This is a genomic window from Pseudomonas sp. FW507-12TSA, assembly GCF_058781435.1.
The window spans coordinates 355,264-410,676 of record NZ_JBYSWT010000001.1 but is presented as its reverse complement, the minus strand read 5'-3'; the positions used below and the strand labels follow the sequence as shown (position 1 = coordinate 410,676).

The following is a 55,413-nucleotide window of genomic DNA, read 5'->3' as shown; positions in this document are numbered from 1 at the left end:
TTCATCGACCAGCACCTGTCGGAAACCGTCGAACAACTGCGCAACCAGCAGCTCAAGCTGCCGGACATCGCCGTGATCGAGGCGGTGACCATCACTGAGCAGGGGCATATCGTGCCGACCACCTCGGTGGGCAACTCCGCCAGCTTCGCGATCTTCGCCAAGCAAGTGATCGTCGAGATCAACATGGCGCACAACCCGAACCTGGAAGGGCTGCACGACATCTATATCCCGACCTATCGCCCAACCCGTACGCCGATCCCGCTGGTGAAGGTCGACGACCGCATCGGCAGCACCGCCATCCCGATCCCGGCGGATAAGATCGCCGCCATCGTCATCACCGACCAGCCCGACTCGCCGTCCACCGTCTCGACCCCGGACAGCGAGACCCAGGGCATCGCCAACCACCTGATCGACTTCCTCAAGCGGGAAGTGGAGGCCGGGCGCATGAGCAACAAGCTCGGCCCGCTGCAGGCCGGCATCGGCAACATCGCCAACGCGGTGATGTGCGGCCTGATCGAGTCGCCCTTCGAAAACCTGACCATGTACTCCGAAGTGCTGCAGGACTCGACCTTCGACCTGATCGACGCCGGCAAGCTGAGCTTCGCCTCGGGCAGCTCCATCACCCTGTCGAGCCGGCGCAACGCCGATGTGTTCGGCAACCTGGAGCGCTACAAGGACAAGCTGGTGCTGCGCCCGCAGGAGATCTCCAACCACCCCGAGGTGGTGCGGCGCCTGGGCATCATCGGTATCAACACTGCGCTGGAGTTCGACATCTACGGCAACGTCAACTCCACCCACGTCTGCGGCACCAAGATGATGAACGGCATCGGCGGCTCGGGTGACTTCGCCCGTAACGCGCACCTGGCGATCTTCGTCACCAAGTCGATCGCCAAGGGTGGCGCGATTTCCAGCGTGGTACCCATGGTCAGCCATGTGGACCACACCGAGCACGACGTCGACATCCTCGTCACCGAGATCGGCCTGGCCGACCTGCGTGGCCTGGCGCCACGGGAACGGGCACGGGTGATCATCGACAACTGCGTGCATCCGTCCTACCGCGACGCCCTCAACGATTACTTCACCAAGGCCTGCGCCCTGGGTGGCCACACCCCGCACATCCTGCGTGAAGCCCTGAGCTGGCACATCAACCTGGAAGAAACCGGGAAAATGCTCGCCGAGTGATGAATACAGCCGGCGGCTGACGCAAGCACAGTTGCGTCAGTCCGCCGGCTCCGTCGCCAACCAGTTACAAAAACTGTACTGCTGTACCGGTCTTTTCCCCGCCTGAAATCGCCCTTCATCGATCAAAAACCCACGAAATGCACCAAAAAGGTGCTGACAGGTACAGTTGCGCCATTTCGGAACAGTACAGCCCCTATAAACAGTTAACTGGTCTTTCACAATACAGGTGAACTGTATCTACAGAGTCTTGCGCCGGAAGAGGATCATGGGCACCAGTTAAACCACTACCTGATCCCGCCACAAGCGGAAGGATGTCAACCATGGAACGTACACTCAGTTCCGAACTGTTTTTCGAAGACAAGGCTGTTAAATCCCAGGCTTCCCTGCCTCTGCGCGTTCTCGCCAACCTGATGCTGTGGCAGCGCCGCATCTCCAGCCGCCATCAACTGGCTCGCCTGGACTCGCGTCTGCTGGCCGATGCCGGGATCAGCGAAGCGCAACGCTACGAAGAGCTGAGCAAGCCGTTCTGGCGCTAACTCAGCGTCGCTGGCCCTGACCCACCGGGTCCACCGCCAGCACCCCGAATCGCATAAACAAGACCCGCCGCGGGAAACCGCGGCGGGTCTTGTGCTTCATGGCCGCGGGAACCTGGAATACAGCCAGGCAAACCGGAATAGGTACAGTTTTAAATAAACAACAATTGCACCAGTACAATTTAACACTGGTGTATCTGCCAGGGACCATTCGCTCCTCGCATGATGAAGCTTCCAAACCACGGGCTAGACGCCTCATCGAGGAACGCATCATGGACTCGCCAACCCATTCGACCGACAGCCACCCACAACCCGCCAAGGGCCCGCATCCCTGGTACGCCTGGTTGAGCGCCATCGCGCGCATGGGCGAACGGGCCAGGACCCGCAAGCTCCTGGCCCAGTTGGACGAGCGTCAACTGGCGGACAGCGGCATCAGCCACTGCGACAGGGCAGCGGAGCTGCACAAACCGTTCTGGCGAACCTGAACAGCTCTGGGCGAACGCAACGACGAGGCCTAATATCGGGCATGACGTGGCTAGTTCCTCCCGTGCTGCGTCAGAGCAATCGGACACAGCACCTTGCAGTGGCTGCCCGGCGTATCACTCAGCGCCTTTCATTGTCTGTTCATCCACAGGAGTTACCCATGCCTCGTCTCCGCCTGCTTAGCGCCGCAGCCCTGCTGGCCCTGGCCGCCAACGCCCACGCCAGCAGCCTGATCGTTACCACCGACGCCATTGTCGGTGCGCTCAAGGCCACCTCGGATGCCACCTCCGACGCCACCTCCTCACTGCGTGACAACAAGATCGTTCGCGCCGCCCGGGACGACGCCGCCAGCTTCGTCGCCACCGATGGCGCCATTCGCGGGGTGAAGCTGGAAAGCGCCTTCGCCCACATCCGCCAGCAAGCGCCACAGCTGCAGCAGGCCACCGATACCCAGTTGGCCCAAGCCATCCTGGCGATCTGAGATGTGCCCGGTTCAGGTGCCCCAGCGCACCTGAACCGCTCTGCGCTGGTCCTTGGCGCCCCGTTGCGCTAGCCTTTGCGCTGGTTTTCAGCTACCGGGATCCACAGGTTTGTTTCGCATTGCCTTTTCCGCTCCAGTACTGCTCCTGATCTGTTGGGCCAACCCGGCCCAGGCGTTCGACGTGATCACCCAAGGCTCGGTCGTCAGCGTCTACGCCACAAGCCAGGTGACCTCCGCGCCCTTCGACCATAAACTGCTACTCGCCGCCCAGGATGATGCCGCTGCCTTCGTTGCAACCGACGGCCAACTGCGTGGCGCCCGCCTGGAATCCGCGCTGAAATACCTGCGCGCAGCCCCGGCGAAATTGCATGCCGGCGACCTTGAACTGGCGCAGGCAATTCTCGTCCAATAGCTATCCCGTACCCCCGGAGTCATCCCATGCGTAGCCCGCTGATTGCCGCCACCCTCGGCCTGTTGTTGTTGGCCGACGTGGCCCAGGCACACACCCTGGTGGCCACCAGTAACATCATCGTCCGCGCCTTCGGTCGCACCATCGATTTCACCTCGGACACCACCACCTCGATCCGTGACTCCAAGCTCGTGCGCGAAGCCCATGACGACGCCGCCAGCTTCGTCGCCAGCAACGGCGATATCCGTGGCGCCCAGCTGGAAGCCGCCTTCGACACCCTGCGGGCCCGCGTACCGGAAGCCCGCGATGCCAGCGACCAGGTACTGGCCGAAGCCATCCTCGCCCTGTGAAGCCGCTGCGCGCCTGGCTGCTGGCAACGACCCTGGGCTTGCTCTGCGGCACCGCCCAGGCCGACCTCAAGCTGCGCCTGAAGACCGATGGCCTGACCCCGCAGCAACAACAAGCCAGCCAGGCCCTGCTGGACGAAGCGATGCAGGCATTGCCGCCACGCTTCATCCAGCAGCTGGATCGCACCATCGCCGTCGGCTGGACCGATCGCATGCCCGACAACGCCTACGGTGAAGCCTCCCTGGTAGCGGAGCTGGACCTCAACCGCGCACTGTTGCCGAGCCTTGCCGACGGTTCCGCCGCCACCCAGAAAACCAGCCGCCCCCATGGCACCGTGCGCCGGGAAATGCTCGCCACCGTGCTCCATGAGCTGACCCATATCTATGATCGTGCGCGCCTCTGGCCCAGCGCCGAACGCAGCCTGATCCAGCGCTGCACCCGCAACAACGGCACCACCGGCCTGGTAGGCCTGCCGGACGCCTGCCGTGGCCAGAACGATCGCCGCTTCACCCTGAGCGACGACCCACGCCTGCTGGACCTGGCCGGCTGGCAGCAGTACGTCGGCCGGCGCGGGGAGCGCGAGCAGCACAACCGCCAGATCGCCCGCAGCCCCGACCTCTACGAGACGACCAACCCCAAAGAGTTCGTCGCGGTGAACATGGAGTACTTCCTCCTGGACCCGAGCTACGCTTGCCGGCGTCCGGCGCTCTACCGCTACTACCAGGAACATTTCGGCTGGGCGCCCGCTGCCAAGGACACCTGCGCCAAGTCCTTCGCCTTCCTCAATGCCGGCAACGACTTCGCCAAGACGCCCCTGGGGAAGGTCGACCCGGAGCGGGTCTACGCGGTGGACTACCTGCTGGCCGAAGCCAACCAGAACTGGGTCAGTCGCTGGGGCCACAGCATGCTGCGCCTGGTGATCTGTGCCCCGGGCCGGCCCCGTGGACCAGACTGCCGACTGGACCTGGACCAGCACCTGGTGCTGTCCTATCGCGCCTTCGTCGGCGACGTGCAGCTCTCCAGCTGGGATGGGCTGGTGGGCAAGTACCCGTCGCGGCTGTTCATCCTGCCGCTGGCCCAGGTGATCGACGAATACACCAAGACCGAGCTGCGCAGCCTGGCCTCGGTGCCCTTGAAACTCTCGCGCAACGAGATCGAGGAAGTGGTGGAACACGCCGCCGAGATGCACTGGAGCTACGACGGCAACTATTACTTCCTGTCCAACAACTGCGCCGTGGAGAGCCTCAAGCTGCTGCGCAGCGGCAGCAACAACAAGCAACTGGTCGGCCTGGACAGCATCATGCCCAATGGCCTGCTGGAAGTGCTCAAGGGCAGGGGACTGGCCGATACCAGCGTGCTCGACGATCCCCGCGAGGCCCTGCGCCTGGGTTATCGCTTCGACTCGTTCCGCGATCGCTACCAGGCGATGTTCGAGGTCATCAGGAAGAACCTGCCGATCAAGCAGGCCAACGTCGAGGACTGGCTGTCACTGAGCGCCGAGCAACGCCGCCAGTGGTTCGCCCAGGCCGACCTGCGTACCAGCGCCGCCTTGCTGCTCCTGGAGCAGGCGAGCTTTCGCCGCCAGCTGTTGCTGGCCCAGGACGAGGTCAAGCAACGTTACCTGGGCGCCCGCGAGCTGAAGAATGGCGGCATGGAGAAGGCCAACCAGACCCTGCAGCAGATTCTCGCCAACAGCGGTTTTCTCAGCCGCCCGGCGGAGCTACTGGGTAGCAGCGGCTATGGCTTGCCGCAACCTGGAGAATGGCAGCGCCTGGAGGCCGAGAGCAGCCAGCGGCAGAAGCAGTTGCAATCCCTGACCGGCGACCTGGACAAGGAAGTGCGGGCCTTGCTGGAACCAGCCCGCGCTGCCGAGATCGCCGCCAACGAAGCCAACCTCAAGCAGGTGGGCGAACACCTGCGGGCGCTGCACAAGGCCGCAGGCGGCCTGGAACTGCCTTGACTCCCTGATCCACATTCGGTGCTTTGTGCCTGCTAGCCGCCAGAAAGCACCTCGTTTGCAGCAGGTCCACACCTACGGCTACAGGATGCATGTCACCATGAAAAGCCCCAAGACTATCGCCGCGCGTTTAGGCTTCAGCATTCTAGGCACCCTGGCACTTAGCACCCCTGCCCAAGCCATCAAGGTAGTCCCCGACTTCGATACAGAGCCTGGCATGGCCACGGTGTTCTGGGGAGCCCTCACCACAACCGGCCCATTTATCGGCACCACAGTGACATTCAACGAACTGAGTGACAGAGATCAGAAGCGACTGCTGCTGGCCCGCGATGACGCCGCGGCCTTTGTCGCCACCGACACCGCCGTTCGTGGGGCGCTGCTGGAATCTGCCCTGCTGATGCTGCGTCAGAAGGGCAACCTGGATCACTACGATGATCTTGCCCTGGCTTGCGCCATCCTGGCTTCCACCCACTGAAGCCCCCAAGGACGGACCTGTCCGAACCTTGCCAGGAACCTTCTCCTCGATTGGAGAGAGTGCCCAAGGCCCTATAACGTCTCTTGCGCCTCACCTAGCAACTGCTCGTCCAGGTGCAGCCAGGGCAGGCGGCTGTCGGTCCAGATATGCCGCTGCGCCGGGGCCTGCTCCGGATGATCCAGGGTGGCGATGGTGACGTCGATGCTGTCCGGGCTCAGCCGGGTGATGAGCGCCAGGTGCGCCCCGCAATCACCGCAGAAATACCGGGCGCAACTGGCGGACGAGTCATAGCGGGCAGGGTTGCCCGCCAGCCACCTGAAAGCCGAGGCGGGCAGGGTGATCCAGGTCGTGACCAAGCCGCCGCTGACCCGACGACAGATCGAACAATGGCAGTGGGCGATATCCTGCAACGGCCCGCTGAATTGATAACGCACCCGGCCGCAATGGCAGCCCCCGCTGTGCAATGGGTCCATGTCCCTGCCTCCTTTGCCTTGAAGTCCTTCACTGTATGCCGCCTGTCGGGCATTGCCACAGCCGCGACTTCCTTTCTCCGGCGAAAGCTGGCTGAAAGCTTGCCCCATTAGCATCGCCCCCCACTGCCGGCGACAGACCGGCTGGCCACAGTGGGCGCTCAGGCGCTCCCGGTCCAATTAACAACAACAATGGTGATTCTGATGTCCGCTCGTACCCGCCTGTTCGCTATCCCCACTCCCGTACGCCTCGTGCTTGCCGTCCCGCGCTGAACCCACCCGGTCCGACATTCCCTAGCCGCGCTACGCCTGGAGTATTCCCATGCTGACTTTCCTTGGCTTCGCCATGGTCATCACGTTCATGTTCCTGATCATGACCAAGCGCCTGTCGGCGCTGATCGCCCTGATCATCGTGCCGATCCTGTTCGCCCTGTTCGGTGGCTTCGCGCCGAAGATCGGCCCGATGATGCTCGAAGGCATCACCAAGCTGGCCCCCACCGGCGTGATGCTGATGTTCGCCATCCTGTACTTCGCCCTGATGATCGACTCCGGGTTGTTCGACCCTGCAGTGCGCAAGATCCTCAAGCTGGTCAAGGGCGACCCGCTGAAGGTCTCGGTAGGCACCGCGGTGCTGGCACTGGTGGTATCGCTGGACGGTGACGGCGCCACCACCTACATGATCTGCGTGGCCGCCATGCTGCCGCTGTACAGCCGCATCGGCATGAGTCCGCGGATCATGGCCGGCCTGATCATCCTCGCCGGCGGCGTGATGAACATGACGCCCTGGGGCGGTCCCACTGCCCGCGCCGCCAGTGCGCTGCACGTGGACCCTTCGGATATATTCGTGCCGATGATCCCGGCGATGCTGGCAGGCGTGGTGGCGATCCTGGCCATCGCCTACCTGTACGGCAAGCGCGAGCGCGCCCGCCTGGGCGAACTGCACCTGGTCGGCGACGAGCTGGACCATAGCGAGATCAGCGTCTCGCAGTTCCCCGACGCCCGCCGGCCGAAGCTGATCTGGTTCAACGGTGCCCTGACCTTCGCCCTGATGTGCGCGCTGATCGCCGGCCTGCTGCCCCTGCCCGTGCTGTTCATGGTGGCGTTCAGCATCGCCATGATCGTCAACTATCCCTGCCTGCAGCAGCAGAAGGACCGGGTCGCGGCCCACGCCGGCAGCGTGCTGGCGGTGGTCGGGCTGATCTTCGCTGCGGGGATCTTCACCGGCATCCTGTCCGGCACCGGCATGGTCGACGCCATGTCCAAGAGCCTGCTGGCGGTGATCCCCGAGGCCCTGGGCCCTTACCTCGCGGTCATCACCGCCCTGGTGAGCATGCCGTTCACCTTCTTCATGTCCAACGATGCCTTCTACTACGGGGTCCTGCCGGTACTGGCCGAGGCCGCCAGCCACTACGGCATCACCGCGGTGGAGATGGCTCGCGCGTCGATCGTCGGCCAGCCCGTACACCTGCTCAGCCCGCTGGTACCCTCGACCTACCTGTTGGTGGCCCTGGCCGGCATCGAGTTCGGCGATCACCAGCGCTTCACCCTCAAGTGGGCAGTGCTGGTCTGCCTGTGCATAATGCTCGCCGCCTTGCTGATGGGAATATTTCCCCTGTTCAGCACTCTATAAAAGACCACAGATTCTTCGCCCTGGCCGATCGTCGGACGGGGCCATAACCCTCGCTCAAAGGAACACACATGGAATGGCTGACCAACCCGGAAATCTGGGTTGCCTTCTTCACCCTGACGGCCCTGGAGATCGTCCTGGGCATCGACAACATCATCATGATCTCGATCCTGGTCAGCCGCATGCCCAAGCACATGCAGGCCCGCACCCGGATCTTCGGCCTGGCCCTGGCGATGATCACGCGGATCATGCTGCTGTTGTCGATCACCTGGGTCATGCGCCTGACCGACGACCTGTTCACCGTGCTCGGCCAGGGTATCTCCGGGCGTGACCTGATCCTGTTCTTCGGTGGCCTGTTCCTGCTGTGGAAAAGTTCCCAGGAGATGTACCACGCCCTGGAAGGCGAGGATGAGTCCAGCGACGAACCCAAGGGCAAGGGCGGCAACTTCATCTACACCATCATCCAGATCGCGATCATCGACATCGTGTTCTCTCTAGACTCGGTGATCACCGCGGTGGGCATGGTTTCCCACGTGCCGGTAATGGTGGCGGCGATCGTCGTCGCGGTGCTGGTGATGATGCTGGCCTCGGGCACCATCAGCGAATTCATCGACAAGCACCCATCGCTGAAGATGCTCGCGCTGTCGTTCCTGCTGGTGGTCGGTACCGTACTGATCGCCGAAGCCTTCGACGTGCATGTGCCCAAGGGCTATGTGTACTTCGCCATGGCCTTCTCCCTGGCGGTGGAAGTCATCAACATCAAGTTGCGCACCAACCTGGCGAAGAAAAAACAAGTGGATCCAGTGAAACTGCGCAAGGACATTCCCGGTCAATAAACCGAATGCGCTGGAATCGCTGAAATGAAAAAGGGGCTTTCGGGCCCCTTTTGCTTGTCCGGCACATGACGTTTTCATAACAGTTATGTTTCAGTCGCCGGAACAGCTATGCGATGCTGGCGCCCTGTGCGTTAGCCGACTAAAGCTTACATACATAACCTAGAACCGCGCGCAGCAACGTCCATTGGCCCCGCTTGGGGCTCTTCACCCCAGGGGGGCCGTGCATGCTGACCCTGCTCAATCTGCTTTCCGCCGTGGCCCTGCTGGTGTGGGGCACGCATATCGTGCGTACCGGGATCCTGCGGGTCTACGGTTCCAACCTGCGGCACGTGATCGGCCAGAACATGAGCCGGCGTCCGCTGGCGTTCATCGCCGGGATCCTGGTAACGGCCATGGTCCAGAGCAGCAACGCCACGGCCATGCTGGTGACCTCCTTCGTCGGCCAGGGCCTGATGGGCCTGACCCCGGCCCTGGCCACCATGCTCGGCGCCGACGTCGGTACCGCCCTGATGGCGCGGGTGCTGACCTTCGACCTGTCGTGGCTCTCGCCGCTGCTGATCTTCATCGGGGTGATGTTCTTCCTCTCGCGCAAGCAGACCCGCGCCGGCCAGCTGGGTCGGGTCGGCATCGGCCTGGGCCTGATCATCCTGGCCCTGCAACTGATCGTGGAAGCTGCCGCACCCATCACCCATGCCCAGGGGGTGAAGGTGCTGTTCGCCTCGCTGACCGGCGACATCCTGCTGGATGCGCTGATGGGCGCGGTGTTCGCCATGGTCTCCTATTCCAGCCTGGCCGCCGTGCTGCTCACCGCCACCCTGGCCGGAGCCGGGGTCATCGGCCTGCCAGTGGCCATCGGCCTGGTGATCGGGGCCAACATCGGCAGCGGCGTGCTGGCCTTTCTCAGCACCAGCATGCAGAACGCCGCCGGGCGCCAGGTGGCCCTGGGCAGCTTGCTGTACAAGCTGATCGGCCTGCTGCTGATCATCCCGGTCCTCGATCCACTGGCCCACTGGATGGACAGCCTGGATTTCAGTGCCCAGGAAGTGGTGATCGGCTTCCACCTGCTCTACAACACCGCCCGTTGCCTGCTGCTGTTGCCCAGCGTCGGCCCCATGGCGCGGCTCTGCGCCTGGCTGCTGCCCGAGCGCGCCCAGGAGAATGGCCGGGCACGGCCGCGCCACCTGGACCCCACTGCCCTGGTCACGCCCAGCCTGGCCCTGGCCAACGCCGCCCGGGAAACCCTGCGCATCGGCGACCTGGTGGACAGCATGCTCGAAGCCATGGGCGACGTATTGCGCGGCAAGCAGACCGCCATCACCCAGGAATTGCGGGCCTTGAGCGACGACGTCGAGGCGCTGTACAGCGCCATCAAGCTGTACCTGGCACAGATGCCCCGCGAAGACCTCAGCGACCAGGACAGCCGGCGCTGGGCGGAAATCATCGAACTGGCGATCAACCTCAAGCTGGCCAGCGACCTGATCGAGCGCATGCTGCGCAAGGTCCAGCAGCAGAAAACCTCCCAGCGCCGTTCCTTCTCCGAGGTCGGCCTGGAGGAACTGACCGGCCTGCACGCCCAGCTGATCGCCAACCTGCGCCTGGGGCTCTCGGTGTTCCTCAGTGCCGATCCGGAAAGCGCCCGGCAACTGCTGCGCGAGAAGCGCCGTTTCCGCGCCCAGGAACGGCGCCTGGCCCACGCCCACGTCAGCCGCCTGCAACGCAAGATCGTCCAGAGCATCGAGACCAGCTCCCTGCACCTGGAACTGATCGCCGACATGAAGCGCCTCAACTCGCTGTTCTGCAGCAGCGCCTATGTCGTGCTGGAAACCTCGGATACCGGGGCCCTGGAAGTCGAGGACATGAGCGACATCACCCACTCGCCCTGAACGTCCAGGGTCATGTGCAGTCTCTACAACTTACGCACGCCGTAAGGAAGTTCTTGTTATGCGTTGTCTGTTACTCGCCTGCCTGCTGCTGGGCAGTGCACAAGGATGGGCCCTGGATCGCTTCCAGGTCGAAGACTACACCCTGCCCAATGGCTTGCAGGTGCTGCTCAAGCCCGGCAGCGAACGCGGCCACGTGGCGATCCGCCTGGTAGTCGGCGTGGGCCTGGATGACTTCCCCTGCACCGACAAGGAACTGCCGCACCTGCTCGAGCACCTGTTGTTCAGCGGTATCGACGCCAGCGGCGAGGGTGGCCTGGAAGAACGCATGCAAGCCCTGGGCGGCGAATGGAACGCCTATACCAGCAATGCCGATACCACCTTCGTGATCGAGGCCCCGGCGCGCAACCAGCGCAAGGTCCTCGACCTGCTGCTGTCGCTACTGACCCACACCCGCCTGGACGACAAGGCCCTGGCCAGCGCCAAGCGCGTGGTGGAGCGTGAAGACGGCGGCCATTACTCGCACCTGCAACGCTGGCTCGACCGCCAGGACCTGGGCCACAAGGCCAGCAACCAGCTGGCGGTGGAGCTGGGGCTCAAGTGCGCCGAGCGAGCCGAAGTCAGCCACCTGACCCTGGCCCGGCTGGAGCAGGTGCGCAAGGACTGGTACGCCCCCAACAACATGAGCCTGATCGTGGTGGGCGAACTGGATCGCCTGCTGCCCGCCTATCTGGAGCGCACCTACGGCGCCCTGGAGCCGGTGGAGCCCAGCGAACACCCGCAGCTGCCACAAATGCAGGGCCATGCCGCAGCGGCGCGCAGCCTGATCCGTGGCTGGGTGGGGCAGAGCGCCCAATTGCACTGGCTGTTCCCCGAGCCGGTGCTGGAACAACAGCACAGCGAGACCTTCGACCTGCTCAAGGACTACCTGGACTGGGCCCTGTACCGCCAGCTGCGCCTGGAGCATGAACTGTCCTACGGCCCCTGGAGCGATCGCGAAGTCTTCGGTGGTGTCGGGTTCCTCAGCCTCAACGCCGACCTGGAACGCGATGACCTGGACGAAGCACGGCAGGTAGTCGAGCAGTTGCGCACACATTTGCTGAAGGACGGCCTGGACCCCGCCGCCTTCGCCCGCCTGAAGCAGGCCGCCATCGACCGCCAGGCCTGGGCGGTGCAGGGCAATAGCGCCCTGGCGGACTACTATTGGAGCGCCCTGGGGGATCTCGACGATGGGCGTTTCAGCGATCCGGCAAAGGCCCTGCGCGCCGTGACCCTGGCCCAGGCAAACCAGGCCCTGCGCCAGCTGCTTGAACAGCCGGGTTACCTGCGGATCGAAAAACCCCTGTTGAGCGACGAGCAAGTGCTCTGGCTGCTGGGCGGGCTGCTGATCCTGGCGCTGCTGGGCGGCTTGGGCGCGGGCCTGCTGCGCCGGCGCACCAGCTGACCCTGGCAGGGCGCTGCATGACAGCCGGAAAACCGGTACCGCCATGCCCATCGGCCGGGCCGACCCGCTGCCCATCCGGGAGCGGGTGGACTCCCTCGCCACGGGCAGCCGCCAACGTTATCCTGTCGCGCTTTTTCCTACCCTGACCGTGACCTGCTGCCGATGCCCGACTGGAACCGACACATACAGCGCCTGCTGGAACTGATCAAGCGCTACCCCGGGGTCATCGCACTCGGCGGCTTCATCTCGGGGGTCTGCAGCTTCATCCTGGTGGACCGGCAACAAGGCCTGGCCTCATGGATCGCTATCATCATGCTGGTGAGCTGGGTCTGGCTGATGCTGGAAAACAGCCTGACCCAGTTGTTCGCCCAGGTTTTCAAGCGCGAGATCCCGCAGCCGCTGCTGCGCTATGCCACGCAGATGATCCACCAGGAAAGCCTGTTCTTCGTCCTGCCGTTCTTTTTCATCACCACCAGCTGGAACAGCGGCCAACTGGCGTTCACCGGGCTACTGGGCGCCGCGGCCCTGGTGTCCATCACCGACCCGCTGTACTACAAGTGGCTGGCCCCTCGCCGCTGGCTGTTCCTGGCCCTGCATACGCTGACGCTGTTCGCCGTGCTGCTGACGGCGCTGCCGCTGATCCTGCACCTGACCACCGCCCAGAGCTTCAAGCTGGCCCTGGGCACCGCCATGTTGCTGTCCTTCCCGAGCCTGGCCTCGATCCTGCCGATCCGCAGCGTACGCAGCGCCCTGACCGTGCTATGCATCACCCTGGCCATCGGCGGCACCGGCTGGCTGCTGCGCTCCTGGGTGCCACCGGCCACCCTGTGGCTGACCGAGGACGCCATCAGTACCCAGCTCCAGGACCGTACTCCAGGCGCCAGCCTGCAAACCCTCAGCGCCAGCCAGGTGCGTGGCAATGGCCTGTATGCCTACACCGCGATCAACGCGCCGCGGGGGCTGGACGAGCGCATCTACCATGTCTGGCAGTTCAACGGCAGCGAGGTGGACCGCATCGCCCTGGACATCCACGGCGGGCGCAAGGAGGGTTACCGCGCCTGGTCCCACAAGCAGAACTTCCCGGCCAACCCCGCCGGCAAATGGCAGGTCCGGGTCGTCACCGAGGACGGCCAGGTGATCGGCGTGCTGCGTTTCCAGATCGACGATCCAGATCAACAGGCGGCCAAGCCCGGCGAGGCAAAGTAATGTGGATCGTGCTATTACGTAGCACTGCAAAATGGCCATACAAGCTTGGAGCTTATGACTACCAGCGTGACGCCCGGCACCGCTCAACTGGATCTTGCCCACTCTCCGGCGCAATTGCGCATCCACGGCGACTGGACGCTGGCGCACTACGCCGACCTCAAGCGCCTCAGTCAATCCCTGGCCGGGCGCTACGATAGCGACACCCACATCGACCTCAATGGCCTCGGCGCCCTGGACACCGCCGGCGCCTCGCTACTGGTGGAGCTGCTGGGTGCCGAGCGCCTGGGCCGCAGCGCCGAGCATCCCGATTGCACCCTGTCCGCCGCCGACCGTGCCCTGCTGCAAACCGTCTACAGCTCGCTGAACGACTTCTGCGTGCCGGTCAAGCAACCGGAAATCCCGGTGGGCATACAACTGCTTTCGCGTATCGGCGGATCGGTCTACACCGTCTGGCACGACACCTTGAAGGCCCTGGGCTTCATCGGCCTGATCCTCGAGACCCTGGCCCGCGGCCTGTTGCATCCCAGGCGCTGGCGCATCACCCCGGTGGTTGCGCATATCGAGCAGACTGGCCTGGACGCCGCGCCCATCGTCGCCTTGCTGACCTTCCTGGTGGGGGCGGTGGTGGCCTTCCTCGGCGCCACCGTGCTGGCTGGATTCGGCGCCAGCATCTTCACCGTGGACCTGGTGGCGTTTTCCTTCCTGCGCGAATTCGGCGTGCTGCTGACCGCCATCCTCATGGCCGGGCGTACCGCCAGCGCCTTCACCGCGCAGATCGGCTCGATGAAGGCCAACGAGGAAATCGACGCGATTCGCACCCTGGGCCTGGACCCCATGGAATTGCTGGTGCTGCCCCGGGTCCTGGCGCTACTGGTGGCGCTGCCGATGCTGACCTTCCTGGCGATGCTCTCGGGCATCATCGGCGGCGGCGTGGTCTGCGCGCTGTCGCTGGACATCTCACCGGCGATGTTCCTCTCGCTGCTGCATTCGGATATCGGCGTGAAACACTTTCTCCTGGGCCTGGTGAAGGCCCCGATATTCGCCTTCCTGATCGCCGCCATCGGCTGCCTGGAGGGTTTCAAGGTCAGTGGCAGCGCCGAGTCGGTGGGCGCGCACACCACTTCCGCGGTGGTGCAGTCGATCTTCGTGGTGATCGTCATCGACGCCGTGGCCGCGCTGTTCTTCATGGAGATGGGCTGGTGAGCCGCCCGCCGCGCGCGCCCGCCGAAGCGGTGATCGAGGTTCGCGGGCTGTGCAACCGCTTCGGCCAGCAGAGCGTGCACGAGAACCTCGACCTGGACGTGTACAAGGGCGAGATCCTCGGCGTGGTCGGTGGCTCGGGCAGCGGCAAGTCGGTCTTGCTGCGCAGTATCGTCGGCCTGCGCCAGCCCAGCGAGGGTTCGGTACGGGTATTCGGGCAGGACCTGCCGAGCCTGCCGGAGCGACAGCGCTCGCTGGTGGAGCGACGTTTCGGCGTGCTGTTCCAGAAGGGCGCGCTGTTCACCTCGCTGACGGTGACCGAGAACGTCGCCCTGCCGCTGATCGAACATGCCGGCCTGTCGCGCGCCGACGCCGAGCACCTGGCGGCGGTGAAGCTGGCCCTGGCCGGCCTGCCGCTGTCGGCGGCCGACAAGTACCCGGCGTCGCTGTCCGGCGGCATGATCAAGCGCGCGGCCCTGGCCCGCGCCCTGGCCCTGGACCCGGACATCCTGTTTCTCGACGAGCCCACCGCCGGCCTCGACCCGGTGGGCGCCGCTGCCTTCGACCAACTGATCCTGACCCTGCGCGATGCCCTGGGCCTGAGCGTGTTCCTGGTCACCCATGACCTGGATACCCTCTACACCATCACCGACCGGGTGGCGGTACTGGCGCAGAAGAAGGTGCTGGTGGCCGATGCCATCGATATCGTCGCCGAGACTGCGGACGCCTGGATCCACGAATACTTCCACGGCCCTCGGGGCCGCGCGGCGTACCAGGCCGCGACACCGACCAACGAGGGATGATATGGAAACCCGAGCCCATCACGTACTGATCGGCCTGTTCACGGTGATCTTGGTGGCCGGCGCCTTGCTGTTCGGCCTGTGGCTGGCCAAGTCCAGCGTCGACAGCGCCTTCCAGGACTACGAGATCGTCTTCAACGAAGCGGTCAGCGGCCTGTCCCGGGGCAGCTCGGTGCAGTACAGCGGGATCAAGGTCGGCGATGTGGTCAACCTGCGCCTGGACCCCAAGGACCCGCGCCGGGTGCTGGCGCAGATCCGCCTGGCCGGCGACACGCCGATCAAGGAAGACACCCAGGCCAAACTGGCGCTGACCGGCATCACCGGCACCTCGATCATCCAGCTCAGCGGCGGCACCCCGCAAAGCCCGCCGCTCAAGGGCAAGAACGGCCATCTGCCGAGCATCACCGCCTCGCCATCGCCCATCGCCCGGCTGCTGAACAACAGCGACGACCTGATGACCGGGGTCAACCTGCTGCTGCACAACGCCAACCAGCTGTTTTCCCCGGAGAACGTGGACCGGGTCGGCAATACCCTGGATAACCTGCAGAAGACCACCGCCAGCATCGCCGAGCAACGTAACGACCTGCGCCAGCTGATGCAGCAGCTGGGAACCATCACCAAGCAGACCAGCGCCATGCTGGAACAGACCACGGCACTGATGCGCAACGCCAACGGCCTGCTCAACGACCAGGGCCGGCAGATGTTCGGCAGCGCCGAGCAGGCCATGCGCTCGCTGGAGCAAAGCAGTGCCACCCTCAACCAGCTGCTGACCGACAACCAGGATTCGCTGAGCAACGGCATGCAGGGCCTCAATGGCCTGGCGCCGGCCGTGCGCGAACTGCGCGAGACCATGAGCTCGCTGCGGGCCATCACCCGCCGCCTGGAAGCCAACCCCGGTGGTTACCTGCTGGGTAACGAGAAGAACAAGGAGTTCACGCCATGATGCGTGCCTGTCGCCTGTTTGCCCCCCTGGCCCTGGGGACCGTCCTGGCCCTTGGTGGCTGCTCGATCCTGCCCCAGAGCGAGCCGCTGGATATCTACCGCTTGCCGGTGAACCAACCCAGCACCCCGGGCAAGGCCTTGCCGTGGTCGCTGCAACTGCTCAAGCCCCAGGCCAGCGATGCCCTGAACAGTGCGCGGATCGCGGTGATCCCCCAGGGCGACCTGCTCAGCAGCTACAAGGCCTCCCGCTGGACCGACCCGGCACCGATCCTGCTGCGCAACCGCCTGCTGGACGGATTCCAGCGTGACGGCCGGGTCCAGCTGCTGAGCACCGACGACAGCAACCTGCAGACCGATCTGGCCCTGGGCGGCGACCTGCAAGCATTCCAGACCGAATACCAGGGCAAGGCCGCCCAGGTGGTGATACGCCTGGATGCGCGGTTGATCCGTGGTGCTGACCAGAAGATCCTCGCCAGCCGACGCTTCGAGGTACGCCAGCCGCTGGCCGAGACCCGGGTGCCGGCAGTGGTGACCGGGTTCGGCCAGGCCAGCGACGTGCTGGCCCGACAGGTGGTGGACTGGGCCGTGGGGCAGGGCAACCAGGTGGGGAAACGCTGAGGTCCGTTGCGCCGGCAGGCCGGCGCAGGATCAGCCGAAGAACCAGTAGCAGACGGCGATCGCCGCGACCACGCCGGCAAATTCCGCCAGCAGGGCGCAGCCCACGGCGTGCCGGACCCGCTGGATACCCACCGCACCGAAATACACCGCCAGCACATAGAAGGTGGTTTCGGTGCTGCCCTGGATGGTCGCCGCCGCCAGCGCCGGGAAGCTGTCCACGCCCTGGCTCTTCATGGTTTCGATCAGCATCGCCCGGGCCGCACTGCCGGAGAACGGCTTGACCATGGCGGTGGGCAGGGCATCGACGAAGCGCGTATCCCAACCGGCCCAGGCCACCAGGTGGCGGATCCCGTCGAGACCGAAGTCCAGGGCGCCGGAAGCCCGCAGCACGCCGATGGCGCACAGCATGGCCACCAGGTACGGCAGCAGGTTCTTGGCGACGTCGAACCCCTCCTTGGCGCCCTCGACGAAAGCCTCGTAGACCTTGACCTTGCGCAGCGCGCCGACCACCAGGAACAGCATGATCAGGCCGAACAGCGTCAGGTTGCCGAGGATCGACGACAGCGATGCCAGGGCCGCCGCCGACAAGCTCGCCAGCAGCGCCATGAAGGCCCCCAGGGCCAGGGCACCGGGAACCAGGTAGGCCAGTACCACCGGATCCCACAACCGCAGGCGTTGCATCACCGCCACCGACAGCAGGCCCACCAGGGTCGAGGCGCTGGTGGCCAGCAGGATCGGCAGGAACACCAGGGTCGGGTCCGCCGCGCCTTGCTGGGCGCGGTACATGAAGATGGTCACCGGCAACAGGGTCAGGGACGAAGCGTTGAGCACCAGGAACAGGATCTGCGCGTTGCTCGCGGTGGTGGCGCTGGGGTTGAGCTCTTGCAGGGCGCGCATGGCCTTGAGGCCGATGGGCGTGGCGGCATTGTCCAGGCCCAGGCCGTTGGCGGCGAAGTTCAGGGTGATCAGGCCCAGGGCCGGATGGCCCGGCGGCACTTCCGGCATCAGGCGCTTGAACAGCGGGCCGAGGACCTTGGCCAGCCATTCGACGATGCCGGCCTTCTCGGCGATCCGCAGGAAGCCCAGCCACAGGGTCAGGGTACCGAACAGCAGCACCATGACCTCCACCGACAGCTTGGCCATGGCGAAGATGCTTTCCACCATGGCGGCGAAGATCCCGGCGTTGCCCCCCACCAGCCACTGCGCCAGGGCGGAAACGGTTGCAACGATAAAGAAGCCAAGCCACAGGCCATTGAGCATCGGTCATATCCCTCGGAAGATGCCGCGAATGATAGCGGGGGCTGCAGAAACGACAAACCCCGGATCGACCGGGGTTTGTCTGTTGCGCGGGCCCACCAGGGTGGCGGGCGGGCGTCAGGCGGCTCAGCCCTTGGAGATCTCGCCGGCTGGCAGCTTCTCCTTGCTGCGCCAGTGCGGCAGGGAGTTCCAGTAGCGCTGGCCCTTGGCGTCGTCGTACATGCCTTCCCAGCGAGCGATCACCAGCACCGCCAGGGCGTTGCCGATCACGTTCAGGGCGGTACGCGCCATGTCCATCACGCGGTCGACACCGGCGATGAAGGCCAGGCCTTCCAGCGGGATGCCAACGCTGCCCAGGGTAGCCAGCAGGACCACGAAGGACACGCCCGGAACCCCGGCGATCCCCTTGGAAGTGACCATCAGGGTCAGGACCAGCAGCAATTGCTGGCTGATGGACAGGTCGATGCCGTACAGCTGGGCGATGAAGATCGCCGCGATGCTCTGGTACAGGGTCGAGCCGTCGAGGTTGAAGGAGTAGCCGGTAGGCACCACGAAGCTGCAGATCGCCTTCGGCGCGCCGTAGGCTTCCATCTTCTCGATCACTCGCGGCAGCACGGTTTCCGAACTGGCGGTGGAGTAGGCGAGCACCAGCTCATCCTTGAAGATGCGCATCAGCTTGATCACCGAGAAGCCGAACAGGCGTGCGACCAGCCCCAGGACCACGAAGGCGAAGAAAGCGATGGCCACGTAGACCAGGATCACCAGCTTGGCCAAGGGCAGCAGCGAGGCGAAACCGAAGTTGGCGACAGTCACCGCGATCAGTGCGAATACGCCGATGGGGGCGTAGTTCATGATCATGTGGGTGACTTTGAACATGGTTTCCGAAACGCCCTGGAACATCTTCACCAGCGGCTCGCGCAGGTCGGCCTGCAGGCTCGACAGGCCCAGGCCGAACAGCACCGAGAAGAAGATGATCGGCAGCATCTCGCCGCGGGCCATGGCCGCGAAGATGTTCGACGGAATCAGGTTGAGGATGGTCTCGATGAAGGCGTGTTCATGCTGCACTTCGGCCGCGGTGGCCTGGTACTTGGAGATGTCCACGGTGCCCAGGGTGCTCATGTCGATGCCTGCGCCCGGATGGAACAGGTTGGCCAGCAGCAGGCCGACGACGATGGCGATGGTGGTCACGATCTCGAAGTAGATGATGGTCTTGAGGCCGATGCGGCCCAGCTTCTTGGCGTCGCCGACACCGGCGATGCCGACCACCAGCGAGGAAATGACGATCGGGATGACGATCATCTTGATCAAGCGGATAAAGATATCGCCCGCAGGTTGCAGGACGTTGCTGATCCACCAGGCTTTTTCAGCGCTGAAATGATTGAGCAGTGCGCCGATCGCAATACCCAGGACCAGACCGATGAGGATCTGCCAGGCGAGGCTTAATTTGGCCTTCTTCATATCATTACCCTTACTTCAGTTGGACTCGGGCAGATGCGCGAACTGCAACGCTCAATGGCGGAAAAGTCTGTGCATCGGCCCCCGTATAAGGTCATCCCGAGCGAGCAATGACGGCTCTCTGCAGGCGAAAAAAGGCGCAACTATTCCGATGCAAGGGTGGCGCGTCTAATGCCGTAAACGCCTACCCTATGCCGAATCGGCATGAGTTTTTCGAAACAAAACGAGCGTCCCAACCGGTTCGAATACGACATTTCGGCAGGCCAGAATGCCGTGAAACGGCCATCTCAGGCGGCGTGCAGGCTTGTCGGAAGGGTCAGGAAAAGGTCTAAAAAAATTTAGGAATGTTCTGTTTCGGGTGCCCTGGAACCTTCCGGATTTCCCGGAAAGTTTCTCGATATACGGTCGCAGAGAAACACTAGGTAACGTTTGACCGGAGTCAAAGGAAGATTTTTCAGTTCGCACCATGGGTTTTCTTGCCAAGGGCTCTAGATCGGGTCTTTTTCCTGTCCAAGCACGCCGCAAGCTCATCAGGTCGATGCCGACCAGGGAGCTTGCGCCGTCGCTTTTTCCTGACCCGGCCCTTGCGGAGGCACTCCCTGTACCCCTAGGTCACTCCGATCTCTGATGGATCAGAACGTCCCGGCCCCCTGGTCATGCACGTGCCCTCCTCGGGTCGTGCAACAGCCGAAAGCGCACCAGGCCCTTTCGTCTATTCGCCTGACCCGGACTCAATACCAGTTCGGGTCCTTTCTCAGCTGCTCTTTAAGCAATTCCTGCATACCGGGCTCGGGCTTGCCGAGAAACCGGTAGTTGGCATGCCGGGTGGGCGACTTGTCGGCGGGCAGCCCCGCAGGCACTTCCACCAGCAATGCATAGGCATGCTTCTTGTCGAAACCGAAGGCCACGATCAGGCGCTGGCTGCGGCAACTCTGGGCGGTTTCGCACAGGGGGCCCACCAGGTACTTGTCGCCATCCTCCTGCACTGCATTCATTTGCTCGGCCTCGCCCGACAGGTTCATCACCCATTCGGGCAGGCGCTCTTCCTTCTGCACGACGTCTTGCCAGGTCTTGCGGAACTGTGGATCCGAGTTCAGCAACTGGTTGGCGCGTGCCTGGCCGTCGTTGGCTGCGCTCGCCAGGGTACTGGCGCCCAGCAACACGACGGCGGCCAGGGTCTTGTAGGAGAACCCCATGGTCAGCCCCGGCCGCGACGGCCAAAGAAGAACGAAGCGATGAACATCACCAGGAACACCACGAAAAGGATCTTGGCGATTCCGGTGGCCGTACCCGCGATACCACCGAAGCCCAGTACGGCAGCGACGATGGCGATGATCAGGAATGTGATTGCCCAACTCAGCATGATGATTCTCCTTACTCTTCTTTATTGGAAACGCTACCTGCATGGACAGTCGACGCCGCCGCAAGGCCGGCACGACCGCGGTGCCCAGGCCGTCTAGAACACCCAGCGCTCTTCGCGGGGCGACTCAAGCACCGGTTGCGCCTGGTCGACGGTCATCAATTGTGCAAGGGGTGCTTTGGTGAACTGGCCGCTCACCGGGGCGAAATGGGTCTGGGTCATGTGCTGGACCGCTACATGGGGAGCGGGCGCTTCGCTGTCTTGCCAGCGCTGCAATTGCTGCCCGGCGATCAGGGTGACCAGCAGGGCAAGGCTGGCGAACAGGCCTTGTTGCAAGTGCAGCGGCGCGATACGCATTTGGGCGAGACGTTGGCGATTCATCCTGAAATACCTCCCACAGCGGTTGAGATGTTGTTGTGCGATATGGGAGAGGTATTGCAGGCTGCATGCCAGGTTTGTAACAAATAAAAAAATCAATAAAATCATATAGTTATACAAACAAATCGAAAGCTGACGAGACGCATCCTGCACGATGCCCGCTTGCCGGGCCGTGCGAAATGCACGATCGTCTTGTGCAGGATCGAGCACCTTCTGACTTGTGGGGGGGAACTTTGCCGAACGGCTAGCAGCCTGATACAGACCGGCATCTGAGCGGAATCGCCCCGTTATTGAAAACATCATTTTTTTCAGTGGGTTAGCTATTCGCCTCGCAGAGATCTAACCTGCAAGCCGCAGAATGGATCAGAATCAACCTTGCAACTTGCCCGATTTTTCCGGGACTAAATAAGATCGTCTATATAAGGAGCCCAGGAAAAATGGAGTCAGCGCCGGAAAATCAAGGCCGCATCCTGTTGGTGGATGATGAGTCCGCCATCCTTCGCACCTTCCGTTACTGCCTGGAAGATGAGGGTTATACCGTCGCCACCGCCAACAGCGCGGCCCAGGCGGATACCTTGTTGCAACGCCAGGTGTTCGACCTGTGCTTCCTCGACCTGCGCCTGGGTGAAGACAACGGTCTCGACGTCCTGGCCCAGATGCGCGTCCAGGCTCCCTGGATGCGGGTAGTGATCGTCACCGCACACTCCGCCGTGGACACTGCAGTGGATGCGATCCAGGCTGGTGCCGCCGACTACCTGGTCAAGCCCTGCAGCCCCGATCAATTGCGCCTGGCCACCGCCAAGCAGCTGGAAGTACGCCAGCTCTCGGCGCGCCTGGAAGCCCTGGAAGGCGAAGTGCGCAAACCCAGAGACGGCCTGGACTCCCACAGTCCGGCCATGAAGGTGGTGCTGGAAACCGCACGCCAGGTGGCCAGCACCGACGCCAACATCCTCATCCTCGGCGAGTCCGGCACCGGCAAGGGCGAGCTGGCCCGGGCCATCCATGGCTGGAGCAAGCGCGCGAAGAAGTCCTGCGTGACCATCAACTGCCCGTCGCTGACCGCCGAACTGATGGAAAGCGAGCTGTTCGGCCACAGCCGGGGCGCTTTCACCGGTGCCAGCGAAAGCACCCTGGGCCGGGTCAACCAGGCCGACGGCGGGACCTTGTTCCTCGACGAGATCGGCGACTTCCCGCTGACCCTGCAACCCAAGCTGCTGCGCTTCATTCAGGACAAGGAATACGAGCGCGTCGGCGATCCGGTGACCCGTCGGGCCGATGTGCGCATCCTCGCCGCCACCAACCTCAACCTGGAAGACATGGTGCGCGATGGGCGCTTTCGCGAAGACCTGCTGTACCGCCTGAACGTCATCACCTTGCACCTGCCGCCGCTGCGTGAACGCAGCGAGGACATCCTGACCCTGGCCGATCGTTTCCTCGCGCGCTTCGTCAAGGAGTACTCGCGGCCGGCCCGCGGCTTCAGCGACGAAGCCCGGGAAGCGCTGCTCAACTACCGCTGGCCGGGCAATATCCGCGAACTGCGCAACGTGGTGGAACGCGCGAGCATTATCTGTCCCCAGGAGCGGGTGGAAATCAGCCACCTGGGCATGGCCGAGCAGCCCACCAACAACGCCCCGCGGATCGGCGCCGCGCTGAGCCTGGATGAACTGGAGAAGGCCCACATCGGCGCGGTACTGGCCACCAGCGACACCCTGGACCAGGCCGCCAAGACCCTGGGCATCGACGCTTCGACGCTGTATCGCAAACGCAAGCAGTACAACCTGTGAACGGGACCCCATGAAGCTCGCGATAAAACTGCGGACCCGGCTGTTTCTCAGCATCTCCGCCCTGATCACCGTGGCCTTGCTCGGCCTGGTGCTGGGGCTGGTCAGCGTGATGCAGATGGCCAGTACCCAGGAATCGCTGATCCGCAACAACTTCATCACCCTGGACCTGGGGCTCAAGCTGCGCCAGACCCTCGGCGACCAGCTGATCCTCATGCTCAGCAACAAGCCCGATCCGGCGGCTCTGCAAGCCTCCCGGCAGCACTACCTGGAATTGCTCGACCAGGGCATCGCCCATGAACAGCAACAAGAAGGACAGAGTGGCTTCCAGCAGGCGCGCAGCGACTACGTCAGCTTCTTCGAGGCTTTCGAACACAGCACCTCCAGCCTGAGCAACAACAACGAGCTGACCGAGCGCTTCAATACCCTGCGCGGGGGCCTGATCAACGAACACAAGCGCGCCCTGGACAACATCAGCGAAGTGGAGCACCAGACCCGTGGCCGGGCGCTGCTGGTGGCCGGCCTGCTGGGGCTGGTAGGCCTGGCGGTGCTGATCATCGGTTTCATTACCGCCCACTCCATCGCCCGGCGCTTCGGCGGCCCGATCGAGGCCCTGGCCAAGGCGGCGGACAAGATCAGCCAAGGCAATTTCGACATTACCCTGCCGATCTCCGGCCCGGCGGAAATGAACCTGCTGACCCGGCGCTTCGGGATCATGGCCGAAGTCCTGCGCCAGCATCAGGCAACCAATGTCGATGAACTGCTGGCCGGCCAGCAACGCCTGCAAGCCGTGCTCGACAGCATCGACGACGGCTTGCTGATGATCGACCGCCAGGGCCGGCTGGAGCACCTCAACCCGGTGGCCCAGCGCCAGCTCGGCTGGGACCAGAAGCGCCTTGGCCAGGGCCTGGGAAGCGCCTTGCAACGCCCGGAGCTGGACGAGCAGCTGCAGCTGGTGCTGCGCGGCGGCAACCTGGAGCGGGCACCGGAGGACCTGGATATCGAGGTCGACGGCGAAGCCCGCCTGCTGACCTACAGCCTGACCCCGGTGTGCCATACCCAGGGGCATATCCTCGGAGCGGTGATGGTGCTGCACGATGTCACCGAGCAGCGGGCCTTCGAGCGTGTGCGCAGCGAGTTCGTGCTGCGCGCCTCCCATGAGCTGCGCACCCCGGTCACCGGCATGCACATGGCCTTCGGGCTGCTCCAGGAGCGCCTGCACTTTGCCGAGGAGTCCCGGGAAACCGACCTGCTCAATACCGTCAACGAAGAAATGCAGCGCCTGATGCAACTGATCAACGACCTGCTGAACTTCTCCCGCTACCAGAACGGCCTGCAAAAGCTGACCCTCGCGCCCTGCTCCCTGGACGAGTTGCTGGAACAGACCCAGGGGCGCTTCAGCGAGCAGGCGCAACAACAGGACATCGCGCTGCTGCTGGAGATCCAGGCGCCCCTGCCGCGCCTGCATGCCGACCGCCCGCAACTGGAACGGGTACTGGACAACCTGGTGGACAACGCCTTGCGCCACACCGCCCGCGGCGGGCAGATCCGCCTGCAGGCCCGACGCCACGGCGAACGGGTGATCGTCAGCGTCGAGGACAACGGCGAAGGCATCGCCTATGGCCAGCAGGGGCGGATCTTCGAACCTTTCGTCCAGGTGGGACGCAAGAAGGGCGGCGCCGGCCTGGGGCTGGCGTTGTGCAAGGAAATCGTCCAGCTCCATGGCGGGCGCATGGGCGTTTACTCGCGGCCCGGGCAGGGCACCCAGTTCTACCTGGCCCTGCCGCTCTAGGGTTCAGGCTTCATCGTCCAGGCGCCTGGCCACCAGGCGTCGGCCACGGGTAATCAACTCGGTGAACTGCAAGGCGCTCAGGGCATGGGCGAACAGCCAGCCTTGGCCGAAGCTCACGCCTTCGCTGCTCAGCAGCACGGCCTGGTCCTCGCATTCGATGCCTTCGGCAATCACCTTGAGCTTCAGGGCATGGGCCATGCGGATGATGTGCGGGGCCACGCCGCTGCTGGCGGCATCGTGGCCGAGGGCGTCGACGAACGCCTTGTCGATCTTCAGGCAATCCACCGGCAGGTTCTGCAAGTAGGCCAGGCTGCAGTATCCCGTGCCGAAGTCATCGATCAGCACCTTGTGCCCGACATCCCGCAGGGCTTGCAGGTTGTTGCGCGCCACCACCACGTCGATCAGCCCACGCTCGGTCACCTCGAAGGCGATCTGCCGCGCCGCGACCCGGTGCAACGCCAGCAGCCTGGCCATGACCCGGCCGACACGCGGCACCATCACGTCACAGGCCGCCAGGTTGACCGAGATATACAGTTGCGGATTGGCCCGCAGCACATGCCCCAGTTGCTCCAGCAGGCGTTGCAGGACGAAATCGGTGATCTGGCGGATCTGCCCGGTGTTTTCCGCCAGGGGGATGAACAGTTCGGGGCTGGTCAAGGTGCCGTCCGGACGCCGCCAGCGCAGCAGAGCCTCGGCCCCCACGCACAACCGGCTGTTGAGATCGAAGATCGGCTGGTACAGGACCTGCAGTTCGTTACGACGCAAGGCTCCCTGCAATTCGGCACCCAGGGACTGGCGCTGGCGCGCCAACTGATACACCAGGGCGCCGATGAACAGCGCCAGCAGCAGGCTGGTCGGCAGCAGCCACCACCAGCCAGCGAGCAACTCTGCCTGCATGCTGGCCCGTGGCGTGATCAGCACCAGTTGGTATTCGGGATTACGGGTCGGCATGCGGTACACCAACAAGTCGCGGGTCACCTGCAACGGCCGGCTGCGATCATCCTGCCAGGGATGCTCCGGCGGCCAGGAGCGGGCCTGGCCCAGTACCGGTATGGCCCGGGCGCCGTGGTCGACCACCACCATCAGGCTGCCGCCGGATGGCAGGTCGACCACGTCGGTCAGGTGCCCGCGCGAGGTGGCCACGCGGAAATTGCCCCGGCCGAGCATCAGCGCCGCCAGGTTTTCGTTGGGCTGGGCCGAGGTATTGAGCCAGTAGCTGTAGGTGGGCCCGCGGATATCCGCCGGTCGGGGAGAAGTCGCAAGGTTTTGCCGGGGCCAGTTGGAGCAAGTCTGGTCGGCATCCATGTAGGCCGCTTCATAGATGAAGCGATAGTTGAAGCTGACCTGTTGCAGCACCGCAACCATTTCTGCGCTGCACCCGCGCAGCGGCTGCCCCTCAAGAGTATCCAGGCCCTCGCGCAGTTGCCGGAAGAGCTGCTCCAGGCGCTCCAGGAAGCGCCGGCCCTGGGCATTCATCTGCTCGCTTTCGCGCTGCTGGACCTCGTGCATGGCCACCCCAACGCTGCCCAGCATCAGCACCGCTGCGCTCAGGACAGCCGCCAGCATCGCCAGCAACCAGGGGCGATGGAACCAGGTGCGCGGGGTCTCGCGGGCGGCCGGCATCATGGAACATCCGAAGGATTACCAATGAGTTATAGCAACTGATTGGGCAATCGGCGCGGACCGTCCGGCGGCGTCATTATTTTGTCTGGTTGAGGACCTGCAGGATCGCTGCGCTCTCGGCGTCCGGGGTGCCATCGAAACGACCTGGCCGGTAGTGCATCTGGAAGGCCGCCAGGACATGCCGGGTGGCCACGTCCAGCTCGCCAGTCTGCGGGGTGGCGTAACCCAGGCGCGCCAACTGTTGCTGGAACCAGCTGATGCTCGGCAGGCTGGCTCCATAGAACGCTTGCTGGCGGGCCACGGCCTGGGCATCGGGCCACAGGCCCAGGCCAGCCTCGGCCAGGCGCTTCCAGGGAAACAGCGGGCCCGGGTCGAGCTTGCGCAGCGGCGCGATATCACTGTGGCCGATGATGTGCCGCGGGGAAATGTTGTTGCGCTTGCTGATGTCCTTGAGCAGCACGATCAGGTTCTGGACCTGCGCCTCGCTGTAGGGGTACCACAGACGCCCATTGGGGCCATCGCGAAAGCCCGGGTTGACGATCTCGATGCCGATGGAGCTGGAGTTGAGCCAGGTCCGGCCTTGCCACTGGCTCTCGCCGGCATGCCAGGCGCGGTATTGCTCGTCCACCAGCTTGTAGATGGTGGCGGACTTGTCGTCGCCGATCAGGTAGTGGCTGCTGACCTGGCCATGGGTCAGCAGGGCCAGGGAGCGCTCCATGGACGCCGAGGTGTAGTGGACGATGATGAACTGGGCACGCTGGTCGTAGTTGACCGAGGGATGGCTGGTGTCGATACGCGGGCCGCTGGCGCAGCCGGCGAGCATCAACAGGGAGCAGAAGGCAAGGGCAAGGAATTTCATGGCTGGGAACAGTACGCTTGGGACATTAATGCAACAGTGTAACGTACTGCTCCGCCTATCATGGGCAAAACTGCGACGCCGGGGCCGGCAGGCAACTGGCGCCTCAGCCGGCCTCGACCCGGTTGCGACCGGCATCCTTGGCCCGGTACAACGCCTGATCAGCTCTTTTGATCACCAGATCGCTGCGATCTCCGGCCTTGAAGGCGCTCAAGCCAATGGAAACCGTGACCGTCACCGGCTCACCCTTGAAGTGAAACGGGCAGGCCTCGATCGCCGCACGCAGGGTTTCCACCAGACGCGTTCCCGCTGCCCATGGAGTGTCGGGCATCAGCAGGACAAACTCCTCGCCGCCGAAACGGGCGATGAAGTCGGTACCACGCAGGCGCTTGCGCAGCACATTGGCGATGATCTTGAGCACCTTGTCGCCCGCCAGGTGGCCATAGCTGTCGTTGATCCGCTTGAAGTGATCCAGGTCGAGCATTGCCAGCAGCAAGCTATTGCCATGGCGTTGCCATTGGCTCACCTCATGCTCCAGGCGCTCGCTCCAGGCCGCGCGGTTGGGCAGGCCAGTCAGCGGGTCGACCAGGGCCTTCTGCCGCTGCTCTTCCAGGTGCTCGCGATAACCCTGGGCTTCCTGCTCCATGCTCGACACTCGTGCCGCCAGGCTTTGCAGGCGGGTGGCCATGTCCTTCTCGCGCTCGTCGCGTTGCTTCTGGTGCTGGTCCATGGTGCCCAGCAGGCCTTCCAGGTGGCTTTCCAGAACCTGCTTGAGGTCATCCAGGTCCGCCGCTTCCTGCATGCTGCTTTGCAGGCCATCGACTTGCTCGCGGATCTGCGAGTCCATGGCCCGTGCTGCCGAGCTGATGTCCGCATGGCCGTCGCTGGCAGCCTGCAGGTTGCTCTGGAAGGCCTCCAGGCGCTCGTTGAGCTGCTTGAGGTAATCCTCGAACTCATGCTGGCCGGAGTCGGTGATGGCCAGCATCAGCACCGCCAGATCATCGAGGATCGGCAGCAGTTCGTACCAGTTCAACCCATGTTGCAGGCGATCACGCATGGCCTCGGCCTGGGGCCGGTGCCGCTCCGGCAGGCTCAGGTCATCGAGCAGGCCCAGCAGGGTGTGCTCGATGTGCTTGGCCACCGAGCTGTAGGACGGCTCGGGGGAGTCCGGCAGGGCATAGAGCACGTCCTGCTCTGGCTGCTCGGGATCGATGGCCGCCAGGGCCTCGGCCATGGCCACCGGCAACGGCAGGCTGTCGAGCAACGCCGCTGCGGGAATAGGCAGCAGCTCATCGGGATTGCTGGCCTCGGGTATGCCGGCTTGAGCCTCGGCTGCCGGCTCAGGCACCACCTCGATTGGCGGTACCACGGGTGCTGCATCCGCTTCAGGTTCCTGGGCAAGGGCCTGGGGTTCCACTGCTTGTTGTGGTGCGGCCTCTTCCCGAACCAGGACCGGCGGCACGAAGGCCGCCACCGCAGGCTGGGCCGCAACCTCGGCGTCAGTATCGGCAACTGGCTCTGGCTTGGACTCGACACTCGCGACAGGCTCGAAGGCAGGCTCGGGCAGGATATCCGCCGGCGCCGGTGCCGCTGCCGCGACGGCAGGGACCTGGGTAGCGGCAACGGTTGCGGGTGCAGCAGAAGTGGGAGCTGGCGTTGGCTCATGCTCCGGCGCCATGTCATCCACAGTGCCTTGAAGCTGAGGCGGCTGCTCCGGTGCTGGAACGGGTAGCGGCGGCGCCACGACTTCGCTTGCGGGAGCGGTTTCCCCACTGGCATCTCGCGCCCCGAACAAACGTTGCAACAGGCTCGGGCGCCCCGGCTCCACCGGGTTTTCCAATTGGCTCAGGGCCTTGCCCTGCAGGGCGCTCAACTCGCCCAGCAACAATGGGATTTCCCGCGCCTGGCCGACCCGGCCATCCAGTTGCTTGGCGAAAGCCTTGAGCGGGCGACTGACTTCACGGGGCAGGGGCAGGGTCTGCAACTGGGCGACCAGGGCCGTCAGGGCGCTGCTCATCTGGTCGATGCGGGTTTCCCGGCGCTGTTCGGAATCCAGCACGGCTTTTTCCAGGCGCGGAATCAAGGCCGCAAGGCCGGCGTCCATGTCATCGGTGCGCACGACCTCGCGCATTTCCTTCATGCACTGGTCGACCGCGCGATCGGTGCCTTCAGCCGCCAGGGTGCTGCGCACCAGGCCACGGCGCAGCAAGTCGAGGCGGGCAGCCCAACGGCGCTCGAGCTTTTCCTGTTGCTCGATGCTCTTGAGGTATTTCTCTTTCCAGCGTTGGGCGTCGTCGCTCATTCATCGGTTCCGCGAGGGGCAGGACTCAACGCGGGCAATGCATCGGCCGTGAGCGAACCCGGCAGACGAATCTCTACCGCGACCGGCAGGTGATCGGAAATGGGTTGGGCCAGGACTTCGACACGCTCCAGCGCCAGGCCAGAGCTGAGCAGGATGTGGTCCAGGCAGCGTTGCGGACGCCAGCTAGGGAAAGTCGCCTGCAATTGCGGCGCCAGCAGGCCGAGGTCACGCAGGGGGGAATGCTCCAGCAGGTCGCTGGCGTGGGTATTCATGTCCCCCATCAGCACCTGGTGCTTGTAGCCACCGATCAACTCGCGGATATACGCCAGTTGCCGGGTCCTGGCCCGGGCGCCAAGCGCCAGGTGCATCATCACCACCACCAGCGCTTCCGGACCTTCGCCAAAACGCAGGAGGATCGCACCGCGACCCTTGGGGCCCGGCAGGGGGTGGTCTTCGATGGCCCAGGGACGCATGCGGCTGAGCACACCGTTGCTGTGCTGGGCCAGGCGTCCGAGGTTGCGATTGAGTTGTTGGTACCAGTAGGGAAAGGCACCCAACTGGGCCAGGTGCTCCACCTGGTTGACGTACCCCGAACGCAGGCTGCCGCCATCGACCTCCTGCAGGGCCACCAGGTCGAAATCCGCCAGCAGGCTGCCGATCTTCTGCAGGTTGTCCGCCCGGCCGTTGTGGGGCAGCAGGTGCTGCCAGCCGCGGGTGAGGTAATGCCGATAGCGTTCGGTACTGATGCCGACCTGGATGTTGAAACTGAGTAAGCGCAGGCGGCTGTCAGCCGGCAGGCCGGTCGACGCTAAATGGTGTTCGTTGACCTGCGGGTCATGCAGGCCAACGATACGTTCCGAGCCCCAGCGCGGCATGGCGGCGGCGCTTACTTGGCTGCGCGCTCTTTGGCGATCAGCTGGTCGGCCACGCTCAGCGCGCCTTCAGGACCACCGGAGGTGCCCAGGTCGAAGCGATACTTGCCGTTGACCACCATGGTCGGTACGCCGCTGATCTGGTAGGCCTGGGCCTTCTTCTTGGCGTCCTCGACCTTGCCCTTCACGGCGAAGGAGTTGTAGGTGCTGAGGAACTTGTCCTTGTCGACGCCTTCGCCAGCCAGGAAGTCGGCCATCTCTTCAGGAGTCGCGAGTTTCTTGCCGCCGTGGATGGCCTCGAAAACGGCCTTGTGCACGTCGTGCTCGACACCCATGGCTTCCAGGGTGATGAACAGCTGGCCGTGAACGTTCCAGATGCCACCGAACATGGCCGGGATCCGTACGAAGTTGACGTCGGCCGGGAGCTTCTCGACCCATGGGTTGATGGTGGGTTCGAAGGCGTAGCAGTGTGGGCAGCCGTACCAGAACAGCTCCACCACTTCGATCTTGCCAGGCACGGCAACCGGAACGGCGCTGCTCAACTCGACATATTGTTTACCGGCTTCAAGCGGCTCGGCGGCTTGAGCGGTCACGCCAAACAGGCTGGCGGTAACGAGAGCGGCGCTGAGGATCAGATTACGCATGCTTTACTCCTGGACGATTTAGGCGCCTCGCGCGACCTGATTTCAGACAGATCATGGCGGGCTTGAGTTCGCTAGTGTAGCGGCTGGCGCCATAAAAAAGGGCGGCCTGGGCCACCCTTTATGCTTGCACCGTCAGATTAATCGATCATTAACGTTGCCGTGGCCATGCACCTGCCGGCAATTGATCGCAGCGGCCTCAGTGCAGGCCCTGAATGTAGCTGGACACGGCTTCGATGTCCTTGTTGCTCAGCTTGCTGGCAATGCTGCGCATGACCATGGTGTCGCCATCGTTGGTACGGGCGCCTTCACGGAAATCAGTCAGCTGCTTGGCTACGTATTGAGCGTGCTGGCCGCCCAGGTGCGGGAAGCCGGCAGCTGCGTTACCCGCGCCATTGGGCGAGTGGCAACCAGTGCAGGCAGGCATGCCCTGGTCCAGCTTGCCGCCACGGAACAGCTCTTCGCCACGGGCCACGACCTTGGGATCGGCGGCGCCGACGCTGCCTTTCTGGCTGGCAAAGTAGGCGGCGATGTCGGCCAGGTCCTGATCGCTCAGGTTGGTCAGCAGGCCGGTCATTTCCAGTACCTGGCGCTTGCCGGACTTGATATCGTGCAGCTGCTTGTCCAGGTACTTTTCCCCCTGACCCGCCAGCTTGGGAAAGTTTGGCGCCATGCTGTTCCCATCAGGACCGTGGCATGCGCCACAGACTGCGGCTTTCGCCTGACCGGCAGCAGCGTCGCCTGCGGCATGGGCAACACCAGTGATGCCCAGGGTCAACAGCAGACTCACGAGTAATTTGTTCATCAGCTAATCCAACTACGGCTAAGGGTTAAGAGTTATGGACCGGGATCACTCGCTCATCCAATGGATGATGGCTCGGTAATCCTCGGCACTGCAGTCCATGCACAAACCACGCGGCGGCATCGCCTTGAAACCCTGGGTCACGTGTTGCACCAGCGTCTCCATACCTTGCGCCAGCCTCGGCGCCCAAGCTTCCTGGTCGCCCTTGCGGGGCGCCGTGGGTAGTTGGCCGGAATGACATGCCCCACAAACACGGTTGTACACAGCTTCCGGATCCTGTGTAGCCTGCACGCTGCAAAGCGGCATCAAGAGACCGGTAGCCAGCAGCCATTTCGTCATAAAACGACCTTTTCAGGGTTGAGAGCGTGCTGCGTTCTAATGCGCATACAAGGTTTATCGCTCTCGTGAGCTTCATCCTACGCTGGGACAAAGCGCACACAAAATCTGCGGCATTATATACTGGCGCTACTGAAACGGAAACGACACCGCTCGCCGCACCCACCCTCGGCATCGCCCCTATTCGGAAATCCCATGCAACTGAAGAACCCCATCCTCGGTCTGTGCCAACAGTCCACTTTCATGCTCAGCGCCGCCAAGGTCGATCAATGCCCTGATGACGCCGGCTTCGAAGTTGCCTTCGCCGGGCGCTCCAACGCCGGCAAGTCCAGCGCCCTGAACACCCTGACCCACGCCAGCCTGGCACGCACCTCGAAGACCCCGGGGCGCACGCAGTTGTTGAACTTCTTCAAGCTAGACGACGATCGCCGCTTGGTCGACCTGCCGGGCTACGGCTACGCCAAGGTGCCGATCCCGCTCAAGCAGCACTGGCAGCGCCACCTCGAGGCCTACCTGGGCAGCCGCGAGAGCCTCAAGGGGCTGATCCTGATGATGGATATCCGGCACCCCATGACCGACTTCGACACCCTGATGCTGGATTGGGCCGTAGCCAGCGGCATGCCGATGCATATCCTGCTGACCAAGGCCGACAAGCTGACCTACGGCGCGGCCAAGAACACCCTGCTCAAGGTCCAGTCGCAGATCCGCAAGGGCTGGGGCGACGCCATCACCATCCAGCTGTTCTCCGCGCCCAAGCGCATGGGCCTGGAAGAGGCCTACACCGTGCTGGCCAGGTGGCTGGAACTGGCCGACAAAGGCGCCGAGATCGAGGCCTGAGAGAGATAAGAATTCTGCGCGGTGATCAGGCAGGGCAAAAGCGGCGGGAAAGCGGAGTTTAGGGGCCTGAATGAGCATTTCCCGCCGCTTTTTAACGCAGCATGGTCGCCACGCAGGCAATTTTCAGGCAAAAAAAACCCCGGACTTCATATGGGGAGGGGGAAGTTCGGGGTTCAAGTTCTAGACCGCTAGGGCGGGGTCCAGATATCTGCCAACACTTAACACAACATAGGAGCATTGAAGGGCTTCACCAGCCATTCAGTAACTCTGAGTGGGCGTTGCTCGATTTAGTTCCGGCCGCGAACAAAAACTATTGGCGATAAGTGCTGAAATTTTTCGTGCTAATGGCGTTTCAGGCATTTTTGCCGCGACACTATGCCGCGGCAAAAATCGGTAAAAAGTCCCCTTAATGGGCCTCATCCCAGTTATTTCCCACCCCGACCTCTACCAATAGCGGTACATCCAGGGTCGCGGCGCCACTCATGTAACCGCGAATTTCCTCACGCACCTGGTCCACCAGGTCCTCGCGGACTTCCAGGACCAGTTCGTCGTGCACCTGGAGGATGACCCTGGCATCCAGGCCAGAGGCCTGCAGCCAATTGTCCACCGCCACCATGGCCTTCTTGATGATGTCCGCGGCGGTGCCTTGCATCGGCGCGTTGATCGCGGTGCGCTCGGCGCCCGCCCGCTCCTGGGGCTTGTTGGAATTGATCTCCGGCAGGTACAGGCGACGGCCGAAGATGGTCTCCACGTAGCCCTGGTCGGCCGCCTGGGCGCGAGTGCGGTCCATGTACTCGCGCACCCCCGGATAGCGGGCGAAGTAGGTGTCGATATAGGCCTTGGCTTGCTTGGTCTCGACGCCGATGTCCTTGCCCAGCTTTTGCGCGCCCATGCCGTAGATCAGGCCGAAGTTGATGGCCTTGGCACTGCGGCGCTGCTCGGAAGTAACTTCCCCGAGTTCGACCTTGAACACTTCCGCGGCCGTGGCGGTGTGTACGTCCTGGTTGTTGCGAAAAGCGTTGAGCAGGCCTTCGTCCTGGGACAGGTGGGCCATGATCCGCAGCTCGATCTGCGAGTAGTCCGCCGCCAGCAGCTTGTACCCGGCCGGAGCGATGAAGGCCTGGCGGATACGCCGGCCCTCGGCGGTGCGCACCGGGATGTTCTGCAGGTTCGGATCGCTGGACGACAGGCGCCCGGTGGAAGCCACCGCCTGGTGATAGGAGGTGTGGATCCGCCCGGTACGCGGGTTGATCTGCTCCGGCAGGCGGTCGGTGTAGGTGCTCTTGAGCTTGCTCATGGAGCGGTACTGCATCAGCACCCGGGGTAGCGGGTAATCGTCCTCGGCCAGCTTGGCCAGGACCTCTTCGGCGGTGGATGGCTGGCCCTTGGCGGTCTTCTTCAGCACCGGCAGGCCCAGCTTGTCATAGAGGATGCTGCCCAACTGCTTGGGCGAGCCCAGGTTGAACTCCTCGCCGGCAATCGCGAAGGCCTCACGCTCCAGGGCCACCATCTTGTCGCCCAGCTCGATGCTCTGCACGCCCAGCAGCTTGTCATCCACCAGCGCGCCCTGGCGTTCGATGCGCGCCAACACCGGCACCAGCGGCATCTCGATATCGGTCAGCACGCTGGCCAGGCTCGGAATGGCGCTGAGTTTCTCGAACAGGGCCTGATGCAGGCGCAGGGTCACGTCGGCGTCTTCGGCGGCGTAGGGGCCGGCCTGCTCCAGCGGGATCTGGTCGAACGTCAGCTGCTTGGCGCCCTTGCCGGCAATGTCCTGAAAACTCACCGTGGTGTGATCCAGGTACTTCTGCGCCAGGCTGTCCATATCATGGCGGGTGGCGGTGGAATTGAGCACATAGGACTCGAGCATGGTATCGAAGGCAACGCCGCGCATGCTGATGCCATTGGCCGGGTCGCCACCGATGGCGCAGTTGGCCAGGATGTTCATGTCGAACTTGGCGTGCTGGCCCACCTTGAGCAGCTTCGGGTCTTCCAGCAACGGCTTCAGGGCCAGCAGCACCGCGTCGCGATCCAGCTGCTGCGGTGCATCGAGGTAGCTATGGGCCAGGGGGACATAGGCCGCCTCGCCCGCCTGGACCGCGAAGGACAGGCCCACCAGTTGCGCCTGCTGTGCATCGATGCCGGTGGTCTCGGTGTCGAAGGCGATCAGCTTGGCGCCCTTGAGCTTGTGCAGCCAGGCATCGAAACGCGCCTGCTCGAGGATGGTTTCGTACTGCAATTCCAGCGGCGCCTGCTCGGCCGCGGGTTGCTCAGCAGCGACCGGAGCCGCAGCCAAATCGAGTTCGACACGCTTGGCATCACGCTGCAGCTCGTCGAGCCAGCTCTTGAACTCCATCAAGCTGTAGAGCTCTGCCAGCTTCTCGCGGTCCGGCTCGCGCAGGTGCAGGTCATCCAGCCCCACCTCCAGCGGTACGTCGACCTTGATGGTAGCCAGCTGGTAGGAAAGGAACGCCATTTCCTTGTGCTCTTCAAGCTTGGCCGGCAAGGTCTTGGCCCCGCGAATCGGCAGGGTAGGCACGATATCGAGTTGCTCGTAGAGCTCCTTGAGGCCGCCGTTGACCCCCACCAGCAAGCCCGAGGCGGTCTTCGGACCGATGCCCGGGACGCCCGGAATGTTGTCGGAGGAGTCGCCCATCAGCGCCAGGTAATCAATGATCTGCTCGGGAGCGACACCGAATTTCTCCTTCACGCCCTCCACGTCCATGCTGCTACCGGACATGGTGTTGACCAGGGTAATGTGCCCATCCACCAGCTGCGCCATGTCCTTGTCGCCGGTGGAGATGACCACCGGCCGGGACGCCGCCGCGCTGCTGCGGGCCAGGGTGCCGATCACATCGTCGGCCTCCACGCCCTCGACGCACAGCAGCGGGAAGCCCAGGGCGATCACGCTGGCGTGCAGGGGTTCGATCTGTACCCGCATGTCGTCCGGCATGCTCGGACGGTTGGCCTTGTACTCGGCGTACATTTCATCGCGGAAGGTTCCGCCCTTGGCGTCGAACACCACGGCGAAGGGGCTTTGCGGATACTGTTTGCGCAAGCTCTTGAGCATGTTCAGCACGCCCTTGACCGCGCCGGTCGGCATGCCTTTGGAGGTGGTCAGCGGCGGCAGCGCATGAAAGGCGCGGTACAGGTAGGACGAACCGTCCACCAGGATGAGGGGGGCTTGGCTCATGAGTAGGATCAACCTTTTGGGCGGGTCCGGCGCTAGAATAGCGGGACCGTTGACGACAAAGGGACAAGGTTATCATGCGCACACTAAATCGCTTGCTGCTGGCCGGCTTGATTGCAGTCTCCTCCATGGCAGCGATCGCCGCGGAAGACGCCCCTTCGGCCGACCCGGAAGTAACCATTCGCACGGAAGGCGACAAGACCATCCAGGAATACCGGCAAAATGGCTTCCTGTATGCGATCAAGGTGACGCCCAAAGGTGGCAAGCCCTACTTCCTGGTGCGCGCCGATGGCTCCGACGGCAACTTCATCCGTTCGGACCAGCCGGATATGCTGATCCCTTCGTGGAAAATCTTCGAGTGGTAAGCCACTCCCATTTCAACTCAATGGCGCCGTCTCGATAGCGGCGCCGGTACTGGCAGTTCTCAACCATGTCTGTGTTCACCCCCCTGGCTCGGCCCGAGCTGGAAACCTTTCTCGCCCCGTACGGGCTCGGCCGCCTGCTTGACTTCCAGGGGATTGCCGCTGGTAGCGAAAACACCAACTTCTTCATCAGCCTGGAACAGGGCGAGTTCGTCCTGACCCTGGTCGAGCGCGGTCCGGTCCAGGAAATGCCGTTCTTCATCGAACTGCTGGACGTATTGCACGAAGCCGACCTGCCGGTGCCCTACGCGCTGCGCACCACCGACGGCATCGCCCTGCGGGAACTGGCGGGCAAGCCGGCATTGCTGCAACCGCGCCTGGCCGGCAAGCACATCAAGCAGGCCAACGCCCAGCACTGCGTCCAGGTCGGCGAGCTGCTGGGCCACCTGCACGTGGCCACCAAGGACAACATGATCAAGCGCAAGACCGATCGTGGCCTGGACTGGATGCAGGAAGAGGGCGCCAAGCTGCTGCCGCGCCTGGACAGCACCGCCCAGGACCTGCTGCAACGGGCACTGCACGAGATCGTCGAACAGAGGGCCAGGATCCTCGCCCTGCCGCGGGCCAACATCCACGCCGACCTGTTCCGCGACAACGCCATGTTCGAAGGCACCCACCTGACCGGCCTGATCGACTTCTACAACGCCTGCTCGGGACCGATGCTGTATGACGTGGCCATCGCCCTGAACGACTGGTGCTCCGATGCCCAAGGGGTGCTCGACGGCCAGCGTGCCCGGGCCCTGCTGGGTGCCTATGCGGCCCTGCGGCCATTCACCGCCGCCGAGGCCGAGCTGTGGCCAACCATCCTGCGGGTGGCCTGCGTGCGCTTCTGGCTGTCGCGCCTGATCGCCGCCGAGACCTTCGCCGGCCAGGACGTACTGATCCACGATCCGATGGAGTTCCAGCGCTACCTGGCCCAGCGCCAGCAGGTCAGCGTGGCCCTGCCGTTCGCCCTCTGAAACGCTCCGCGGGCCAGCCGCCCCTGCCATGAACGAGCAGGAGCGGCTGGCCCGCGAAGGATGAAGCCTGTGCTGGAAACCCGCTTATAGCTGCTCCAGGCAACCGGCCAGGTCGTTGCCGAGTTTCTCCAGCACCTGTTCATAGCCTGTGGCGGAGGCCGGGGTATAGCCACCCAGGGCATCCAGCTCGGCCAGCTTCACCGGCAGCCCGGCCACCAGGGTTTCCGCCAGGCGCGGACGCAGGGGCGGCTCGCTGAACACGCAAGTCTTGCCCACCTGCTGCAGGCGTGCGCGCATGGCCGCGACGTGCTGGGCCCCCGGTTGCACCTCGGCAGCGACGCTGAACACCCCGGTGTGCTTGAGGCCATAGGCGTCCTCGAAATAGTCGAAGGCTTCATGGAAGACGAAATACGGCTTGCCGGCGATGCCAGCCAAGCGCGCCTTCAAGCGGGTATCCAGGGCGTCTAGGCGCTCGCTGAAGGCTTTCAGGTTGTCCTGGTAGCGCGCGGCGTTGGCCGGGTCGGCGGCGCTCAGGTCGGCCGCCATGCGAGTGGCGATCACCCGGGCGTTGACCGGCGACAGCCAGAGGTGGGCGTCCAGGGTGCCAGGGCGATGATCGTGGTCATGCTCGTCGGCCTCCTCGGCGTGGGAGTGGCTGTCTTCGGTAAAATGCCGCAGCTTCATGCCTGGTAGGTCCTGTACCGCCACCGAGGGCAGGCTACGGCCCTTCAAGACACGCGGCAGGAAGCCTTCCATGTCCGGGCCGATCCAGTACAAGAGATCCACGCTCTGCACCTTGCGCACATCGGACGGGCGCAACGCATAGTTGTGCGGCGAGGCCCCCGGCGGCAGCAACACCTCGGGAATCGCCACGCCCTCCTGCACGGCCGCGGCGATCAATTGCAGCGGCTTGATGCTGGTCAACACCCGGACCTCGGCCTGGGCCGAACCGATCGCGAACAAGCTGAAGGTAAAAGCGACAAAAAGACGAAAAAGTCGGGGCACGATGAACACTCGAAGAGGCGATAACGGGTAACATAATAACGTCTCTCACCACCCTCGTCGCCGCTCATGCCTAAAACACCCCTCGCCAGCCGACCACACGACCACTCTCACTGCGTGCACAACGCACTGTCTGAGGCCGATGCCCTGTGCACGCGGCAGGGACTGCGCCTGACCGCCCTACGCCGGCGGGTGCTGGAGCTGGTCTGGCAAAGCCACAAGCCCCTGGGCGCCTATGACATCCTGGCGGTACTCAGCGAGCAAGATGGCCGCCGCGCCGCGCCGCCGACCGTCTATCGGGCGTTGGACTTCCTCCTGGAAAACGGCCTGGTGCACCGCATCGCCTCGCTCAACGCCTTCGTCGGCTGCAACCACCCGGAACACGCCCACCAGGGCCAGTTCCTGATCTGCCGCGAATGCCACGCGGCCATCGAGCTCGAGCAGAAATCCATCAGCGACGCGATCATCGGCAGCGCCCGCGAGGTCGGCTTCGTGGTCGAAGGCCAGACCGTGGAAGTGGTCGGACTCTGCTCGGGCTGCCAGGGGGCTTGATGAGCACTGCATTGATCCGCCTCGAGCAGGTCGGGGTGACCTTTGCCGGGCAGCCGGTGCTGGACAACATCCAGCTCAGCGTCGAACCCGGGCAGATCGTCACCCTGATCGGCCCCAATGGCGCCGGCAAGACTACCCTGGTGCGTGCCGTGCTCGGCCTGCTCAAGCCCGATACCGGCAGCGTCTGGCGCAAGCCCCGGCTGCGGGTGGGCTACATGCCGCAAAAGCTCCATGTCGACCCGACCCTGCCGCTGTCGGTGCTGCGCTTCCTGCGCCTGGTACCCGGGGTAGACCGCGCCCGGGCCCTGGCGGCACTCAAGGAAGTGGGCGCCGAGCAGGTGATCGACAGCCCGGTGCAAAGCATTTCCGGCGGCGAGATGCAGCGCGTGCTGCTGGCCCGGGCGCTGCTGCGCGAGCCTGAGCTGCTGGTCCTCGACGAGCCGGTTCAGGGTGTCGATGTGGCCGGCCAGGCCGAGCTCTACAGCCTGATCACCCGCCTGCGCGACCGCCATGGCTGCGGCGTGCTGATGGTCTCCCACGACCTGCACCTGGTGATGAGCACCACCGACCAGGTGGTCTGCCTCAACCGCCATGTCTGCTGCTCCGGGCACCCGGAGCAGGTCAGTGGCGATCCGGCCTTCGTCGAGCTGTTCGGCAAGAACGCACCGAGCCTGGCGATCTACCACCATCATCATGACCACGCCCACGACCTGCACGGCTCGGTGGTGGTCCAGCCCCATGTCCACGGAGAAAACTGCAAGCATGGCTGATTTCCTGCTGTACGCCCTGCTCGCAGGTTTGTCCCTGGCACTGGTCGCCGGCCCCCTGGGCTCCTTCGTGGTCTGGCGGCGCATGGCCTATTTCGGCGACACCCTGTCCCATGCCGCGCTACTGGGCGTCGCCCTGGGGTTCCTGCTGGATGTCAGCCCGGCGGTGGCGGTCACCGTCGGCTGCCTGTTGCTGGCGGTGCTGCTGGTCACCCTGCAACAGCGCCAGCCCCTGGCATCCGACACGCTGCTGGGGATTCTTGCACCCAGCACCCTGTCCCTGGGCCTGGTGGTACTAAGCTTCATGCATGAGGTGCGCATCGACCTGATGGCCTACCTGTTCGGCGACCTGTTGGCGATCAGCCCCGGCGACCTGGCCTGGATCCTCGGCGGCAGCGCCGCTGTACTGTTGCTGCTGGTGGCGCTGTGGCGGCCATTGCTGGCCATCACCGTGCACGAGGAACTGGCCAAGGTCGAAGGGCTGCCCGTGGCCTCGCTGCGCATGACCTTGATGCTGCTGATCGCGGTGGTGATCGCCGTGGCGATGAAGATCGTCGGGGTGCTGCTGATCACCTCCCTGCTGATCATCCCGGCCGCTGCGGCACAGCGTCACGCCCGCTCGCCGGAGCAGATGGCCCTTGGCGCCAGCCTGCTGGGCATGCTGGCCGTGGGCGGCGGGCTGGCGTTGTCCTGGTTCAAGGACACCCCGGCCGGGCCGTCGATCGTGGTCACGGCGGCCGCACTGTTTCTGCTGAGTTTTGTTCTGCCCCGTCGAGGGGTGTAGACTTGCTCGCTTTTTGCGCAATTAGAGAGTCGCAGGAATGAAGCCGTTCGCCTCCCGTTATCTGCTCCTTGTCGCATTTTCCCTGCTGCTGGGAGCCTGCCAAAGCACGCCACCGGCGGCCACCGAGGTCCCCGATGCGCGGGCCACGGCCATCGCACAGCTGCAACAAAGCATCGCCAGCAACGAACTGGCGACCGCCGAGGACCAGCTCGCCGCGATGCAGGGGCAAACGCCGGACGATCCGCAATTGGTGCAGTACCAGCGCCAGTTGGCCGAGGCCTATCTGCAACGCAGCCAGATCGTCCTGCAAAAAGGCGATGTGAATGCCGCGGCCACCGCCTTGAGCCGTGCCCGGGCGCTGATGCCCAAGGCGCCGGCGCTGACCGGCGGGGTCAACAGCGCCATCGCCCACGCCCGCAAGGCCGAGCTGGACAAGGCCGAGGCCGCGCTGAAGGCTGCTGAAGCACGCCCTGCCGCCAAGTTGATCGACCCCTCGGCGCCCAGCACCACCATCGCCCTGAACGTCACCGACATTCGCAAGCTGCGCCGGCAGCTCGATGCCTTGGCCGCGGATGTGGTGAATTACCAGTGCGATGTGACCATCCAGGTACCGCGCCGCGAAGACTACCCCTGGCTCTCGACCCTGCTGGGCAAGCGGGTGAAGAAGCTCGACCCCGACTTCCAGCAGAAGATCAGCCGGCAGATCGTGCGCCATGTGCCGGCGCAAATGGTCCTGACCCCACGCCAGGCGCAATGACCGTTTCCGGCAGCCCGCAGGCTGCCGGCAACCACCTCAGGCCGGGATCGCCCTGGCCCGGGGTTCGCGACTCCACACCCGATGCTGGGCGATAGCGGCGAAGAACGCTTTCAGGGCCTTGGCATCGCCACCGACGATCAGGCCCTCGTCCACCTCCAGCCCAAGTACCTGCAACAACTCCCGGGCTTCGCCATGCAAGGCGATGGCCTTCAGGTGCCGATAGGCCTCGAGCAGGTAGTGCAGGGCCACTCCATCGCCCGCCAGGGCCTTGATCGACTGGGCGCCACCCGGCACGAACACGGCGTCAAACGCCACCGACGGCAAACCCTCCATCGAGGCATCCACTGCCAATACCTTGCCTTGGGCGCTCGTCACCGCCGCCGAGGTCGGTCCCAGCAGCTTGGCATGGGCCCCTTCGGCCTTGAGCGCCTTTTGCAGCGCAGCGACCGCCGTGCCGTCGACACCATTGGCCACCAGCACTGCGACCTTGCGAGTCTTGATGTCTCCGGATAACAAATTGGCCTGGCTCAGGGCCGGCGAGCGCGACAGCGACATCTTGCGCTCGGCCACCGTGCCCTTGGTCGGGGCCGGCAATCCGAGGTTCTCGGCCACCCGCCTGGCCAGCTGCAAATCGATATTGGCCAGGATCTGCTGCACCTGCCGCTCGCGAATCTGCGGCCGGTCGACCTTGCCCAGCTCGAAGCTGTAGGCGGCGATGATGTGCTCCTGCTCATGCTTGCTCATGCTGTTGTAGAACAGCCGCGCCTGGGAAAAGTGATCGCTGAAAGACTCGCTGCGCTGGCGGATCTTGTGCGCATCGATGCGCTCGTTGTAGCTCTCGAAACCGCCGTTTTCCGGTGCCGGAGGGGTCTCCCTGGGCCAGCCGCCATCGATCGAGTTGGGCTCGTAGGAAGCCCGCCCCTTGTCGATGGTGGAGCGATGCATGGCGTCGCGCTGGCTGTTGTGGAACGGCGCTACCGGCCGGTTGATCGGCAGCTCGTGGAAGTTGGGCCCGCCCAGGCGGCTGATCTGGGTATCGGTGTAGGAAAACAGCCGGCCCTGCAGCAATGGGTCATTGGAAAAGTCGATGCCGGGCACGATATGCCCAGGACAGAACGCCACCTGCTCGGTCTCGGCGAAGAAGTTGTCCGGGTTGCGATTGAGCACCATCTTGCCCAGCGGCGTGATGGGCACCAGCTCTTCGGGAATCAGCTTGGTCGGATCGAGGATGTCGAACTCGAACTTGTGCTCGTCTTCCTCGGCGATGACCTGCACGCCCAGCTCCCATTCCGGGTAGTCGCCGATCTCGATGGCCTCCCAGAGATCACGGCGGTGGAAATCGGTGTCCTTGCCCGCCAGCTTCTGCGCCTCGTCCCAGAGCAGCGAGCAAGTGCCCACCGATGGATGCCAGTGGAACTTGACGAAGTGCGAGCGCCCCTCGGCGTTGATCAAGCGGAAACTGTGCACACCAAAACCCTGCATGCTGCGCAGGCTCTTGGGAATCGCCCGGTCGGACATGGCCCAGATGACCATGTGCGCCGACTCCGGCACCAGCGAGACGAAGTCCCAGAAGGTATCGTGGGCCGAACCGCCGGTGGGCATCTCGTTGTGCGGCTCGGGCTTCACCGCATGCACGAAGTCGGGGAACTTGATCGCGTCCTGGATGAAGAACACCGGCATGTTGTTGCCCACCAGGTCGAAGTTGCCCTCGTCGGTGAAGAACTTCACCGCAAAGCCGCGCACGTCACGCACGGTATCGCCGGAGCCTCTCGGCCCCTGGACCGTGGAAAAGCGCACGAACACGGGTGTTTTTTTCCCCGGATCACGCAGGAAACCGGCCTTGGTCAGCGCCGAATGGTCGGCATAACTCTGGAAATAACCATGGGCGCCAGTGCCTCGGGCATGGACGATGCGCTCGGGAATCCGCTCGTGGTCGAAGTGGGTGATCTTCTCCCGCATGATGAAGTCTTCGAGCAGCGAAGGGCCGCGGGCACCGGCTTTCAGGGTGTTCTGGTTATCGGCGATCTTCACTCCCTGGTTGGTGCGCAGGGCCTGCCCGGTGGCGTCGCTGCGAAACCGCTCCAGGCTCTCGAGCTTGGCGTTGCTGTTGCCCCGGTCCAGGGTGTCGGTCCCCGCTGCCTGGCTGTTCGGGCTGGTGGTTTTCTTGGTACTCATCAGACACATACTCCTCGTTGGCGAAACCCTGGCGTGCCAGGGCTTCGCGGGCGGATGCGCCGAGGCACGGCACCTGGGCGCTTTCGAGTGGCTTAGGTAGTGACCGGGGAGTCGCCACGAGCGTTCCTTTTTTATGACCTTTGATCGCGTTATTGCCAAATGGCAGGATGATTACGAAATAAATGCTAAGAACCTCTATACGGACAGGCTAAAATGCGCGCCCGGCTAACCGCTGACCCCTTTCTAACGCGCCTCACAAGGTTCGCTACGTGATCGAGTTTCAAAACGTCCATAAAACCTACCGGGTCGCCGGTAGGGATATTCCCGCGCTGCACCCGACCAGTCTTCGGGTCGAGGCTGGCCAGGTCTTTGGCCTGATCGGCCATTCCGGCGCGGGCAAGAGCACCCTGCTGCGCCTGATCAACCGCCTGGAAAACCCCAGCGGCGGCAGGATCATCGTCGACAACGAGGAAATCACCGCGCTGGACGCCGGCGGCCTGCGCCGCTTCCGCCAGCAGGTCGGGATGATCTTCCAGCACTTCAACCTGCTGGCCTCCAAGACCGTGGCCGATAACGTGGCCCTGCCGCTGCAGCTCTCCGGCGAGCTGTCGCGGACCGAGATCGACCAGCGCGTCACCGAACTGCTGGCCCGCGTGGGCCTGGCCGACCATGCACGCAAGTACCCGGCGCAGTTGTCCGGCGGCCAGAAGCAGCGCGTCGGCATCGCCCGCGCCCTGGCCACCAAGCCCAAGATCCTGCTGTGCGACGAGGCCACCAGCGCCCTGGACCCACAGACCACGGCCTCGGTCCTGCAACTGCTGGCCGAGATCAACCGCGAGCTGAAGCTGACCATCGTCCTGATCACCCACGAGATGGACGTGATCCGTCGCGTCTGCGACCAGGTGGCGGTGATGGACGCCGGCACGATCGTCGAGCAAGGCGATGTGGCCCAGGTGTTCCTGCATCCCAAGCACCCGACCACCAAGCGCTTCGTCCAGGAAGACGAGCAGGTCGACGAGAACGAACAGCGCGATGACTTCGCCCATGTACCGGGACGCATCGTGCGCCTGACCTTCCAGGGCGAGTCCACCTATGCACCGCTGCTGGGCACCGTGGCCCGGGAGACGGGGGTCGACTACAGCATCCTTGCCGGACGCATCGACCGCATCAAGAACACCCCTTACGGGCAACTGACCCTGGCCATCACCGGCGGCGACATGGAAGCGGCCTTCGCCCGCTTCACCGCGGCGGATGTCCACATGGAGGTGCTGCGCTGATGCAAGGCCTACTGAGTTACTTCGACAACATCGACTGGGTCGACATCGGCATCGCCACCAGCGACACCATGATCATGCTCAGCACATCCCTGTTTTTCACCGTACTGGTGGGCTTGCCGCTGGGAGTCCTGCTGTTCCTGTGCAGCCCCAAGCAGCTGCTGGAGCAGAAAGGCGTGTATTCGGTGCTGGGCTTCGTGGTCAACGCCATACGCTCATTGCCATTCATCATCCTGCTGATCGTGATGATCCCCACCACCATCCTGATCACCGGCACCTCCCTGGGAGTGGCTGGCGCGATCCCGCCGCTGGTGGTGGGAGCCTCGACCTTCTTCGCCCGCCTGGTGGAAACCGCACTGCGCGAAGTGGACCGGGGCATCATCGAGGCGACCCAGGCCATGGGCGCCACGACCCGGCAGATCATCATGAACGCCCTGCTGCCAGAAGCCCGTCCGGGCATCATCGCGGCCATCACCGTCACCGCCATCGCCCTGGTCGGCTATACCGCCATGGCCGGCGTGGTGGGTGCGGGGGGCCTGGGCGACCTGGCCATTCGTTATGGCTACCAGCGTTTCCAGGATGATGTGATGTCGGTCACCGTGGTGCTGCTGATCGTGCTGGTTCAGGTTCTGCAGATCATCGGCGATAAGCTGGTAGTGCACTTTTCCCGTAAATAAACGCAATCGCCGGCTGGCCGGCAGGCGCCCGGGGTCGGGCGACTTACAAGGAGCTTGTTCGATGAAAAAACTACTCGTCGCTTTCGCAGCCGTGGCCGCGTTCTCCGCGCATGCCGCCCAAACCCTGACCGTGGCTGCCACGCCAGTGCCCCACGCCGAGATCCTGGAGTTCGTCAAACCGGCCCTGGCCAAGGAAGGCGTGGACCTGAAGGTCAAGGTCTTCACCGACTACGTACAGCCCAACGTGCAGGTAGCCGAAAAGCGCCTGGATGCCAACTTCTTCCAGCACCAGCCGTACCTGGATGAGTTCAACAAGGCCAAGGGCACCCAGCTGGTGAGCGTCGCCGGCGTGCACGTCGAACCCCTGGGCGCCTACTCGAGCAAATACAAGCAACTGTCGGAGCTGCCCAACGGCGCCACCGTGGTCGTGCCCAACGACGCCACCAACGGCGGCCGCGCCCTGTTGCTGCTGGACAAGGCCGGCGTGATCAAGCTCAAGGACGCCAACAACATCCTGGCCACCGTCAAGGACATCAGCGAGAACACCAAGGGCCTGAAATTCCGCGAGCTGGAAGCCGCCACCATCCCGCGCGTGCTGACCCAGGTCGACCTGGCCCTGATCAACACCAACTACGCCCTGGAAGCCAAGCTGGATCCGGCCAAGGACGCCCTGGTGATCGAAGGCAAGGACTCGCCTTACGTGAACATCCTGGTGGCCCGTGCTGACGACAAGGACTCGGACGCCATGAAGAAGCTGGTTGCCGCCCTGCACAGCCCAGAGGTGAAGAAGTTCATCGAAGAGAAGTACAAGGGCGCGATCGTGCCGGCGTTCTGATCGACTCGCAGAAACAGCAACGGGGCGCCTTGGGGCGCCCCGTTGCGTTTCAGGCATTGCACCGGCGGCGTGCAGCCGCATCCTGAAGTCCCGGCACGCTTCGTGTAGCCGCTGCCGAAGGCTGCGCACGGCCTCGCAGAGGACGCGACCTGGGGATCCTGAAGGCGCTGCACGCCTTGGCGCAGCCTGCGGCAGCGGCTACAGGGCAAGCATTACTTGCGTTGCACCATCGCCGGTAGTTGGGCCACCAGCTTCTGGTTGTTCAATGGCGCGCGGATGAAGCCACGCTGGTTGCCGTCCGGGCCGATCACCGCCAGGTTGCCGCTGTGGTCCACGGTGTAGTTGGGCTTGCTGGTGTCGGCGGGGATGAAGGGAATGCTCACGGCATTGGCGAGCTTCTGCAGGTCCTCCACCGAAGAGGCGGTCAGGCCCTTGAAGTCCTTGTCGAAGTAACCCAGGTACTGCTTGAGCTGCTGTGGGGTATCGCGGTTGGGGTCGACGCTGACCAGAACCACCTGCATCTGGTCCACCACCTCCTTGGGCAGTTCGCTCTTGATCTGGCGCAGCTGGGCCAGGGTGGTGGGGCAGATGTCCGGGCAGAAGGTGTAGCCGAAGAACAGCAGCGACCACTTGCCCTTGAGCTCGTCCACCACTACTGGCTGGCCATCCTGGTCGAGCATCTTCACCGCAGGCAGGGTGCGGCTCTGGGGCAGCATGATGATACCGGCGTCGATCAGCGCGGTAGGGTCGCCCTGGCCTTTGCCGGACAGGACTTTGTTGACGGTCAGGCCCAGGATCAGGGCTACCACGGCAACGAGGATGAAGACGGTTTTCTGGGTTCTGGTCATAGGTTCAACAGTAGGTAGTGGTCTACGAGCAAGGCGATGAACAGCAGGAACAAGTAGTAGATAGAGTACTTGAAGGTATCGATCGCCGCGTGTGGTCGAGTGCCACGGTACAGCACCCACGCCCATTGCAGGAAGCGTCCGCCCAGGATCAGGGCACAGGCCAGGTACAGCACGCCGCTCATGTGGATCACGAAGGGCAGCAGGCTCACCGCCAGCAGGGCGAAGGTGTAGAGCAGGATATGCACCTTGGTGTACTGCTCGCCGTGGGTCACCGGCAGCATCGGGATATCGGCCTTGGCGTATTCCTCCTTGCGATGGATGGCCAGGGCCCAGAAATGCGGTGGGGTCCAGGCGAAGATGATCAGCACCAGCAACAGCGGCTCGGCGCTCAGGTGGCCAGTGGCGGCGACCCAGCCCAACAGCGGCGGGGCGGCGCCCGCCAAACCGCCGATGACGATGTTCTGCGGCGTCGCGCGCTTGAGAAAGCCGGTGTAGACCACTGCATAACCCAGCAGCGAAGCCAGGGTCAGCCAGGCCGTGAGCGGGTTGGTGAAGGCCAGCAGCAACGCCTGCCCGGCCAGGGCCAAAAGCAGGGCGAAGGCCAGGGCGGCCCGGGGCGAGACCCGGCCCTCGGCCAGGGGACGCTTGTGGGTGCGGGCCATCTGCGCATCGATGCGCCGATCCACCACATGGTTGACTGCCGCCGCGCCTCCCGCGCACAGGCCGATGCCCAGGTTGCCGAACACCAGCACGGTCCAGGGCACCCCGGCCCGGGTGGCGAGGAACATGCCCACCAGGGAGGTGATCAGCATCAGCACCACCACCTTGGGCTTGGTCAGTTCCAGGTAATCGCGCCATAGCGCCTGGGGGTGCTGGCGGGTGCCGATCAGAGTCGCCATGGCATCTCTCCTTTGATAGTGACAAGACCAGACACCGGCTTGCGTGGGCTGAGCCGCCAGCCCAGGAGCCGGCGCTCGCGGACCTGCACCAGGCTGGTCCGGGCGTGATAGTTGACCAGTACCAGGGTCAGCAACAAGGCAGCGCCGCCGGCGTTGTGAGCCACGGCCACCGGCAGCGGCAAGTGCAGCAGGACGTTGCTCACGCCCAGGCCGACCTGGGTCGCCAGCGCCACCAGTACCAAGGCGGCCAGGCGGCTCATGCCCACCTGGCGCAACTGCCAGGCCAGCCCAAGCAGGACCAGGCTCACCAGTACCGCGCCCAGGCGGTGGGTCATGTGGATCGCGGTACGGGCGTCGCTATCCAACTGCCCGCCCAGGTAATTGGGGCCAATGTGCTGGGTCAGGTGGAAGCCATTGGCGAAATCCATCTGCGGCCACCATTGCCCATGGCAAGTGGGCAGGTCGATACAAGCCACCGCCGCATAGTTGGAGCTGACCCAGCCGCCCAGGGCGATCTGTCCGATCACCAGCACCAGGGCGGCCGTGGCCCAGTGCTGCAGGCGCCGCGGCACGATCAGCGCCGGCAGCACCCCGGACAAGCGCAGGGTCAGCAGGAACAGCAGGCTCAGGGTGGCGAAGCCGCCGAGCAAATGCGCGGTCACCACCTGGGGCCAGAGCTTGAGGGTCACGGTCCACATGCCGAAGGCGGCCTGGGCGAACACCACCGCCAGAAGGAACAGCGGCAGCTTCAGCGGCTGCCCGGGATAACGCCGATGGGTCCAGGAGCGCGCGGCCAGGAGCACGATCAACAGCCCCAGGGTGCCGGCGAAATAACGGTGGATCATCTCGTTCCAGCCCTTGTGCGCCTCCACCGGCGCCTCGGGAAAGTGCAGCTCGGCATGGGCCAGCTGGGCCTCGCTCTTCGGCACGCTGATGAAGCCGTAGCAACCGGGCCAGTCGGGACAACCGAGGCCGGCATGGGTCAGCCGGGTATAGGCCCCCAGCAGCACCACGATCAACGCCAGCAGGGTGGCGAACAAGGCAAGGCGAAATCCAGGTTTGGCCATGTCGCTGCCCTCATCCGATGTTCGACAGTTTCAGCAGGTGGCGCAGGTCGTCGAGCAGGTCCTTGCCCTTGACCCCGGCGTCATAGCGCAGCACCAGGTTGCTGTGGGGATCGACGATCCACAGCTGCGGCGCCTGGGAGTCCCTGGCGCCCTTGGCGAAGGTCGCCAGGTCCAGCGGATAGCGCTGCAGTTGCGGGTACTCGCGCTGCAACCTGGCCTCGAACCCGGCGTCCAGTGGCTGGGCACTGGCCAGGGCATGGCTGGCTCGCGAGGCATCGCGGCCCAGGGCCACCTGGAGCTGGCGCGCCAGGTACACCAGTTGCTGGCAATCCTCGAGGCAGCCCCGGGGCGCGGTGACCAGGATCTGCCACCGGTTGTCCTCGGCGAAAACCCCGATCTGCGCGCGAGTCTGGCCATTGCCGATCAGCTCGCCGTGGTAGCTGCGGCTGTCCGGCACCCAGAACTGCAGCTTGTACATGCAGGTGGCGAGGATCATCGGGCCGATCACCATCAGCACGATCAGCACCAGTTGCCAGCGACCACGCCGCCGGCTGGGCATCCGGGTTTCAGAGATGTTGGGTGGATTCATGGCCGTTCCCATGGCGTTTCTCCCTTGCGTTGTGCCAGCCGAAGTAGCCGTAGAGGAGCAGCAGCGCCACGGCCATGGCGAACCATTGCGCCGCGTAGGCCTGGTGCTTTTCCGGGCCCATGGCGACCACGGGCCACTGTGTGAGATAGGCGCCGGGGCCGGATTCCTGGCGTACCTCATGGGCAAAACCTGTGCGGCCCAGCTCAGCCCACAGCTTGTCCGGCGCCACCGCCGTCACCAGTCGCGGCCAGCGGGCCCCGTCCGGATCGGCATGCAACTGGAACGCCGCCCCCGGTGCGACATAGACCCAGGCCTCGAGGTCCAGGCTCTGCGAAGGGGTGTCGAAACGCGGTGGCGTGCGCCGGTCGGGCCAAGGCAGCCAACCACGGTTGACCAGCAACCAGCGGCCGCTGGCCTGGTCCAGGAAGGGTTGCAGCAGCTCGACCCCGACCTTGCCCTCGTGCATGCGGTTATCCAGCAGCAGGCTGTGCTCGCCATCAAAATGCCCGTGCAAGCGCACGCGCGCGAAGGCCGGGTCCGGCGCCTCCAGCAGCTCGAACAACGGCACCGGCGCCGCCGTCCGGCGTTCGGCATAGCTGTCCAGCAACTGGCGCTTCTGCTCGCCACGCCCCAGTTGCCAGAACCCCAGCCAGACCAGCACCGGCAGCAACGCAAGCACCACCAGCGTCGGCACCAGGCCCGGGCGAAAGCCCTTCATGGCCGCGCCGCAAGCTTGAGAAATCCACTCGCTATACTGACTTGCATCGCGCTTCCCCCCGGAGTCCACCATGCTCAAAGCAGCCATCGTCCTGATGCTGATTGCCACGGTTATCAGCCTGTTCAGCGGCCTGTTCTTTCTGGTCAAGGACGACAGTCAATCCAAGCGCCTGCTGACCTCGCTGAGTATTCGGGTGTGCCTGGCCGTGATCACCGTCGGCTTGATCGCCTGGGGTTTCTTCAGCGGCCAGCTGGTGTCCCATTCCCCCTGGTAAGGCTGTTCAGAGCACGTAGACGAAAACGAACAGGCCGATCCACACCACGTCGACGAAGTGCCAGTACCAGCTGGCGGCCTCGAAGCCGAACTGGTGCTCGGCATCGAAATGCCCACGCATCACCCGCATCAGCATCACGAACAGGATCAGCGTGCCGATGGTCACGTGGGCGCCGTGAAAGCCGGTGAGCATGAAGAAGGTCGCGCCGTAGATCCCCGAGCCCAGGGTCAGGCCCAGCTCGTGGTAGGCATGGATGTACTCCTGGGCCTGGAAGCCCAGGAAGGCGCAGCCCAGCACCACGGTCAGCGCCAGCCACAACTTCAGCGCCCCGCGATGGCCCTTCTTCAGGGCGTGGTGGGCAATGGTCACGGTGACGCTGGAACTCACCAGCAGCACGGTGTTGAGCAGTGGCAGGCCCCAGGGACTGATGGTCCCCTTGGGCGATGGGAACAGCTTCGGATCGGGGTTCTCGAGCAGCGGCCAGACGAACTGGAAATTCGGCCACAAGGTGTGGGCGATGCCCTTGTGCCCCTCGCCGCCAAGCCAGGGCCCGGACAGGTGCCGCACATAGAACAGGGCGCCGAAGAAGGCCAGGAAGAACATCACCTCGGAAAAGATGAACCAGCTCATGCCCCAGCGAAACGAGCGATCGAGCTGGGCACTGTACAGGCCTGCGCGGCTCTCCTTGATCACCGCGCCGAACCAGCCGAACAGCATGTAGGCCAGTAGCAGGCCGCCGACGAAGAAGATCAGCGGGCCGTGGGATTCCGGGCGCGCCGCCTTGAGGTCGTTGAACCAGGTCGCAAGGCCGGCCACGGTGATGAACATGCCCAGCGTGGCGACGATCGGCCACTTGCTCTGGGCGGGAACGTAATAGTGCTCATGAGTCGCCATTGATTGTTCTCCTTATCGGGCACGCCAGGGCGCCTAGCCGCCAGTCTTGGCGGCGACCGCCACCGGGGGATGACGCGCGGTGATATCGAACAGCGTGTAAGCCAGCGTCAGGTGCTTCACATCCTTGGGCATGTCGCGATCGACGATGAAACGCACCGGCATCTCGATCTGCTCACCGGGCTGCAGTACCTGCTGGGTAAAGCAGAAGCACTCGGTCTTGTGGAAATACACCGCCGCGCTGCTGGGCGAGATGCTCGGGATCGCCTGGGCGCTCATCGGGTGGTCGCTGGGGTTGCGGGCGATGAAGATCATCTCGTTCACCGCTCCCGGGTGGACCACGATGTCATCGGACTTGGGGTAGAAATCCCAGACCATGTCGATGGCGTTGGTGGACAGGAACTGCACCCGCACCTGGCGCGAGGCATCGACCTGCTGCTGCGCATCCTGGTACTGCCCGCCGGTCTTGCCATTGATCCCCAGGGCCTTGCACATCACGTCGTAGATCGGCACCAGGGCGAAACCGAAGACGAACATCGCCACCACCACCAGCAACAGGCGCGTGACCAGCTTCTTCAACGAGATCTCAGCCATCCCGATACCCTCCTGCAACAAGTCGGGCGGCGCGCGGCGCCGCCCTGGGGAACAGGCCCGCGCCCGCGCGGGTCATTTCACTTCCGGCGGTGTGACGAAGGTGTGGTAGGGCGCTGGCGACGGAATGCTCCACTCCAGCCCCTCGGCGCCTTCCCAGGGCTTGGCCGGGGCCGGCGCGCCGCCGCGAATGCACTTGATGACGATGAACAGGAAGAAGATCTGCGTCGCGCCGAAGGTGAAGGCACCGATGGACGACACCATGTTGAAATCGGCGAACTGCAGGTTGTAGTCCGGGATCCGGCGCGGCATGCCGGCCAGGCCGACGAAGTGCATGGGGAAGAACGCCATGTTCATGCCGATGAAGGACAGCCAGAAATGCAACTTGCCCAGGGTCTCGTCGTACATGTGCCCGGTCCACTTGGGCAGCCAGTAGTAGGCCGAGGCGAAGATGCCGAAGATCGCCCCGGGCACCAGTACGTAGTGGAAGTGCGCCACCACGAAGTAGGTGTCCTGGTACTGGAAGTCCGCCGGGGCGATGGCCAGCATCAACCCGGAGAAACCGCCGATGGTGAACAGGATGACGAAGGCCACGGCGAACAGCATCGGCGTCTCGAAGGTCAGCGCGCCTTGCCACATGGTGCTCACCCAGTTGAACACCTTGACCCCCGTGGGCACGGCGATCAGCAAGGTGGCGTACATGAAGAACAGCTCGCCCACCAGCGGGATGCCCACCACGAACATGTGGTGCGCCCAGACGATGAACGACAGGAAGGCGATGGCTCCGGTGGCGTAGACCATCGAGGTGTAGCCGAACAGCGGCTTGCGGCTGAAGGTGGGGATGATCGAGCTGACCGCGCCGAAGGCCGGCAGGATCATGATGTACACCTCGGGATGGCCGAAGAACCAGAACACGTGCTGGAACAGGACCGGATCGCCACCGCCGGCGGCGCTGAAGAAGCTGGTGCCGAAGTGGATGTCCATCAGCATCATGGTCACCACGCCCGCCAGCACCGGCATCACCGCGATCAGCAGGAACGCGGTGATCAGCCAGGTCCAGACGAACAGCGGCATTTTCATCAGGGTCATGCCCGGGGCGCGCAGGTTGAGGATGGTGGCGATCACGTTGATCGCCCCCATGATCGAGCTGATGCCCATCAGGTGGATGGCGAAGATGAAGAAGGTCACGCTTTCCGGCGCGTAGGTGGTCGACAGCGGCGCGTAGAAGGTCCAGCCGAAGTTCGGTCCGCCCCCGGCCATGAACAGGGTCGAGAGCAGCAGCAGGAAGGCCGCCGGCAGCAGCCAGAAGCTGAAGTTGTTCATCCGCGGCAGGGCCATGTCCGGCGCGCCGATCATCAGCGGGATCATCCAGTTGGCCAGGCCGACGAAGGCCGGCATCACCGCGCCGAAGACCATCACCAGGCCATGCATGGTGGTCATCTGGTTGAAGAACGCCGGCTCGACGATCTGCAGGCCAGGCTGGAACAGCTCGGCGCGGATCACCATGGCGAAGGTGCCGCCCACCAGGAACATGGTGAAGCTGAACCACAGGTAGAGGGTGCCGATGTCCTTGTGGTTGGTGGTCAGCACCCAGCGCATCAGGCCCTTGGCCGGCCCGTGGGCATGGTCATCATGGCCGGCATGGCCGTGGTCATCGATCACAGCACTCATGTCCTGTCTCCTGCACGCGAATGGACTGGACGATCGGCGGCGGCGCGCCGCGACCGGTTGCGCAGATACCCAAGAAGCCGGCTCATTTGCTTTCCGCCTGTTTCAGCGCCAGGACATCCTTGGGCGTCACCATGTCGCCCTTGTTGTTGCCCCAGGCGTTGCGTTCGTAGGTGACCACGGCGGCGATATCGACTTCCGACAGCTGCTTGCCGAAGGCGGCCATGGCGGTGCCCGGCTTGCCGTGGAACACCAGGCTCAGGTGGGCCTCCTTGGGTCCGGTGGCGATCTTCGAGCCCTTGAGCGCCGGGAACATCGGCGGCAGGCCCTGGCCCTCGGCCTGGTGACAGGCCACGCAGGTGGTGTGGTAGATCTTGTCGCCACGGGCCACCAGTTCGTCGAGGGTCCATTCCTTGCTGGTCAGCTCCTTGAGCTTGGCGGCCTCGGCCTTGCGCTCGCCCATCCAGGCGTCGTAGTCGGCCTGGGACTTGACCTCCACCACGATCGGCATGAAGCCGTGGTCCTTGCCGCACAGCTCGGCGCACTGGCCACGGTAGATGCCGGGCTTGTCGACCCGGGTCCAGGCTTCGTTGACGAAGCCGGGGATGGCGTCGCGCTTGACCGCGAAGGCCGGCACCCACCAGGAATGGATGACGTCGGCGGCGGTCACCAGGAACCGCACCTTGGCGCCCACCGGCAGCACCAGCGGCTGGTCGACCTCCAGCAGGTAGTGCTCGCCCTTGGCGCTCTTGTTGTGGATCTGCTCGGCGGGGGTGGCCAGGTTGCTGAAGAACTCCACATCCTGGCCCAGGTATTTGTAGTGCCACTTCCACTGGTAGCCGGTGATCTGCACGTCCACGTCCGGCTCGCTGGTGTCGTACATCTTGATCAGGGTCGCGGTGGCCGGCACGGCCATGGCCACCAGGATCAGGAAAGGGATGATGGTCCAGAGGATTTCCACCGTGGTGCTTTCGTGGAACCTGGCCGGGACCTGGCCGGTAGAACGACGGTGAACGATCATCGACCAGAACATCGCGCCGAAGACGATGACGCCGATCACCACACAGATCCAGAAGATGGTCATGTGCAGGTCGAATACCGCGTGGCTTATCTCGGTAGCCCCAGGCGCCATATTCACCGTCCAGGCGGCTTGCGCCTGGCTGAATATCGTCCACAACAGGAGGCCCATCCAGACTTGTGGATGTCGCTTCATTGCGGGTTCCCCTTATCGTTCTTGTTATCCCGCCGGCTATACACCTGCGGCAAGGGAGCGACTGCCTAGACTACGAAC

At 64.1% G+C, this 55,413-nt stretch carries 54 protein-coding genes and 1 pseudogene (1 of these 55 only partly in view); 30 read left to right on the top strand and 25 right to left on the bottom strand.

Annotation, left to right across the window (positions count from 1 at the left end; genetic code table 11):
• The 8 genes from scpC to AC3WK8_RS01955 form a co-directional block, all read left to right on the top strand.
• A protein-coding gene (gene scpC, locus AC3WK8_RS01990; RefSeq protein WP_103324441.1) for a succinyl-CoA:acetate CoA-transferase ScpC crosses the window boundary here: on the top strand, positions 1 to 1,182 show its 3' portion. 312 nt of this gene lie to the left of the window's left edge; the window shows 1,182 of its 1,494 coding nt (coding positions 313-1,494); the start codon falls outside the window, past its left edge; the stop codon is at positions 1,180 to 1,182.
• Positions 1,183 to 1,502: 320 nt separating this feature from the next.
• The gene (locus AC3WK8_RS01985; protein WP_022642737.1) at positions 1,503 to 1,718 is read left to right on the top strand and encodes a DUF1127 domain-containing protein; all 216 of its coding nucleotides are present in this window, start codon (positions 1,503 to 1,505) and stop codon (positions 1,716 to 1,718) included.
• 269 nt (positions 1,719 to 1,987) lie between these two features.
• Positions 1,988 to 2,200 carry a DUF1127 domain-containing protein gene (locus AC3WK8_RS01980; RefSeq protein ID WP_085593887.1) on the top strand — a complete coding sequence of 71 codons (213 nt, stop codon included), beginning with the start codon at positions 1,988 to 1,990 and terminating at the stop codon, positions 2,198 to 2,200.
• A gap of 158 nt (positions 2,201 to 2,358) precedes the next feature.
• Positions 2,359 to 2,679, top strand: coding sequence for a DUF2388 domain-containing protein (locus tag AC3WK8_RS01975; RefSeq protein ID WP_022642735.1), 321 nt, complete (start codon positions 2,359 to 2,361; stop codon positions 2,677 to 2,679).
• Between the two features lie 118 nt (positions 2,680 to 2,797).
• On the top strand, positions 2,798 to 3,091 hold the full coding sequence (locus AC3WK8_RS01970; protein WP_085594598.1) for a DUF2388 domain-containing protein: 294 nt from the start codon (positions 2,798 to 2,800) through the stop codon (positions 3,089 to 3,091).
• A 26-nt stretch (positions 3,092 to 3,117) separates the two neighbouring features.
• Positions 3,118 to 3,438, top strand: a complete 321-nt coding sequence (locus AC3WK8_RS01965) for a DUF2388 domain-containing protein (protein WP_022642733.1) — start codon at positions 3,118 to 3,120, stop codon at positions 3,436 to 3,438.
• On the top strand, positions 3,435 to 5,396 hold the full coding sequence (locus tag AC3WK8_RS01960) for a DUF7844 domain-containing protein (protein ID WP_103324439.1): 1,962 nt from the start codon (positions 3,435 to 3,437) through the stop codon (positions 5,394 to 5,396). Before AC3WK8_RS01965 ends, AC3WK8_RS01960 begins: the two co-directional genes overlap by 4 nt.
• Positions 5,397 to 5,493: 97 nt before the next feature.
• Complete coding sequence (locus tag AC3WK8_RS01955; protein ID WP_256592255.1) at positions 5,494 to 5,868, top strand: DUF2388 domain-containing protein; 375 nt, start codon at positions 5,494 to 5,496, stop codon at positions 5,866 to 5,868.
• 71 nt (positions 5,869 to 5,939) lie between these two features.
• Here the strand turns inward: AC3WK8_RS01955 and AC3WK8_RS01950 are convergent, their stop codons facing one another.
• Complete coding sequence (locus tag AC3WK8_RS01950) at positions 5,940 to 6,341, bottom strand: GFA family protein (protein WP_103324438.1); 402 nt, start codon at positions 6,339 to 6,341, stop codon at positions 5,940 to 5,942.
• A 319-nt stretch (positions 6,342 to 6,660) separates the two neighbouring features.
• On the opposite strand from AC3WK8_RS01950, the gene AC3WK8_RS01945 reads away from it, so the two are divergent.
• The 9 genes from AC3WK8_RS01945 (at position 6,661) to AC3WK8_RS01905 (ending at position 16,891) form a co-directional block, all read left to right on the top strand.
• On the top strand, positions 6,661 to 7,968 hold the full coding sequence (locus AC3WK8_RS01945; RefSeq protein ID WP_103324437.1) for a CitMHS family transporter: 1,308 nt from the start codon (positions 6,661 to 6,663) through the stop codon (positions 7,966 to 7,968).
• A gap of 68 nt (positions 7,969 to 8,036) precedes the next feature.
• Positions 8,037 to 8,801, top strand: coding sequence for a TerC family protein (locus tag AC3WK8_RS01940; protein ID WP_053137940.1), 765 nt, complete (start codon positions 8,037 to 8,039; stop codon positions 8,799 to 8,801).
• Between the two features lie 224 nt (positions 8,802 to 9,025).
• The gene (locus AC3WK8_RS01935; protein ID WP_053137937.1) at positions 9,026 to 10,684 is read left to right on the top strand and encodes a Na/Pi cotransporter family protein; all 1,659 of its coding nucleotides are present in this window, start codon (positions 9,026 to 9,028) and stop codon (positions 10,682 to 10,684) included.
• A gap of 58 nt (positions 10,685 to 10,742) precedes the next feature.
• Positions 10,743 to 12,125, top strand: coding sequence for a M16 family metallopeptidase (locus AC3WK8_RS01930; RefSeq protein WP_103324436.1), 1,383 nt, complete (start codon positions 10,743 to 10,745; stop codon positions 12,123 to 12,125).
• 162 nt (positions 12,126 to 12,287) lie between these two features.
• Complete coding sequence (locus tag AC3WK8_RS01925; protein WP_022642727.1) at positions 12,288 to 13,331, top strand: DUF5924 family protein; 1,044 nt, start codon at positions 12,288 to 12,290, stop codon at positions 13,329 to 13,331.
• 54 nt (positions 13,332 to 13,385) lie between these two features.
• Complete coding sequence (locus AC3WK8_RS01920; RefSeq protein WP_085593898.1) at positions 13,386 to 14,534, top strand: ABC transporter permease; 1,149 nt, start codon at positions 13,386 to 13,388, stop codon at positions 14,532 to 14,534.
• On the top strand, positions 14,531 to 15,334 hold the full coding sequence (locus tag AC3WK8_RS01915) for an ABC transporter ATP-binding protein (protein WP_022642725.1): 804 nt from the start codon (positions 14,531 to 14,533) through the stop codon (positions 15,332 to 15,334). The genes AC3WK8_RS01920 and AC3WK8_RS01915 overlap by 4 nt, the downstream gene beginning before the upstream one ends.
• A 1-nt stretch (position 15,335) precedes the next feature.
• Entirely contained in the window at positions 15,336 to 16,274 is a 939-nt protein-coding gene (locus AC3WK8_RS01910) for an MlaD family protein (protein ID WP_085593902.1), read from the top strand.
• Positions 16,271 to 16,891, top strand: coding sequence for an ABC-type transport auxiliary lipoprotein family protein (locus tag AC3WK8_RS01905; RefSeq protein ID WP_085593904.1), 621 nt, complete (start codon positions 16,271 to 16,273; stop codon positions 16,889 to 16,891). Before AC3WK8_RS01910 ends, AC3WK8_RS01905 begins: the two co-directional genes overlap by 4 nt.
• A 30-nt stretch (positions 16,892 to 16,921) precedes the next feature.
• Here AC3WK8_RS01905 and AC3WK8_RS01900 read toward each other — a convergent pair whose 3' ends face one another.
• The 5 genes from AC3WK8_RS01900 to AC3WK8_RS01880 all read right to left on the bottom strand — a co-directional run bounded on the left by AC3WK8_RS01900 (position 16,922) and on the right by AC3WK8_RS01880 (position 21,344).
• Positions 16,922 to 18,151, bottom strand: a complete 1,230-nt coding sequence (locus tag AC3WK8_RS01900; RefSeq protein WP_022642722.1) for a nucleoside recognition domain-containing protein — start codon at positions 18,149 to 18,151, stop codon at positions 16,922 to 16,924.
• A 123-nt stretch (positions 18,152 to 18,274) separates the two neighbouring features.
• Complete coding sequence (gene gltP, locus AC3WK8_RS01895) at positions 18,275 to 19,606, bottom strand: glutamate/aspartate:proton symporter GltP (RefSeq protein WP_022642721.1); 1,332 nt, start codon at positions 19,604 to 19,606, stop codon at positions 18,275 to 18,277.
• 728 nt (positions 19,607 to 20,334) lie between these two features.
• Positions 20,335 to 20,799 carry an inhibitor of vertebrate lysozyme family protein gene (locus tag AC3WK8_RS01890; protein WP_085593908.1) on the bottom strand — a complete coding sequence of 155 codons (465 nt, stop codon included), beginning with the start codon at positions 20,797 to 20,799 and terminating at the stop codon, positions 20,335 to 20,337.
• 2 nt (positions 20,800 to 20,801) lie between these two features.
• Entirely contained in the window at positions 20,802 to 20,966 is a 165-nt protein-coding gene (locus AC3WK8_RS01885; RefSeq protein ID WP_003170804.1) for a DUF1328 domain-containing protein, read from the bottom strand.
• Between the two features lie 93 nt (positions 20,967 to 21,059).
• Entirely contained in the window at positions 21,060 to 21,344 is a 285-nt protein-coding gene (locus AC3WK8_RS01880) for a hypothetical protein (RefSeq protein WP_103324434.1), read from the bottom strand.
• Between the two features lie 434 nt (positions 21,345 to 21,778).
• Between AC3WK8_RS01880 and algB the strand changes: the two genes are divergently transcribed.
• Together algB and AC3WK8_RS01870 are read left to right on the top strand one after the other, a co-directional pair.
• On the top strand, positions 21,779 to 23,125 hold the full coding sequence (gene algB / locus AC3WK8_RS01875) for a sigma-54-dependent response regulator transcription factor AlgB (RefSeq protein WP_085593910.1): 1,347 nt from the start codon (positions 21,779 to 21,781) through the stop codon (positions 23,123 to 23,125).
• Between the two features lie 10 nt (positions 23,126 to 23,135).
• Complete coding sequence (locus AC3WK8_RS01870) at positions 23,136 to 24,914, top strand: KinB sensor domain-containing domain (RefSeq protein ID WP_103324433.1); 1,779 nt, start codon at positions 23,136 to 23,138, stop codon at positions 24,912 to 24,914.
• A gap of 3 nt (positions 24,915 to 24,917) precedes the next feature.
• Here AC3WK8_RS01870 and AC3WK8_RS01865 read toward each other — a convergent pair whose 3' ends face one another.
• From AC3WK8_RS01865 to AC3WK8_RS01835, 7 genes are all read right to left on the bottom strand, one after another.
• On the bottom strand, positions 24,918 to 26,537 hold the full coding sequence (locus tag AC3WK8_RS01865; protein ID WP_103324449.1) for an EAL domain-containing protein: 1,620 nt from the start codon (positions 26,535 to 26,537) through the stop codon (positions 24,918 to 24,920).
• A gap of 76 nt (positions 26,538 to 26,613) precedes the next feature.
• Positions 26,614 to 27,396 carry an N-acetylmuramoyl-L-alanine amidase gene (locus AC3WK8_RS01860; protein ID WP_085593914.1) on the bottom strand — a complete coding sequence of 261 codons (783 nt, stop codon included), beginning with the start codon at positions 27,394 to 27,396 and terminating at the stop codon, positions 26,614 to 26,616.
• Between the two features lie 103 nt (positions 27,397 to 27,499).
• Positions 27,500 to 29,695 (bottom strand): GGDEF domain-containing protein, encoded by a 2,196-nt coding sequence (locus AC3WK8_RS01855; RefSeq protein ID WP_103324432.1) that lies wholly within the window; start codon positions 29,693 to 29,695, stop codon positions 27,500 to 27,502.
• Positions 29,692 to 30,570, bottom strand: coding sequence for an endonuclease/exonuclease/phosphatase family protein (locus tag AC3WK8_RS01850; RefSeq protein WP_022642283.1), 879 nt, complete (start codon positions 30,568 to 30,570; stop codon positions 29,692 to 29,694). Before AC3WK8_RS01850 ends, AC3WK8_RS01855 begins: the two co-directional genes overlap by 4 nt.
• Positions 30,571 to 30,581: 11 nt before the next feature.
• Positions 30,582 to 31,211 carry a thiol:disulfide interchange protein DsbA/DsbL gene (locus AC3WK8_RS01845; RefSeq protein WP_022642282.1) on the bottom strand — a complete coding sequence of 210 codons (630 nt, stop codon included), beginning with the start codon at positions 31,209 to 31,211 and terminating at the stop codon, positions 30,582 to 30,584.
• Between the two features lie 196 nt (positions 31,212 to 31,407).
• Positions 31,408 to 32,013 carry a c-type cytochrome gene (locus AC3WK8_RS01840; RefSeq protein ID WP_022642281.1) on the bottom strand — a complete coding sequence of 202 codons (606 nt, stop codon included), beginning with the start codon at positions 32,011 to 32,013 and terminating at the stop codon, positions 31,408 to 31,410.
• 45 nt (positions 32,014 to 32,058) lie between these two features.
• The gene (locus AC3WK8_RS01835) at positions 32,059 to 32,349 is read right to left on the bottom strand and encodes a c-type cytochrome (RefSeq protein WP_085593918.1); all 291 of its coding nucleotides are present in this window, start codon (positions 32,347 to 32,349) and stop codon (positions 32,059 to 32,061) included.
• A 192-nt stretch (positions 32,350 to 32,541) separates the two neighbouring features.
• Here AC3WK8_RS01835 and yihA point away from each other — a divergent pair, with 192 nt between their 5' ends.
• Positions 32,542 to 33,183 carry a ribosome biogenesis GTP-binding protein YihA/YsxC gene (yihA, locus tag AC3WK8_RS01830; protein ID WP_085593920.1) on the top strand — a complete coding sequence of 214 codons (642 nt, stop codon included), beginning with the start codon at positions 32,542 to 32,544 and terminating at the stop codon, positions 33,181 to 33,183.
• A 406-nt stretch (positions 33,184 to 33,589) separates the two neighbouring features.
• On the opposite strand, the gene polA is transcribed toward yihA, so the two are convergent.
• Positions 33,590 to 36,376, bottom strand: a complete 2,787-nt coding sequence (gene polA, locus AC3WK8_RS01825; protein ID WP_103324431.1) for a DNA polymerase I — start codon at positions 36,374 to 36,376, stop codon at positions 33,590 to 33,592.
• Between the two features lie 74 nt (positions 36,377 to 36,450).
• On the opposite strand from polA, the gene AC3WK8_RS01820 reads away from it, so the two are divergent.
• Positions 36,451 to 36,738 carry a DUF2782 domain-containing protein gene (locus AC3WK8_RS01820; protein ID WP_031320877.1) on the top strand — a complete coding sequence of 96 codons (288 nt, stop codon included), beginning with the start codon at positions 36,451 to 36,453 and terminating at the stop codon, positions 36,736 to 36,738.
• 65 nt (positions 36,739 to 36,803) lie between these two features.
• On the top strand, positions 36,804 to 37,754 hold the full coding sequence (locus AC3WK8_RS01815) for a homoserine kinase (protein ID WP_103324430.1): 951 nt from the start codon (positions 36,804 to 36,806) through the stop codon (positions 37,752 to 37,754).
• An 84-nt stretch (positions 37,755 to 37,838) separates the two neighbouring features.
• Here AC3WK8_RS01815 and AC3WK8_RS01810 read toward each other — a convergent pair whose 3' ends face one another.
• On the bottom strand, positions 37,839 to 38,759 hold the full coding sequence (locus AC3WK8_RS01810; RefSeq protein WP_103324448.1) for a zinc ABC transporter substrate-binding protein ZnuA: 921 nt from the start codon (positions 38,757 to 38,759) through the stop codon (positions 37,839 to 37,841).
• A 66-nt stretch (positions 38,760 to 38,825) separates the two neighbouring features.
• On the opposite strand from AC3WK8_RS01810, the gene zur reads away from it, so the two are divergent.
• Genes zur through AC3WK8_RS01790 form a run of 4 tightly spaced genes read left to right on the top strand, consistent with a single transcriptional unit; the run spans position 38,826 to position 41,616 of the window.
• Complete coding sequence (gene zur / locus AC3WK8_RS01805) at positions 38,826 to 39,308, top strand: zinc uptake transcriptional repressor Zur (RefSeq protein ID WP_031320873.1); 483 nt, start codon at positions 38,826 to 38,828, stop codon at positions 39,306 to 39,308.
• Positions 39,308 to 40,078, top strand: coding sequence for a zinc ABC transporter ATP-binding protein ZnuC (znuC, locus tag AC3WK8_RS01800; RefSeq protein WP_022642274.1), 771 nt, complete (start codon positions 39,308 to 39,310; stop codon positions 40,076 to 40,078). Before zur ends, znuC begins: the two co-directional genes overlap by 1 nt.
• Complete coding sequence (znuB, locus tag AC3WK8_RS01795) at positions 40,071 to 40,859, top strand: zinc ABC transporter permease subunit ZnuB (RefSeq protein ID WP_022642273.1); 789 nt, start codon at positions 40,071 to 40,073, stop codon at positions 40,857 to 40,859. The genes znuC and znuB overlap by 8 nt, the downstream gene beginning before the upstream one ends.
• A 37-nt stretch (positions 40,860 to 40,896) precedes the next feature.
• Positions 40,897 to 41,616, top strand: a complete 720-nt coding sequence (locus tag AC3WK8_RS01790) for a PA5502 family lipoprotein (RefSeq protein WP_022642272.1) — start codon at positions 40,897 to 40,899, stop codon at positions 41,614 to 41,616.
• 36 nt (positions 41,617 to 41,652) lie between these two features.
• Here AC3WK8_RS01790 and katE read toward each other — a convergent pair whose 3' ends face one another.
• Positions 41,653 to 43,950: a catalase HPII gene (katE, locus tag AC3WK8_RS01785; RefSeq protein ID WP_256592254.1), complete on the bottom strand. Its 2,298-nt coding sequence runs from the start codon at positions 43,948 to 43,950 to the stop codon at positions 41,653 to 41,655.
• Positions 43,951 to 44,060: 110 nt separating this feature from the next.
• On the opposite strand from katE, the gene AC3WK8_RS01780 reads away from it, so the two are divergent.
• The 3 genes from AC3WK8_RS01780 to AC3WK8_RS01770 all read left to right on the top strand — a co-directional run bounded on the left by AC3WK8_RS01780 (position 44,061) and on the right by AC3WK8_RS01770 (position 46,577).
• Entirely contained in the window at positions 44,061 to 45,068 is a 1,008-nt protein-coding gene (locus tag AC3WK8_RS01780; RefSeq protein ID WP_085593929.1) for a methionine ABC transporter ATP-binding protein, read from the top strand.
• Positions 45,068 to 45,742 (top strand): methionine ABC transporter permease, encoded by a 675-nt coding sequence (locus AC3WK8_RS01775; protein ID WP_085593931.1) that lies wholly within the window; start codon positions 45,068 to 45,070, stop codon positions 45,740 to 45,742. Before AC3WK8_RS01780 ends, AC3WK8_RS01775 begins: the two co-directional genes overlap by 1 nt.
• 61 nt (positions 45,743 to 45,803) lie before the next feature.
• On the top strand, positions 45,804 to 46,577 hold the full coding sequence (locus tag AC3WK8_RS01770) for a MetQ/NlpA family ABC transporter substrate-binding protein (protein WP_022642268.1): 774 nt from the start codon (positions 45,804 to 45,806) through the stop codon (positions 46,575 to 46,577).
• Positions 46,578 to 46,789: 212 nt separating this feature from the next.
• On the opposite strand, the gene AC3WK8_RS01765 is transcribed toward AC3WK8_RS01770, so the two are convergent.
• The 5 genes and pseudogenes from AC3WK8_RS01765 to AC3WK8_RS01745 form a co-directional block, all read right to left on the bottom strand.
• Positions 46,790 to 47,425, bottom strand: coding sequence for an SCO family protein (locus AC3WK8_RS01765; protein ID WP_022642267.1), 636 nt, complete (start codon positions 47,423 to 47,425; stop codon positions 46,790 to 46,792).
• On the bottom strand, positions 47,422 to 48,324 hold the full coding sequence (gene cyoE / locus AC3WK8_RS01760) for a heme o synthase (RefSeq protein WP_085593933.1): 903 nt from the start codon (positions 48,322 to 48,324) through the stop codon (positions 47,422 to 47,424). The genes AC3WK8_RS01765 and cyoE overlap by 4 nt, the downstream gene beginning before the upstream one ends.
• Before the next feature lie 63 nt (positions 48,325 to 48,387).
• Positions 48,388 to 49,391 (bottom strand): annotated as a pseudogene (locus tag AC3WK8_RS01755) (COX15/CtaA family protein); the annotation flags it as partial.
• Between the two features lie 10 nt (positions 49,392 to 49,401).
• Positions 49,402 to 49,992: a PA_0111/PP_0108 family redox-active disulfide protein gene (locus tag AC3WK8_RS01750; protein ID WP_085593937.1), complete on the bottom strand. Its 591-nt coding sequence runs from the start codon at positions 49,990 to 49,992 to the stop codon at positions 49,402 to 49,404.
• Positions 49,958 to 50,698, bottom strand: a complete 741-nt coding sequence (locus AC3WK8_RS01745) for an SURF1 family protein (protein WP_085593939.1) — start codon at positions 50,696 to 50,698, stop codon at positions 49,958 to 49,960. The genes AC3WK8_RS01750 and AC3WK8_RS01745 overlap by 35 nt, the downstream gene beginning before the upstream one ends.
• Positions 50,699 to 50,768: 70 nt before the next feature.
• On the opposite strand from AC3WK8_RS01745, the gene AC3WK8_RS01740 reads away from it, so the two are divergent.
• Entirely contained in the window at positions 50,769 to 50,972 is a 204-nt protein-coding gene (locus tag AC3WK8_RS01740) for a twin transmembrane helix small protein (protein WP_022642262.1), read from the top strand.
• Positions 50,973 to 50,978: 6 nt separating this feature from the next.
• Here AC3WK8_RS01740 and AC3WK8_RS01735 read toward each other — a convergent pair whose 3' ends face one another.
• The 4 genes from AC3WK8_RS01735 to coxB form a co-directional block, all read right to left on the bottom strand.
• Positions 50,979 to 51,866 (bottom strand): cytochrome c oxidase subunit 3, encoded by an 888-nt coding sequence (locus tag AC3WK8_RS01735; protein ID WP_022642261.1) that lies wholly within the window; start codon positions 51,864 to 51,866, stop codon positions 50,979 to 50,981.
• 33 nt (positions 51,867 to 51,899) lie between these two features.
• Entirely contained in the window at positions 51,900 to 52,457 is a 558-nt protein-coding gene (locus AC3WK8_RS01730) for a cytochrome c oxidase assembly protein (protein ID WP_103324427.1), read from the bottom strand.
• Positions 52,458 to 52,529: 72 nt separating this feature from the next.
• A complete protein-coding gene (ctaD, locus tag AC3WK8_RS01725; protein WP_022642259.1) occupies positions 52,530 to 54,125 on the bottom strand; it encodes a cytochrome c oxidase subunit I in 1,596 nt (531 codons plus the stop codon).
• A gap of 82 nt (positions 54,126 to 54,207) precedes the next feature.
• A complete protein-coding gene (gene coxB, locus AC3WK8_RS01720; protein ID WP_031320870.1) occupies positions 54,208 to 55,335 on the bottom strand; it encodes a cytochrome c oxidase subunit II in 1,128 nt (375 codons plus the stop codon).
• Positions 55,336 to 55,413 lie beyond the last annotated feature (78 nt).

What these genes read in the sequence shown, in the direction of transcription:
- AC3WK8_RS01870 (WP_103324433.1), top strand. Translation starts at nt 23,136, where the DNA reads ATGAAGCTCGCGATAAAACTGCGGACCCGGCTGTTTCTCAGCATCTCC.
- AC3WK8_RS01835 (WP_085593918.1), bottom strand. Translation starts at nt 32,349, where the DNA reads ATGACGAAATGGCTGCTGGCTACCGGTCTCTTGATGCCGCTTTGCAGC.
- AC3WK8_RS01935 (WP_053137937.1), top strand. Translation starts at nt 9,026, where the DNA reads ATGCTGACCCTGCTCAATCTGCTTTCCGCCGTGGCCCTGCTGGTGTGG.
- cyoE (WP_085593933.1), bottom strand. Translation starts at nt 48,324, where the DNA reads ATGGCGACTCTGATCGGCACCCGCCAGCACCCCCAGGCGCTATGGCGC.
- AC3WK8_RS01985 (WP_022642737.1), top strand. Translation starts at nt 1,503, where the DNA reads ATGGAACGTACACTCAGTTCCGAACTGTTTTTCGAAGACAAGGCTGTT.
- AC3WK8_RS01820 (WP_031320877.1), top strand. Translation starts at nt 36,451, where the DNA reads ATGCGCACACTAAATCGCTTGCTGCTGGCCGGCTTGATTGCAGTCTCC.
- znuB (WP_022642273.1), top strand. Translation starts at nt 40,071, where the DNA reads ATGGCTGATTTCCTGCTGTACGCCCTGCTCGCAGGTTTGTCCCTGGCA.
- AC3WK8_RS01840 (WP_022642281.1), bottom strand. Translation starts at nt 32,013, where the DNA reads ATGAACAAATTACTCGTGAGTCTGCTGTTGACCCTGGGCATCACTGGT.
- AC3WK8_RS01745 (WP_085593939.1), bottom strand. Translation starts at nt 50,698, where the DNA reads ATGAAGGGCTTTCGCCCGGGCCTGGTGCCGACGCTGGTGGTGCTTGCG.
- znuC (WP_022642274.1), top strand. Translation starts at nt 39,308, where the DNA reads ATGAGCACTGCATTGATCCGCCTCGAGCAGGTCGGGGTGACCTTTGCC.
- AC3WK8_RS01940 (WP_053137940.1), top strand. Translation starts at nt 8,037, where the DNA reads ATGGAATGGCTGACCAACCCGGAAATCTGGGTTGCCTTCTTCACCCTG.
- AC3WK8_RS01905 (WP_085593904.1), top strand. Translation starts at nt 16,271, where the DNA reads ATGATGCGTGCCTGTCGCCTGTTTGCCCCCCTGGCCCTGGGGACCGTC.
- AC3WK8_RS01885 (WP_003170804.1), bottom strand. Translation starts at nt 20,966, where the DNA reads ATGCTGAGTTGGGCAATCACATTCCTGATCATCGCCATCGTCGCTGCC.
- AC3WK8_RS01975 (WP_022642735.1), top strand. Translation starts at nt 2,359, where the DNA reads ATGCCTCGTCTCCGCCTGCTTAGCGCCGCAGCCCTGCTGGCCCTGGCC.
- AC3WK8_RS01740 (WP_022642262.1), top strand. Translation starts at nt 50,769, where the DNA reads ATGCTCAAAGCAGCCATCGTCCTGATGCTGATTGCCACGGTTATCAGC.
- zur (WP_031320873.1), top strand. Translation starts at nt 38,826, where the DNA reads ATGCCTAAAACACCCCTCGCCAGCCGACCACACGACCACTCTCACTGC.
- AC3WK8_RS01950 (WP_103324438.1), bottom strand. Translation starts at nt 6,341, where the DNA reads ATGGACCCATTGCACAGCGGGGGCTGCCATTGCGGCCGGGTGCGTTAT.
- AC3WK8_RS01965 (WP_022642733.1), top strand. Translation starts at nt 3,118, where the DNA reads ATGCGTAGCCCGCTGATTGCCGCCACCCTCGGCCTGTTGTTGTTGGCC.
- AC3WK8_RS01845 (WP_022642282.1), bottom strand. Translation starts at nt 31,211, where the DNA reads ATGCGTAATCTGATCCTCAGCGCCGCTCTCGTTACCGCCAGCCTGTTT.
- AC3WK8_RS01735 (WP_022642261.1), bottom strand. Translation starts at nt 51,866, where the DNA reads ATGGCGACTCATGAGCACTATTACGTTCCCGCCCAGAGCAAGTGGCCG.
- coxB (WP_031320870.1), bottom strand. Translation starts at nt 55,335, where the DNA reads ATGAAGCGACATCCACAAGTCTGGATGGGCCTCCTGTTGTGGACGATA.
- AC3WK8_RS01945 (WP_103324437.1), top strand. Translation starts at nt 6,661, where the DNA reads ATGCTGACTTTCCTTGGCTTCGCCATGGTCATCACGTTCATGTTCCTG.
- AC3WK8_RS01880 (WP_103324434.1), bottom strand. Translation starts at nt 21,344, where the DNA reads ATGAATCGCCAACGTCTCGCCCAAATGCGTATCGCGCCGCTGCACTTG.
- AC3WK8_RS01775 (WP_085593931.1), top strand. Translation starts at nt 45,068, where the DNA reads ATGCAAGGCCTACTGAGTTACTTCGACAACATCGACTGGGTCGACATC.
- AC3WK8_RS01900 (WP_022642722.1), bottom strand. Translation starts at nt 18,151, where the DNA reads ATGCTCAATGGCCTGTGGCTTGGCTTCTTTATCGTTGCAACCGTTTCC.
- AC3WK8_RS01910 (WP_085593902.1), top strand. Translation starts at nt 15,336, where the DNA reads ATGGAAACCCGAGCCCATCACGTACTGATCGGCCTGTTCACGGTGATC.
- AC3WK8_RS01890 (WP_085593908.1), bottom strand. Translation starts at nt 20,799, where the DNA reads ATGGGGTTCTCCTACAAGACCCTGGCCGCCGTCGTGTTGCTGGGCGCC.
- AC3WK8_RS01925 (WP_022642727.1), top strand. Translation starts at nt 12,288, where the DNA reads ATGCCCGACTGGAACCGACACATACAGCGCCTGCTGGAACTGATCAAG.
- AC3WK8_RS01790 (WP_022642272.1), top strand. Translation starts at nt 40,897, where the DNA reads ATGAAGCCGTTCGCCTCCCGTTATCTGCTCCTTGTCGCATTTTCCCTG.
- AC3WK8_RS01865 (WP_103324449.1), bottom strand. Translation starts at nt 26,537, where the DNA reads ATGCCGGCCGCCCGCGAGACCCCGCGCACCTGGTTCCATCGCCCCTGG.
- AC3WK8_RS01920 (WP_085593898.1), top strand. Translation starts at nt 13,386, where the DNA reads ATGACTACCAGCGTGACGCCCGGCACCGCTCAACTGGATCTTGCCCAC.
- AC3WK8_RS01855 (WP_103324432.1), bottom strand. Translation starts at nt 29,695, where the DNA reads ATGAGCGACGACGCCCAACGCTGGAAAGAGAAATACCTCAAGAGCATC.
- AC3WK8_RS01930 (WP_103324436.1), top strand. Translation starts at nt 10,743, where the DNA reads ATGCGTTGTCTGTTACTCGCCTGCCTGCTGCTGGGCAGTGCACAAGGA.
- AC3WK8_RS01815 (WP_103324430.1), top strand. Translation starts at nt 36,804, where the DNA reads ATGTCTGTGTTCACCCCCCTGGCTCGGCCCGAGCTGGAAACCTTTCTC.
- AC3WK8_RS01980 (WP_085593887.1), top strand. Translation starts at nt 1,988, where the DNA reads ATGGACTCGCCAACCCATTCGACCGACAGCCACCCACAACCCGCCAAG.
- ctaD (WP_022642259.1), bottom strand. Translation starts at nt 54,125, where the DNA reads ATGAGTGCTGTGATCGATGACCACGGCCATGCCGGCCATGATGACCAT.
- AC3WK8_RS01750 (WP_085593937.1), bottom strand. Translation starts at nt 49,992, where the DNA reads ATGGGAACGGCCATGAATCCACCCAACATCTCTGAAACCCGGATGCCC.
- polA (WP_103324431.1), bottom strand. Translation starts at nt 36,376, where the DNA reads ATGAGCCAAGCCCCCCTCATCCTGGTGGACGGTTCGTCCTACCTGTAC.
- algB (WP_085593910.1), top strand. Translation starts at nt 21,779, where the DNA reads ATGGAGTCAGCGCCGGAAAATCAAGGCCGCATCCTGTTGGTGGATGAT.
- AC3WK8_RS01850 (WP_022642283.1), bottom strand. Translation starts at nt 30,570, where the DNA reads ATGCCGCGCTGGGGCTCGGAACGTATCGTTGGCCTGCATGACCCGCAG.
- AC3WK8_RS01765 (WP_022642267.1), bottom strand. Translation starts at nt 47,425, where the DNA reads ATGACCAGAACCCAGAAAACCGTCTTCATCCTCGTTGCCGTGGTAGCC.
- AC3WK8_RS01860 (WP_085593914.1), bottom strand. Translation starts at nt 27,396, where the DNA reads ATGAAATTCCTTGCCCTTGCCTTCTGCTCCCTGTTGATGCTCGCCGGC.
- yihA (WP_085593920.1), top strand. Translation starts at nt 32,542, where the DNA reads ATGCAACTGAAGAACCCCATCCTCGGTCTGTGCCAACAGTCCACTTTC.
- gltP (WP_022642721.1), bottom strand. Translation starts at nt 19,606, where the DNA reads ATGAAGAAGGCCAAATTAAGCCTCGCCTGGCAGATCCTCATCGGTCTG.
- AC3WK8_RS01955 (WP_256592255.1), top strand. Translation starts at nt 5,494, where the DNA reads ATGAAAAGCCCCAAGACTATCGCCGCGCGTTTAGGCTTCAGCATTCTA.
- AC3WK8_RS01730 (WP_103324427.1), bottom strand. Translation starts at nt 52,457, where the DNA reads ATGGCTGAGATCTCGTTGAAGAAGCTGGTCACGCGCCTGTTGCTGGTG.
- AC3WK8_RS01770 (WP_022642268.1), top strand. Translation starts at nt 45,804, where the DNA reads ATGAAAAAACTACTCGTCGCTTTCGCAGCCGTGGCCGCGTTCTCCGCG.